This is a genomic window from Paenibacillus sp. Marseille-Q4541 (assembly GCF_018310695.1).
In the GTDB taxonomy this organism is placed as follows: Bacteria; Bacillota; Bacilli; order Paenibacillales; family Paenibacillaceae; genus Paenibacillus.
In genome coordinates this window covers 1-46,437 of record NZ_JAGXCY010000035.1, presented here as the reverse complement: position 1 = coordinate 46,437, position 46,437 = coordinate 1, and the positions used below count along the sequence as shown (strand labels likewise).

Here is a 46,437-nt window from a genome sequence, read left to right as displayed (position 1 = left end):
ATATTTACACTTGTTATGGTTATGATGCTTACGGTAGTCCTTGCCGCTTGTGGAACGGACTCTAAAACAGAGGCTGAAGGCGGAGCAGAGACGAACACAGCTGCAGGAAGTAATGGAACTTCGGAACCTGTAGAAAGCGCAGAAGTAACTGTTAAACATAAACTTGGCGAAACCACAGTGAAGACAAACCCAGAAAAAGTAGTCGTATTTGATATGGGGATTCTCGATTCCCTTGATAAACTGGGTGTAAATGTAACAGGTGTGCCGCAAGCGAACATTCCCCCTTACCTTGAAAAGTACAATGATTCTAAATATGCTAACGTAGGTAGTTTGAAAGAACCTGATTTTGAAAAAATCGCAGAAATTAGCCCAGACCTAATCATCATCTCTGGTCGTCAGTCCGATGCTTACGAAGAACTTAGCAAGATTGGAAAAACAATCTACCTTGGAGTAGACACAACTCGCTACATGGATTCTTATAAAGAAAACATGGAGATTCTAGGTCAAATCTTCAACAAAACAGATGAAATCAATACCGAAGTTACAAAAGTAGAAGATGAAATCAAAGCACTGAACGAGAAGGTAACAGCTAGCGGTAAAAATGCATTGATTATCCTTGCAAACGAGGGGAAAATTAGTGCGTACGGTGCAGGATCCCGTTTTGGTATTATCCATGACGTATTTGGTTTCACACCAGCAGATGAAAACATTGAAGTTTCTACACATGGTCAAAGCGTATCGTTTGAATATATTGTAGAGAAAGACCCAGATTACCTGTTCGTAGTGGACCGCGGTGTAATTAATGCTGAAGGGGATGCTTCTTCTGCTAAAGATTTGGTTGAGAACAGTCTTGTAAAGAATACTAAAGCATACAAAGATGGACATATTGTCTACCTTGATGCTAACTACTGGTACTTGTCTGGTGGAGGTCTTGCTTCCGTATCCGAAATGGTGAAAGAAGTAAGTGGAGCATTTGAAGGCTAAGAGTAACGTTTAAAAGATCACTATTTGAACGTAGAGGGTATAGGGGAAAGGAAGGTTTCCCAAGTATCCTCTACGTTTTTTGTGTTCTAAGCTTGTCATGCTACAATACTATTTATGTCACGTTATTCATGTTGGGAGGAGATCACGCAGTGAAAACAAATCGACTCGGTTCCTCTGATCTATTGGTCAGTGAAATTGGTCTCGGATGCATGTCGCTTGGGACCGATGAAAAAAAAGCGATTTCCCTAGTTCATGAAGCTCTCGCACATGGCGTTAATTTTCTGGATACCGCGGATATCTATGATAATGGGCGTAATGAAGAATTGGTGGGACAGGCACTAAAAGGGCGAAGACAAGATGTTATTCTCGCAACAAAAGTAGGGAATCGGCGTTTGCCGGGTAAAGAAGGACTCAGCTGGGATCCTAGCAAGCAACATATCATGAATGCGGTTAAGGAGAGTTTGCGTCGGCTTCAGACTGATTACATTGATCTGTATCAGCTTCACGGGGGTATGATCGAGGATCATATGGAAGAGACGATCGAAGCCTTTGAGGAGCTTAAACAAGCAGGAGTGATTCGTTATTATGGGATATCGTCCATACGTCCGAATGTCATTCGTGAATATGTCGAGCGCTCTTCTATTGTAAGTGTAATGAATCAATACAGTCTGCTTGATCGGCGTGGCGAGGAAGAGGTGTTTCCTGCTCTGCACGAACACGGGGTCAGCGTCATTGCTAGAGGTCCTGTCGCTAGCGGAGCACTCGCAGATGGCAGAGAAGATAAGACCTTGAAGGGTTATCTAGATTACACGCCTGAACAGATTAAAGATATTCGCAGCAAATTGGCACCGTTTGTTACAGCGGAACGAAATATGTCACAACTGGCCATTCGATACGCCCTCTCACATCCCGCAGTTGCCACCGTCATTCCTGGGGCTAGCTCCAGAGAACAACTGCTTAGCAACATAGGGGCTTCCCTAACGGCTCCAATAACGGATAAAGAACAAGGGAAATTGAGAAAATTGACTAGAGCCAATCAATATACACAACATCTATAATTAGATAGACATCAATGATAAAGAAAAGAGGAATTCAAGTGGAACGAATTGAAAGCGAAGAGCAATACCAGAACCTGATTAACGGTGATCGTCTTACGGTAATTAAGTTTGATACGAACTGGTGCCCAGATTGCAAAAATCTGGACCGTTTTATCGGAGATGTGATGGATAAACATCAGGACAAACAGTTTTTTGCTCTGGATGCTGAGAAATTTCTGCCTATAGCGGAACAAAATCAAGTTCGGGGTATTCCGAGTTTGCTCGTGTTTAAAGACGGGGAGAAGATCGCGCATTTACATAGTAAATGGGCAAAGACACCTACTCAAATTTCAGAGTACCTGGACACCCTGGAATCCAAGCAATAAGTTATGATTCAATTTGTTCAAAAAAGGAGCTCTTCCTAAGCTGCAGATAGCTTAGGAAGGCTCCTTTTTTTATAGGATGATAAAAAATAAGAAAAGGGCAAGGGCAAAGCGGTAGTAAGCAAAGGTAGAGAGCTTCCATTTTTTCAAAAGACGCAAGAAGGTTTTGATGGCCAGCATACCTACGCCAAAGGAGGTAAGAAGCCCTATAGCAAAATAAGGGAGATCAGATACTGATAAATAAGATGAGCTTTTCCATAAATCGAGAGCTGTTGCGGCAACCATAATGGGTACGGAGACGAGAAAAGTAAATTCAGCTGCGGCTGTATGACTGACTCTTGCAAGAAGCCCACCGGAAATCGTAGATCCGGAACGTGAAAAGCCGGGCCAAAGTGCTAAAATTTGAAACAGCCCGATAATAAAAGCCTGCTTGTAGGTAATATCATCTGTCGTCTGAGCTGTTGGTTTCTTGTGCCATTTTTCTGCTGCAATCATTAGCAGGCCTCCGGCGATCAAGCTGTAGACGACAGTAGAAGGTCCAAATAAATATTGTTTGATTACATCACGAAACAGTACAGCTGCAAGCCCCGCAGGGATCATAGCGAGAAATATATGAAGTAGATTCAGGCGCGGCATAACACGATCCCCAGGCTTTACGGTGAAAAAACCGACAAAAGTACGCCAGTAAAGTACGACGACTGCCAGCACAGCTCCTAGCTGTACAACTACTTCAAACGTTTTGACATCCTCGTGACTGGTAGAAAGTCCAAGCAGATGAGCAGTAATAATCATATGCCCAGTGGAGGAAACGGGCAGGAATTCCGTGAGTCCTTCCACAATTCCCATAATGATCGATGATAAAATGTCCATAGCTCGTCCCCTTTTTGCCTGCTAAAATAGAAACCATAAAAAACATAACTCATCATTGTATTGTACTCGTCCTATGCTTTTATCAGAACTATTGTAAATGTATTTTAATGTATTATATTGTCGAAACTGGCCATTTCTAGTGTTACATTTTGTGATAGAATAAATGGAGATGTGTAAGCGCTTAAAATGGATGAGGTGTGAAAATTGCTTTCGAGGCTCGTACGGCTTACCAACGATTTGAAGCTGAAACATAAGCTTGTGATTAGCTATGTGATTGTTGTCATGATTCCAGTACTCATCATTGGTTTAGGTGTGACCTATTATTTCAGACAGCAAGCGGTAGATCAGGCGATCCAGCAGGCAGAGAACAATGTAGATCGAATCAATAACCAGACGATGACCTTACTCAGGGTGCCAACAGATATTTCTAATCTTCTTATGTTTAATAATGATATGAAGGAAATTGCTAATACGCGGTTTCCTGATATTTTGGAGCTGACGCGAAGTTATCATGGGTTTACGTTGTTTAATGAGTATTTGCAGCAGTATAGAGAATTGTATGGAATTCGTTTCTTTTCATTTAACTCGACCCTGGTCAATAATCATGAATTTATCCCTGTAAATACTGAAATTCAAAACTCTCCCTGGTTTAAGGAAGCCATGAGTTCTACCAGTATAGGTTGGTTTTATATTCCAACTACAGAAGATAATCCAGCGGACACACTTAGTCTGGTTAGAGGAGTTCAATTTCCAGAGTACCAGAGCCGTGGTGTCCTAATGGTTCTGATTAACCGAGATGAGCTGAACAACATGTTAAGCCAGGAGCCTTTTAACACGATGATTGTGGACAACCAGGGGTACATCGTTGCTGCAAAAGATACGACACTTGTGGGTTCCACCTTTGCCTCATTAAACATCGGAGTTGATCTTAGCACTCATAAGAATGGGTTGGTCGAAGCGAATGTATATGGCGAGCCTTCTAACATTATTGTGGACGAGATCATCCCGCCTTCTAGTATGAACGGATTTCAGATTGTATCCATTTTCTCGACGGAAAGTATCGTAAGCGATGCGAACCAAATTAGCCTCATTGGAATGCTGTTTATTATACTTGTACTCCTTTTTGCTTTGGCACTTGTATATGTGATCTCCTTGCTTACAACCAATCGGTTGTTACGTCTTAGCAGGCAGTTGAATCGATTAGCGCTCGGGGATTTGAATGTCGTTTCGCATGTGGATGGCAATGATGAGATCGGTCAGTTATCAAGGCAGTTCAACCATATGGTGACGAGTATTAATGAGCTAATGGGACAAGTGGTAGACACAAGTGAGCAGAACAATCGTCTTGCGATTGCACAGAAAGAAATTAAACTTAAGATGATGGCGAGTCAAATAAATCCACATTTTCTGTTCAATGCATTGGAATCCATTCGTATGAAGGCTCATATTCAAGGGGAAGTAGAAATTGCGAATATCGTTAGGTTGCTTGGTAAACTGATTCGTAAAAATTTGGAGATTGGTAGCGGCAAAACGACGATTAAAGCGGAAATGGAAATGGTTCGATCTTATTTACAGATTCAGAAGTTTCGCTATGAGGACCGGCTTGATTTTGATCTCAGGGTTGAGGAAGACGTAGAGAGAGCAGAGATCCCTCCGTTAATTATTCAGCCGTTAGTGGAAAATGCAATTGTACATGGTCTAGAGAATAAGGAAGAAGGGGTAAAAGTAGAGGTCTATATCTTTGAGAACAGTGGCCTCGTTCATTTTAAAGTGCGAGATAATGGGATGGGAATTAAGCCGGACAGACTCAAGGAAGTCATATTGTCCATAACCGGACCAGAAGAAGAAGAGAAGAGCAGAATTGGTCTGCGAAATGTGCATCAACGGCTAACATTATCCTATGGTGAAGAGCATGGACTGATCATATCCAGTGAGTATGGAAAAGGTACAGAAATTGATTTCACGGTTCCTAAAGGAGGCAGATAATAATGTATACCGTATTAATAGTTGACGATGAACCTACAATCAGGGAAGGTCTAAAGACGATTATTAACTGGGAAGAACAGGGATACAAGGTTCTAGATACCGCTTCAAATGGAAGGGAAGCTATTGATAAACATCATCAGTTAAACCCGCACCTTACCATTCTGGATATCCGTATGCCGGGCCTTAATGGACTTGAAGTTATAGAACATCTCCGCCGGGAAGGGAAGAAGGGACAGTTTCTTATTTTGAGCGGTCATGCAGACTTTGATTATGCCAAGAAGGCAATCAGTTACGGTGTAGGAGGGTACTTACTGAAACCTGTTGATGAAGAAGAAATGGTAGAGGAACTAGGCCGTATTAAAGGTCTTCTTGATAAGGAACAAAACTTGAAACAACGCAGTACAAATGAGGATTTTTTTTACCGTGAGCACGTAATTGAATCTATATTATTCGGGGGACAAGTGTGGCCGCGGGAAGATGTAATAGAGTACGGACTGGATTGGCCTTTATATCAAGTAGTCCTTCTCGAAGTATACAGTGAATCACATTCTCACATGAGAGCAGAAGTGAAACGTGAAATGGCAGAATTGCTTGCTTCATCGAAGCAAGGAATAGTTTTTACTGCTGGACAGTATATTGGATGCTTGCTTAAACAGCCTTTAGTCTCTGACGAGGAACGTCATCGTTTTTATGATGAAATGGCTTTGGTACTTAAGAGGTTCTCAAGCCCGGTATACATGGCAGGGGGATCTTGTGTACTGTATATCCAAGACATTGAGGCTTCTTATAATGAAGCTCTACATATTATGGAAAATAGGTTTTTCTTTACTGAACCATCGGTTGTGACGATGCAAGCAACAAGTGAGCCAAGTTCGAATGAAGTTGTAGGCCCACTCAGACTAGACGAGGATAAACTTACGGATACACTTTATTATGCGCTGGACATACGAAGTAAAGATCTTCTCTCCCGTGTATTAGATGATATGGAGCGGGTTATGATCCAAGGTTTCTATACAGAGCATGATATTAAAAAGAAGATTACAAAAATTGCGGCTGTTGCTCTAAACAAGCTTTCTCTTCACAGTACGGAATCCAAACTGATTGCAACAGAACATACGGCCATGTTGTCCTCATTATATCAGCAGCCGACGCTTACAGCTCTTTTGGAAACACTGCATCTGCAATTTGCTAAGTTAATTCAGCAACTCGGGGTGAACAGTAAAGATACCATTATTAAGCAGATGATTGATTTTATAAAAAGAAATCCGGGGGATCACTTGAAGCTTGAGGTGCTTGCCGAGGTTTTTAATTATAACAGCAGTTACCTAGGTAAGTTGTTTAAGAATTATACAGGAGAATCGTTTAATGTTTTTCTCGATAAGGTTCGAATGGAGAAGGCAAAATCTTTGCTTGAAGAAGGACTGAAGGTACATCAAGTATCTGCACAGATCGGATATGCAAACGTGGATTATTTTCATAGTAAATTTAAAAAGTACATCGGGATCTCACCTTCCGCATATCGGGATCAGTATAAAGAACGTCAATGATAAAGAACGTTTTATGAGTAATTTCGAAAACGTTTTATAAAAAATGTGAAGTTGTTAACAGACATCACTTTTATCTAAAATAATGCCCTCACTTTTAGACATTTTAACCAATAAAGATTAGACGTACCTCTAATTTTTATATGATTTTACGTGAAATTCATCGGGTATTGATTGTCCATTTCTTGGAGTATGATTAGTTTATCAAACAGAGGAGGGGTCATTTCATGGAAACGCTAACAAAGCCCGCTTCCACGGATTCGAAGGCCTCCGCCGCTAAGCAAGTGAAGCGGAAATGGCCGAACAGTTTATGGAAAAGTTTGAAAGATCAGAAGTACTTGTTGCTGATGTCCATGCCATTTGTAATCTGGGTATTCATATTTAACTATTTACCACTCTGGGGCTGGACAATGGCATTTCAGAATTACAAACCTGCAAAGTCTTTCATGGAGCAGGAATGGGTAGGTTTTGACCACTTTGTGGAACTGTTTAGTGATGAACGGTTTTATCTTGTTCTAAGAAATACACTGGCTATGAGTATGATGGGGCTGGTCGTTGGATTTATATTTCCGATCTTTTTTGCTATCTTGCTGAATGAGCTTCGCGGCAAATTTTTTAAGAGAACCGTGCAAACGGTATCATATCTACCTCACTTTGTATCTTGGGTTGTTGTCGCTGGGATTATAACGAAGATGCTATCTACCGACGGTGGTATCGTCAATGATATTCTGTTAGCACTTCATATTATCGATGAACCGATCCAGTTCATGGCTCAAGGGAACTTGTTTTGGTACATTGTAACCGCTTCCGATTTATGGAAGGAAATGGGTTGGAACGCAATTATCTATCTTGCTGCGATTACGGGGATTGCTCAGGAACTTTATGAAGCTGCAAGGGTGGATGGAGCGAGCCGCTGGAGACAAATGTGGCATATTACATTGCCAGGTATTCGTTCTACAATTTCTGTCCTCTTCATTATGTCCATTGGGCATTTGATCAGCATCGGTTATGAGAAGCAGTTCCTGCTAGGAAACAGTCTAGTTACGGATTACTCTGAAGTATTAGATCTCTATGCACTTAATTATGGTTTGCAAATGGGCAGGTACTCCTATGGTACAGCCATCGGTATATTTAACTCCGTTGTCAGCGTTATCTTGCTGTTTGCAGCAAATGGACTCTTCAAGAAACTGACGAAAGAAAGCATCATGTAGAAGGGAGGAACAAGACATGTCGAGCAAGGCATTTAATGCGACAAGGTCGGAAAAAGTATTCGACTTTGCCAACTATATTTTGATGGCTATCATTCTGATTGTAACGCTGTATCCCTTTCTGAATGTTCTGGCAATTTCCTTGAATGATTCAACCGATACAGTTCGAGGGGTCATTTATTTATGGCCACGGGAGTTTACGCTAGAGAACTACAAAACGATTTTTCAATATGAAGGACTCGTTCAGGGTGCCAAAATCTCATTAGCCAGAACGATTATAGGTACGATACTCGGACTACTTAGTTCCTCAATGCTGGCCTATACACTGAGCCGGCCTGATTTCAGGGTTAAGAAATTTGTATCCACTTTTCTTGCACTGACAATGTATTTCTCTGGAGGTTTGATTCCTGGATACATTCTGATGAGAGACCTTAACCTGATCGGTACGTTCTGGATTTATATTTTGCCGATGATGGTTAGTGCTTTTAATGTTTTTGTTATCCGATCTTTTATTGACGGTTTGCCGTATGCGCTTCAGGAATCAGCCAAGCTTGATGGGGCAAATGATTTTACGATTTACTACAAAGTTATACTTCCACTGTGTAAACCGGTGCTTGCTACGATCGCCCTGTTCCTCGCGGTAGGACAATGGAATTCCTGGTTTGATACTTATCTTTATAACGGCTCAAAACCAGAGCTTACTACACTTCAGTATGAACTTATGAAAGTTCTTCAAAGCACACAGCAAGGCGGGTCTAATATCAATGCCAATGATATGGCACAGCAGATGGCCCAAGTATCTCCAGAGTCGATTCGGATGGCGATTACCATTGTAGTTACCGTACCGATCTTGCTGGTATATCCGTTCTTGCAAAAATACTTTGTTGGCGGAATGACATTGGGTGCTGTTAAAGCGTAAGCGTATAGATTTATAAGCAATTTAGTAGATAGTTCCAATAGAGAAATAAAAGATAAAATGGATAGTGTTATGTCAAAAATCAAAACTCAACCAGAATAGATGTGGGAGGACTTACAAATGGCTAGTAAAACAACGAAATATGCAATGATTCCTTTACTCGGAATGTCGCTGCTTGCGGCAGGGTGTGGCGGAGGAGGGGGGAATGCCTCTGGAGATTACGAAGATACCAGTAATGAAACGACACCGATTACCTTTAGCTACTTTAGTGCAGATGCATCTCCTAACTGGAATCGCATGCAAGATGAGGTCGGTAAAAAGCTGACAGAAGTTACAGGTGTCACTTTAAACGGAGAATTTGCTGTGACGGGTGGTGGCCAGGACCGTGTTGCACTCATGGCAGCAAGCGGCGAGTATCCGGATATTGTTTCCGCTAAAGGGGAAGTAAACAAGCTGGTAGATGCAGGTGCCTTGATTGATTTAGCTCCGCTCATTGAGCAGTATGCACCAAATCTTCAAAAATTGTACGGGGACTATATGGATCGTTTGAAATACAGTAACGAGGATCCATCTATCTACGTACTGCCGACTTACGCCGGTGTAGGGAACACCTATTTCGACGCAACTGGAGGTTTCAAACTTCAGCACCGTGTACTCGAAGAACTGGGATACCCTGAAATTCGTACGACAGAAGATTTTGAGAAAGCACTAAAGGACTATGTGAAACTGCATCCGACAATTGATGGACAGCCAACGATTCCGCTGACGCTGGACGCAGATGACTGGAGAATTCAAATTACGGTAACGAACCCTGCGTTCTGGGCTACAGGTGCTCATGACGATGGTGAATATTTTATTAATCCAGATTCTTATGAAGCAATGCTGCATGTGAAACGCCCAGAGGAGAAAGAGTATTTCCGCTGGTTAAACAAGTTGTACAATGAAGGCCTTCTTGATAAAGAAAGCTTTGTTCAAAAATCAGATCAGTACAAATCCAAAATTGCTAGTGGCCGTGTTCTAGGTTTGATTGACCAGGACTGGGGATTTGCAGATGCGGAGAATGCACTGAAGACATCCGGTAAATATGATCAGACTTATGCTACTTTCCCAGTAACGATGTCAGAGGAATATCTCGATCATACCTTCCAAGATACAGGTTTTATGTCCGGATGGGGCATCGGTATTTCTACAACAAACCCAGATCCTGTGAGAACAATCAAGTTCTTTGATTATCTTGCTTCCGAAGAAGGTCAAGTTCTTATCAATTGGGGGATCGAGGGAGAACACTACAATATCGAAGATGGTAAACGTGTAATTCCTGAAGAAGTATTAAATGAGAAAAATAACAATGCAGGACCTTTCCAGAAAGAAACAGGAATTGGACTGTATGGTAACATCGCTCCTCATTATGGAGACGGAGTTAAAGATTCAACCGATAACTACTATACAACGAACTTTCCAGAACAAATTGTAGCTTCTTATAGTGATGTTGACCGCAAGACGCTGGAACAATACGGGGCAACAACGTATAAGGATCTGTTCCCTAAAGAAGACGAATTCCCAGTGAAACCATGGGGTGCTGCTTATAACCTTCCAGTCCCATCTGGTTCAAGCTATAGTGTTGCTTTCCAGAAATCACAAGATATTATCAGAAAACGGATTCCAGAAGCAATTTTATCTACACCGGAGAAGTTTGATGAAGTCTTTCAGACGATGCTCAGTGAGCTTGATAAAGCAGGAGCTTCCGAGATGGAAAAAGAATATACCGAGCTTGTAAAAGCTAGAGTAGAACTTTGGAGCGGATCTGCAACGCCAACCGAATAAGGATTTAACCTACACAAATTAGGTACACCTAGAGAAAAGAGACGAATTATAAATAATAATAGTCTCTTTTTTCTATATAAAATAGATATTGACATAATAGGTAAAGTTTAATAATATCTAATTATAAAGCGCTTACATTTTAGCGAGAGGGGAAACTTACGTATCGAAAACGTTTAACTTAACGAATTCGAACCATTTCAATGAGTTAAATAGAAACTTAGGAGCGCGCCGGACGGTCTCCCCTAAGTAAGCTCATCATTTCGCTTCAGTCAAAACACTACACTACGTACTCTTTACACTGGTTACTCATGATTGTAAATTGCTTACATTAATAATTGACATCACAGAATCCTTATCTTAATAAATATCTAAGCTTTTAATCTAAAGCGCTTTCTTTAATGGAATATGTTCAATGTAAATTTCGAAAGTTTTCATTGGTATATACAGGGCCACCTGTTATGCATATACAAGCTATTTATTTAAGGGGGATATTGTCAATGAAGCATAAAGCACCGAAAACAATCGCTATGTTGTTGCTCGCAAGTACTATGCTGTTTACTGCTGCTTGTGGAAATACAAAAAGTGAGGAACCAAGTGCAGCAGATTCCGATTCTAAAGCGCCTATTACATTCTCATTCTTTGGAGCAGATACAAGCCCAAACTGGGTTAAAATGCAAGACGCTGTTGGTAAAAAGATTACTGAAGAAACAGGCGTTACGATTAATGCAGAGTATGACATTGCTAGTGGAGGCGGAGATGATAAAATCGCTTTGATGGCTGCGAGCGGTGATTATCCTGATATTATTTTTCCAAAAGGGAATATGGGAAAATTAGTCGATGCAGGAGCCATGATTGATTTGACGGAATTGATAGACAAGTATGCTCCTAATATCAAAAAAATGTATGGCGAGGAAATGAATCGTCTGAAGTATAACAAAGAGGATCAGGCTATCTATGCTATTCCTACGAATGGTTCTGTTGATCAGGTGAGTTTTGATAATACGGGCGGATTTGAGCTGCAGCATCGTGTGGTAAAAGAGCTGGGATATCCTGAAATAAAAACATTAGAAGATTATGAAAATGCACTTCGAGAATATTACAAAAAACATCCGACAACAGAGGATGGCCAGCCGACAATTCCACTTACACTTAGTGCAGATGGCTGGAGAAGTATGATCACGGTCACTAACCCTGCAGTTGCTGCAACGGGCGCACCTGATGATGGTGAATACTATATTAATCCAGAGACTTACGAAGCAATGCTTCATTACAAACGTCCAGAAGAGAAAGAATACTTCCGCTGGCTGAATAAAATGTTTAATGAGGGTCTTCTAGACAAAGATACTTTCATTCAAAAAGAAGATCAGTATAAAGCGAAAATTGCAAGCGGCCGTGTACTTGGTTTGATCGACCAGGAGTGGGCATATAATGATGCAGAAGTCGCGTTGAAAAATGCAGGCAAAAACGATATGACTTATGGACATTATCCGGTAACTCTTTCTTCTGAATATAAACGTGCAGACTTCCAGCCAATTGGTTCAGATGCTTATGGTATTGGGATTACAACAAGCTGTGAAGATCCTATTCGTGCTATTAAATTCTTAGATTGGATGGCCTCCGAAGAAGCACAAGTGCTTCGTAACTGGGGAATTGAAGGGGAACACTATAATGTAGAGGACGGCGTTCGTGTTGTTCCGGCTGACGTACAGGAACGTAAAAATAATGATAACGTAAACTTCACTAAAGAAAGCGGAATCGGTCTCTACTATGTCTTCGGTCCGCATTACGGGGATGGTGTGAAAGATTCTACTGGGAACTACTACACTACCAATTTCCCAGAACAAATTGTAGCAAATTATAGTGATGCAGAGAAAGAAGCTTTAGAAGGTTATGGTATTGAAACGTGGAAAGAGCTATTCCCAAGTGAAGAAGATCTAGCAGTGAAGGAATGGGGAGCTGCCTACAACATGCCAGTACCTACTGATGGTAAATACCAAGTCATTTATCAAAAAACACAGGATATTATTCAAAAACGGATTCCAGAAGCTATTGTGTCCACACCAGCTAAGTTCGACCAGATTTATGATAATATGTTAGCTGAGCTCGATAAAGCTGGGGCAGTAGAGATGGAACAAGAATATACTCAGTTGATTAAAAATAGAGTATCACTTTGGACAGGTAAAGATGTAGAGTAATTCCTGTTATAAATAGAAAAGAGGGAACCTTATGGTTCCTTCTTTTCTATATAAAATGGAAGAGGTATTCTTGATAAACGATAAATATTGAAATATAATAAATTCAATGAAAACGTTTTATATTTACCGTAATCCTCTAAAACTATTAAAGTATAAAATTTTTTATTTGTTTTCGAAAACGTTTTAGCAATTCAAAAATGATGATTTTGGGAGGAATTAAAAATGACCATTTTTAAATTTCCGAAAGATTTCAAATGGGGAACAGCGACCGCATCATATCAGATCGAAGGCGCTACTCAAACGGATGGTAGAGGAACATCGATATGGGATACCTTTGCGAAGACGCCAGGAAAAGTATTTAACGGAGATAATGGAGATATAGCTTGTGATAGTTACCACAGATATGAAGAGGATATTGCTTTAATGAAGGAACTGGGAATTAATACGTATCGTTTTTCCGTAGCTTGGCCTCGCATCATTCCAGATGGGGATGGAGAAATCAACCAAGCGGGTCTAGATTTCTACCATCGTTTTGTTGATAAGTTGATTGAGAACGACATTGAGCCTTTCTGTACGCTTTATCATTGGGATCTTCCTCAAGCGCTACAAGATATCGGAGGATGGGAGAATAGACGTACTGTAGATGCCTTTGTGAAGTACTCAGAAGTGATGTTCCGTGAATTTGGCGGGAAAATCAAATTTTGGCTAACCTTTAATGAGCCGTGGTGTATCGCATTTTTATCTAACTTACTTGGTAATCATGCTCCAGGAAACAAAGATCTTCAAGTTGCTTTAAATGTAGGGCACGGGATTTTGCTCGCTCATGGTAAATCGGTGCTAAAATTCCGCGAGCTCGGAATAGATGGTAAAATTGGTATCGCTCCCAATGTGGAGTGGTCAGTACCATATAGCAAATCAGTAGCAGATCAAGCTGCATGTAATCGTCATATCGCATGGTTTGCAGATTGGTTCCTAGATCCTGTTTTTAAAGGGTCCTATCCACAGTTTATGTTAGACTGGTTTGAAGAAGCAGGGGCTAAACCTGACGTTCAGCCAGGAGATATGGAGACAATTTGTCAGCCAATCGATCATCTGGGAATCAATTACTATACGATGAATGTTGGGCGTTATAATCCGGATGGCGGCATCTTGCACATGGAATCGCTCGATATGGGACTTGTTCGTACCGATATTGGCTGGCCGGTAGAGTCACGCGGATTGTATGAAGTACTGCATTACTTGCAAAAGTACGGAAATATCGATACGTATATTACCGAGAATGGTGCTTGTATTAATGATGGTGTTGTGAATGGGGAAGTTAAAGATTACCGCCGAATCTCCTACTTGCAGCAGCATATGGTACAGGTTCATCGTGCAATGAATGATGGCCTGAATCTGAAAGGGTATATGGCCTGGTCTCTTATGGATAATTTTGAATGGGCTGAAGGGTATCGCATGAGATTTGGACTTGTACATGTAGATTACCGATCCTTAGTTCGTACGCCAAAAGAAAGCTTCTATTGGTATCAGAATGTGATTCGCAATAATTGGCTGGAAACAAAAGACGTTTTGTAATTTGCAATATCAAAAGGAACACAGACGATATCGTGCAGATACAAAAAAGAAATAAAAGTGACATCATTCATAGCTTACAGGATATAGAACCGTTGGAGATTATTAATCTCTGGCGGTTTTTTGTTGTGATCTTATAACACGTGAACCTTAAATCCACCTTAAATGTGGCGGAGTCAACTACAAAAGTCATGATTTGATATGTAAAAATAAGGGTAAAACCCTATAAATACAAAAATATTGAACAAATATTGACTAAAATTTGAACAAATAGTGAACAATTTAGGTGAAGTATGATATATTAAATGTAGTAAGAACTTACAAAATTTAGAAGGGGTTGATATACGATGATCGTCAATAAACCGGTACGTGTAAGCGATAACAAGGAGAACGACACACGCGCAACGCAGATGGTTTTTATGATGACCGTAATGGCTTGGATGGCCTTGATTACTGGAGTTGTAATTTGCTTGTTCAACCTTCACGCGCTGACTCACAGTAATACAGGAATCATGGTGGGCATTGGATTCTTAGTAGGGAGCGTCTACATTTATTTTATTGGTAAGGCAATGGGACTGCTTGATATAAGAAGAAGTGAACGGGATACTGATTAGTTCGAATGAGTTCATCAAGGGAGAAGAGAAGCGTTGATTCAGAAAGGCAATTAAAAGGTAAAGAACCTTAGTCAACTGGCACCCACCGTGTCCACTGGCTAAGGTTTTTTAGTATGGAAAAATCAAGGCAGAATATCAAATGTGAGAAAAGATTCACAAATGAAATGATGAAATTCGACAAATTTGTTAACAAGACGTTCATGTTGATGAATTTCTGATATCTTTAGGGAGAAGATAATAGCATCGTTTTGTAATAGCACGTAAGGAGAGGGGATCAAGATGAACAAAAAACCTAGGTCGCTTTCCAAAATCATTATCGCAGCTGTCCTATCGATCGTCACGATAGGTGTTATCGTGTGGGCTATGTTTGCGGATGAAAGAGGAAGATACGTTGTTCTCGATCCGAAAGGACCGATCGGCGATGCACAAAGGGACTTAATTATTATTTCGACCATTTTGTGCGCGATCATTATCGTACCAACCTTAATACTCGTTGGTGTCATTGTGTGGAAATACCGTGATACACCAGAAAACAAATCAAAATACACACCTAATTGGTCGCACAATACGGTTGCCGAGACGATATGGTGGGGTGTACCTATCCTAATCATTATCATTCTTGGTGTAGTTACTGTGCGATACACTTATGCAACAGAACCTTCGAAACCACTCGTGTCGGACAAAGAGCCGATAACGATACAGGCGGTCTCATTGGACTGGAAATGGCTCTTTATGTATCCGGATGAAAATGTAGCAAGTGTAAATACACTTACGATTCCGGAAGATACGCCAATTCGTTTTGAACTTACATCCGATGCACCGATGAACTCGTTCTGGATTCCTGAACTTGGTGGACAGATGTATACAATGTCCGGTATGGCCATGGTACTTCATTTGCAAGCCGACGAGCCGGGAGTATATAAAGGCTCAGGCGCTAACTTCTCAGGGGAACATTTCGAGGAAATGAAGTTTAATGTAAATGCTGTTTCGGAAGAAGAGTACGACAATTGGGTTAAAGAAGTGAAACTCAAATCAGAACCTCTTACCGAACAATCTTATGACGAGCTTGCTTTGCCAAGTATCGAAAATGAACAATATTTCTCTGCGGTTCCGGACGAAATGTTCCAAAATATCGTAACGAAATATGTAGTTGAGAAAAACGAAAAAGTTGCTGAAGAAGCTGCACATGAATAAATTAATAGCTCGAAAGGAGGCCCTCATCCATGCTAAGTGAGTTTTGGGAGTTTCTGACTACGGAATTCCTCGTTACGGGTGATCCCCTCATTCTTGGGGCACAAGTATCGATTGGACTTGCATCTGTTGCAATCGTAGCCGGACTCACCTACTTTAAAAAGTGGAGCTGGCTCTGGAAAAACTGGTTAACTACCGTTGACCATAAAAAAATCGGTATCATGTACATTTTGGCGGCTATCCTGATGATGTTCCGCGGCGGGGTTGACGCCCTGATGATGAGATTCCAACTGGCCATGCCTAATATGGAATTCCTTCATGCAGATCACTACAATGCCGTATTTACAACACATGGTACGATCATGATTTTGTTCATGGCCATGCCATTTATGTTCGGTTTATTTAATATCGTTACACCGCTGCAGATCGGAGCGCGTGACGTCGCATTCCCTTATTTGAATGCACTAAGTTTCTGGTTGTTCTTCCTAGGAGCTATGCTCTTTAACATTTCATTTGTTATCGGGGGCTCACCAGCAGCAGGTTGGCTCAGTTATCCGCCTTTATCAGGACTGCAGTTTAGTCCGGGGGTAGGACAGAACTTCTATATATGGGGTATCCAGATATCAGGTATCGGTTCCCTTGCTACCGGGATTAACTTCTTGGTAACGATTATTAAAATGCGTGCGCCGGGTATGACTTGGATGAAAATGCCGATGTTTACTTGGTCCGTATTTGCAACGAACATCATTATTTTGTTCGCTTTCCCAATCTTGACAGTAACATTGTTCCTTCTGTTTATGGACCGTTTTGCAGGAACACACTTCTTCACACTGGATCTCGGGGGTAACCCGATGATGTACATCAACTTGATCTGGATGTGGGGTCACCCTGAGGTTTATATCGTAGTCTTACCGGCCTTCGGTATCTTCTCTGAGATCGTTGCTACCTTCTCGAGAAAGAGACTGTTTGGATATAAATCGATGGTATTCGCTATGCTGATCATCAGTGTATTGTCCTTCTTTACTTGGGTCCATCACTTCTTTACGATGGGTTCGGGCGCAGATGTCAACGCGTTCTTTGCGATAACGACAATGCTCATTGCTATACCTACGGGGGTTAAAGTCTTTAACTGGCTGTTCACGATGTATCGTGGCCGGATTCGCTTTACACTTCCGATGATGTGGACCATTGCCTTCTTCCCATGTTTCATTATCGGGGGGATGACAGGGGTAATGCTGTCGGTAGCGCCAGCAGACTTCCAGTTCCACAACAGTTACTTCCTGATCGCTCACTTCCACCAAGTACTTATCGGTGGTGTAGTATTCGGTTATTTTGCAGGGATGTACTACTGGTGGCCTAAACTGTTCGGCTTTACTTTGCCGGATCGCTGGGGACATTGGGCATTCTGGACTTGGAACATTGGTTTCTACCTCACGTTTATGCCGCAATACGCGCTGGGTCTGATGGGTATGACTCGTCGTCTGAGCACATACGGCTGGGATACAGGTTGGGCACCGCTCAACATCGTTTCTTCCGTCGGGGCATTCCTGATGGGTGCAGGTTTCTTGTTCCAGTTGCTGCAAATTGCAGATGGTATTCGTAAATATAAAGAAAATAAAGTGGGAGCGGATCCTTGGGATGCACGTACCCTTGAATGGTCTATTCCGTCTCCTGTACCTGAATATAACTTTGCTATCGTACCTAAGGTCACTACGGTTGACCAATTCTGGGAAGATAAACAACGTAACGCTACAAGCAATCAGACTGAAACACAGCCGGTATACGAACCGATTCATATGCCTAAAAACACAGGTATTCCAATCATTATGGCGGTATTCTTCTTTATCGCAGGTTTCGGATTTGTTTGGGACTGGTGGTGGATGTATATTCCAGGTCTCATCGGTGTAGCTGCATGTCTAGTTGCTCGCTCATTCCAGTACGATACGGATTATTACATTCCGGCTGAAGAAGTAAGTCGTACCGAAGCAGCCTTGAGGGGGTCGGTATAATGGCACATACAGCAACAAATCAACATTCGGATGCACATGATCACGATCATGGACATCACGATCCGCAAGAACTAAAAATGCTCGGCTTTTGGCTATTCCTGATTTCTGACCTTATCCTGTTTGCTGTATTCTTCGCGACATTTATTGTTCTGCGTGACAATACAGCAGGCGGACCTTCGGGTGCTGATCTTTTCAATATGCCAGGGGTCATTGCTGAAACATTTATTCTTTTGACAAGTAGTTTTACAAGTGGTCTAGCTGTACTGGCTATGAACCGTGGCGATAAAAAGGGTCTAATGAACTGGCTTATCGTAACAGGGGTACTTGGTCTAGCGTTCCTTGGACTTGAAATTTTCGAGTTTGTTGAAATGGTACACGAAGGTGCTACGATTACAACAAGTGCTTTCACTGGTGCATTCTTTACACTGGTAGGTACGCACGGAGCTCACGTTACATTCGGTCTTTGCTGGATGTTCGGCCTTCTGCTTCAAATCAAGAAACGTGGCATTACTCCGGTAACTCGCGGTAAAGTAATGGCACTAAGCTTGTTCTGGCACTTTTTGGACGTGGTTTGGATTTTCCTTCTTACCATCGTCTACTTGATGGGGGTGATGTAAGATGGCAGAGCAACATAACCATGCACATGATTCTCACGAGAATCATGGATCGCTTAAGTCTTACCTCATCGGTTATATTATCTCGATCGTACTGACGATCATTCCGCTTGTGGTTGTTCTCAATGACATGTTCGACAAAACGGTAAATATGGTCATTATCCTGATCATGGCCGCATTACAGTTTGTTGTTCAGCTCTTCTTCTTCATGCATATCCGTGAAGGTGAGCCGGGTAAACCAAAATGGAATGTCATGGGTCTGATTCTTGGACTTCTGCTGGTACTTACCATTGTTGTAGGTTCCGTCTGGATCATGATGAACAACCTGGTGGCCCATTAATAGAATATGATTATTTATTTACCTTGTCTGCTCTTTATAGAGCGGGCAAGGTATTTTTATGTGCAGGTATGGAACTGATTCGTGAATTCCTGAATGGAAACGGAGTGGGTTACACAAACTGTAACGTAAAAACCGGTACATGGCCTTTGCTTTACGAAGGCAGTATTGGTATGATAACAGTGGAGTTTCACGGGATATGAACGAAATATAGGATGATAGAAGAAAGGACGATTTTGATTATGACACAAACCGCCATTGCACCACTGGTTGACCATACATTGCTCAAGGCAGATGCTCGCCGTGAGGATATTATTAAACTTGCTGAAGAGGCAAAAACATATGGATTTGCTTCCGTATGTGTAAACCCGGGATTTGTATCGACAGCTTATGAAGTTTTGAAAGATACACCAGAGGTAAAAGTATGCACTGTTATTGGATTCCCTCTAGGGGCGACGACTTCTGAGGTGAAAGCATATGAAACGAAGGATGCAATTGCTAACGGGGCTACGGAAGTAGACATGGTTATTAACATCAGCGCACTGAAAGACGGTAATGACGATTATGTTGGTGCTGATATCAAAGCTGTAGTAGATGCAGCTAAAGGGAAAGCTCTAACGAAAGTAATCATTGAAACTTGTCTGCTTACAGATGATGAGAAAGTACGTGCATGCAAACTTGCTGTACAAGCTGGTGCTGATTTTGTTAAGACATCTACTGGTTTCTCCACTGGAGGAGCAACGAAAGAAGACATCGCTCTGATGCGCAAAACAGTAGGTCCTGATGTTGGCGTGAAGGCTTCTGGCGGTGTTCGTAGTGCAGAAGATGCGCTTGTTATGATCAAAGCAGGAGCTACAAGAATTGGTACGAGCGGCGGAGTCGCAATTGCTAAAGGCGAACGTTCCGAGAGCAGCTACTAAGATGATATTTGCGTAATAAGGTTTAAATGAACGGCCCTTTTAGGGCCGTTTTTTTGTTTTTATAGAAACATCATCTTTATATATTTTTTTAAAGTTTTTATAAATAAGTGTACACAAATGATATAAAATGAACTAATATAAACCTATATGAACGAATGTGCAGTTAATAATCCAAGCTACTCACTATGAAAGGAATGATGAGAAATGCAAAATCGTTATGCGTCCCATCCAAATGAAGTGAAAAATTATGATACAAAACGTCTACGTGAAGAGTTTCTAATTGAACAGCTGTTTGCTAAGGATGAACTGGTAACCGTGTATTCGCATGTGGACCGTTATATTGTAGGTTCGGCAGTACCTGAGTCCAAGGACATTAAGCTTGAAGTTCCTTTGAAGGATATTGGTACAGACTTTTTTCTCGCACGTCGTGAAGTCGGAATTATTAATATAGGTGGACATGGTACAGTTTCAGCTGACGGTGTGAGATACGAGGTAGGTGCGAAGGAATGCCTATATATTGGTCTGGGAGTCAAGGAGGTCATCTTCCATTCGGGAGCAGGAGAAGTTCCGCAGTTCTATTTTGTCTCAACTCCGGCTCACCACGCTTACCCGACAGTGAAAGCAACGCAGGAAGATGCAACACCTAGCCATCTGGGAAGCATTGCGTCCTCCAATGAGAGAACGATTTATAAGTATATTCATGAAGGCGGTATCAAAAGCTGTCAGCTCGTACTCGGGATAACCGAACTAGATGCAGGGAACATGTGGAATACAATGCCTGCTCATACACATAATCGTCGCTCTGAAGTTTATCTGTACTTTAACTTGCCGGAGCAAGGTGCTGTTTTTCATATGATGGGAGAACCGGATGAAACGAGACATCTCGTTGTACGTCAAGGTCAAGCTGTTATTTCTCCAAGTTGGTCTATTCATAGCGGTGTTGGAACAAGCAACTATACTTTCTGTTGGGCGATGGCAGGAGAGAATCAGACGTTCGATGATATGGACGGCGTTGCTATGACCGAGCTAAAATAGAACGTATGACAGAAATACAGATAGGAAGTTGAACCGTTTATGAATTCAATGAAACGACACGAGAAAATTATGGAAACGCTGATTGCCAAAAAAGAAGTTACTGTTAGTGAACTGAGCGAAAAGCTAGATGTGACCGGCAAGACAATTCGGGAGGATCTTGACAAGCTGGAATCGATGGGCCTCCTTATGAGAGTACATGGCGGTGCAATGCTCGCTCAGAACGATCAATATGGCATTCTTACAAGCAGAGGGGCGCTAGAGAAGCATAACCCGGAAAAAATGGAGATTGCTGAACGTGCTCTTACCTACATTGAGCCGGGAGACATTATTGCTCTAGATGGAGGAAGCACCACGCTGGAGATGGCAAGACTGCTGAATAATGAACCACTCACGGTGATTACGAATGATTTGTTTATCATTGCAGAGCTCACAAAAAAAGATCAGATCCGTCTCGTTGTGCCCGGAGGATCGAGAGTCAGAAATATGCTAGTTAGTGAGGACACAGAGCATTTTATTAAGAATCTGAACATTCACAAGGCGTTTATTTCTACGACTGCTCTCCATCCAGAGTTTGGATTCTCTATCTATACAGGGGATCTTGTTCCGTTAAAAAGGGCTTTAATTCAAACTGCGCAACATGTCTATGTTGTTGCTGATCATTATAAATTTGGGAAGTTTGCCCTTCGTACCTTTGCACAGACCTCAGAAATTCATAGGGTGATCAGTGATAAGGCACTTGATGAGGGGATTTTGGAACCATATAAAAATGCAGGGTTAATTATCGATTACTAACTTGCAGGAGGCGTAAAAGATGAGCATTTTTGACTTGAGCGGAAAGGTAGCTCTGATTACCGGAACATCCGGCGGACTAGGTCAAGGTATGGCACTAGGGCTTGCAGAAGCTGGGGCAGATATAGTTGCTGTCTCCCACTCCATGCCCACGGAAACCGTACAGGCCATTGAAGCTTTAGGTCGCAAAGCCCTTCCTATTCAGGCAGACCTGAGTAAAGAGGAAGAGCTGTCCGCTCTTTTTGAACAGGCACTTGGTTTTCTAGGTCATATTGATATTCTTGTCAACAATGCAGGGATCATTCGTCGTACGCCGGCTGCAAATCATGGAGCTTCAGATTGGCACGATGTCATAGCTCTCAATCTTAATACCGTATTTTTTCTTAGTCAGCTAGCAGGTCGCCATATGATTGAGCGGGGAAGTGGCAAGATTATCAGCATTGCTTCCATGCTTTCTTACCAGGGCGGTATCAATGTTCCAGGATATACGGCAAGTAAACATGCTGTAGCGGGACTGACGAAGGCACTTGCGAATGAGTGGGCTGGGAAAGGTGTACAGGTCAACGCCATAGCTCCAGGGTATATGGTCACGAACAATACGCAGCAGATTAGAGAAGATGAGGATCGCTACAAAGATATTACTGCACGGATTCCTGCAGGACGTTGGGGTACACCAGCAGATTTGAAAGGTCCCGTAGTATTCCTTGCATCGGATGCATCCGATTATTTGAACGGTCATATTCTGAACGTGGATGGCGGCTGGCTTGCTCGCTAGAAGTTTCTCGCCTAGAGGAGGGGTACGACAATGAAACTTGGAGTACTGGCACATACGTTTGGTAAACAAAAAACGAATGATCTTGCCCGCCGAATTGCAGGCAGCGGATTTACATCCGTTCAGCTTGCTCTTGCTAAAGCCCTTTCGGATATCGATTCATCGAACGGGAAGCTAAGTCCTGGGCTTGCCAATTGGGTTGGAGAACAGTTCAGCAAAGAAGGAATTCGCATTGCTGTTCTAGGATGCTATATTAATCCCGTCAATCCAGATGCTGAAGAAAGACGATCGGATCTTGCTAGATTTAAGGAGCATCTGCGGTATGCCCGTGACTTTGGCTGCAGCATAGTAGCAACGGAAACAGGGAGCCTTACGACTTATCAAAAGACACATCCGGATTTTTACGAGGAGCAAGGTTTCCAGGTACTTCGAGATTCTGTGCTGGAGTTGGCAGAAGAAGCAGATAAATGGGGTGTACATGTAGCCATTGAACCGGTTTCCGTACACACGCTGCATACAACAGAGCATATGCAGCGTCTCTTTGAGGAGATTCCAAATTCCAGCCTGGGTCTGCTGTTTGATCCTTGCAACTTGATGAAGGTAGAACATGTGGTGAATCAGGCAGATTTTTTAAGAGATGTGTTTGAAAAGCTTTATGATCGAATGATTGCTATTCATGCTAAGGACGTGGCTTTTGATGTAAACGGCAATAAATACAATCCTCTGCCTGGTGAAGGGATCCTTAATTATCCATTGTTTTTTGAACTGCTTAAAACCTATAAACCCCACATCGACATTTCATTGGAAGGGGTAACGGAGGAGCAGGCAGACGAGGCCGCAGCTTATTTACGCCGTTTGTGGCATGCTGAAAGTGCTCGGGAATTCATCTCTTCATAAAAAAGATAAAAAACCTCATGTAACAGAATGAAAGGTTTTTTATCTTTTTTAATAAAATACATAGGAAAACTCGGAATTAGTTCTTTTCAAATGTAACAAGTTGTGAGAGAATATGGAAAAATACGAGGGCCAATAACCTCGTCAAGGAGGAATAAGTCTTATGTCAAATGACAAAAAGGATTTCGCTTTTGAAACGCTCGCCGTGCACGCAGGTCAAGAAATTGATCCAACGACTTTATCGAGAGCAGTTCCTTTGTATCAGACGACTTCTTATGGATTCCGTGACAGTGAGCATGCAGCTAATTTGTTTTCCCTTCAAGAGTTCGGAAATATCTATACAAGGATCACCAATCCTACAACGGACGTGTTTGAGAAGCGAATTGCAGCACTTGAGGGCGGGGTAGGTGCGCTTGCTACGGCTTCAGGTCAAGCAGCCATTACATTTGCTATTCTGAATATCGCAGGAAGTGGAGATGAGATCGTATCTTCATCAAGCTTATATGGCGGAACATATAACTTGTTCTCCAATACACTGAAGAAGCTAGGTATTACGGTTCGCTTTGTAGATTCAACTGATCCAGAGAACTTCCGTGCGGCGATTACAGATAAGACGAAGGCCCTCTATGCTGAAACGATCGGAAATCCACAAGGAAATGTACTTGATATTGAAGCTGTAGCAGAGATTGCACATAACAATGGATTACCCCTTATTGTAGATAATACATTTCCAAGTCCTTACTTATTGAGACCAATTGAGCACGGAGCGGACATTGTTGTTCATTCTGCGACGAAATTTATTGGAGGCCACGGTACTTCAATCGGCGGTGTGATTGTAGATAGTGGTAAGTTTGACTGGAGTGTAGGGGATAAATTCCCGGGTCTGACAGAGCCTGATCCAAGTTATCATGGAGTGAAATATACGGAGGCTGTTGGAGAACTAGCATACATTGTAAAAGCAAGAGTTCAGCTATTGCGTGATTTGGGTGCGAGTATCGCACCGTTTAATTCCTGGTTATTGCTGCAGGGCCTAGAAACTCTTCATCTTCGTCTCGAACGCCATAGTTCGAATGCACTTCAAGTTGCCGAGTTTCTTGAACAACATCCAGATGTACAGTGGGTAAGCTATGCGGGGCTACCAAGCCATCCTTCGTATTCCCTTGCACAGAAGTATTTGCCTAGAGGACAGGGGGCCATCCTTACTTTTGGTATCAGAGGAGGAGCAGCAGCAGGTGCAAAACTAATCGAAAATGTAAAACTGTTTTCCCACCTGGCTAACGTTGGAGACTCGAAATCACTTATTATTCATCCCGCAAGTACGACGCACCAACAGCTGAGTGAAGAAGAACAGAAGTCCGCAGGTGTACATCCGGAGTTACTGCGTTTATCGATTGGTACAGAGAATATTCAAGATATATTGCAGGATCTGGAGCAGGCTATCGCGGCAAGTCAGGAAGCGGCCATACCTTCCACTTAATAAGCATATAAAGTTTTTATCCTTAAATTTAAAATAAAAAGGCACCCAAAAGGGTGCCTTTTTATTTTGATTTATTTTATTGATGAGCTTGAGCAACTGCCTATTTACAAAGAAAGGGAATGCGAATATAATTATAAAAAAAGTTGCACTAGATAAAAATAATTGTACTAGTACAATATTGATTATCATTCTCAGCAAAATAGAACACAAAAGTGAATAGAACATGTAAAAAACCATGCTGCTTCGGGTCTCCCGAAGCAGCATGTGCCATTTTAAGGGCATTAACAATGGCTCTCATTCTCAATTAGTTGAACTCAATGAATATAACAGAGAGAGGAAAGTGATCGTAATGGATGCAATTAATAACAGATTAAACCCAGTGGTTCAAACCAAAGGACATTCTGCACCACCGCAACAACCAGGACGTAAAGGCGGCCCCAACTTTAAAATGATGCTCAGAAATAAAGAGATGCAAGCAGCACTTGGCAGTGGTGTCATGATGTTAGCGGCTTGGGGGATCTCAGGAAGCAATGAATTATTATCCATCTTGCTATACATTGCTGCTTACACCATTGGCGGATGGGCAAAGGCAAAAGAAGGGGTGGCAACGCTTGTTAAGGAGCGAGATCTCGATGTAAACCTGCTTATGATCGCGGCGGCGATGGGAGCGGCTGCCATCGGTTATTGGAACGAGGGGGCTATGCTCATTTTTATCTTTGCGCTGAGTGGTGCTCTGGAGAGCTATACAACCGAACGCAGCCATAAAGATATTTCTTCACTTATTTCATTAAAACCGGAAACGGCGCTGCGAATTGATCGTGGCACAATGGAGCTTGTTTCAACCGATGAACTTGCGCCAGGAGACCTGATTCTTGTAAAGCCTGGTGAACTGATGCCTTCGGATGGGAAAGTGTACAAAGGAAGTTCGTCTGTCAATCAATCTTACATCACTGGCGAGTCTACACCTGTCGAGAAGGCGTCCGGAGATGAGGTATTTGCCGGCACCATGAATGGGGAAGGGGCACTGTACGTTGAAGTTACACAGCTTGCTGAAAATTCTCTTTTCTCAAAAATTATTAAACTGGTAGAAGAAGCACAGAATGAAGTACCCGCGTCTCAGCGTTTCATTGAGAAATTTGAAGGCATTTATGCCAAGTTAATTGTAGCCATTACCCTTGTTATCATTGGGGCTCTTCCTCTTCTGTTTGGGTGGACCTGGGGAGATTCATTCTACAAAGCATGTGTGTTTCTTGTCGTTGCTTCTCCGTGTGCGTTAGTAGCTTCAATTATGCCGGTTATGTTGTCTTCGATTTCAAGCAGTGCGAGACGAGGTCTTCTCTTTAAAGGCGGGGCACATGTTGAAAATATGGCCAAAACTGCGGTGGTCGCTTTTGACAAAACAGGGACTCTCACCAGAGGTGTTCCTGAAGTGACGGATTTATACACAGCAGAAGGTTTTGATGAAATGCAGCTGCTGACTGCCTCTGCAGCGATCGAAAGCCAATCCATGCACCCGCTCGCTGAAGCAATCGTAAGTAAGGCAAGAATAGCAGGTGCAGAGATGCGAGAGGCCGATGAAGTTCAGTCCATAACAGGCTGGGGTCTTGAAGGAATAGTGGACGGTGTGAAATGGAGCATTGGTAAAACGGATGTTCTGGACCAGAGAGATACCGATTCTTTTTGGATTCAAACAAGAGCCGTGCTAGAGCAGGAAGGAAAGACGGTATCGGTCATTATTAGAGAAGATGAAATCGCCGGAATGATTGCGATGCGTGATACGGTTCGTCCTCAGGCACTTGATGCTGTGAAACGATTGCAACAACTGGGTGTGAAAGTTGCCATGTTAACGGGGGATCGAAAAGGAACCGCTGATGTTATAGCAAAAGAGACGGGCGTTGATTTTGTTTACGCTGAGCTCCTGCCCGAACAAAAGGTAAAGCAGGTACGCAAACTCCGGGAAACCTACGGTCATGTCGTTATGGTCGGAGATGGAGTGAATGATGCACCTGCTCTGGCAGCAGCGACCGTCGGAATAGGAATGGGGATGTCCGGCAGCGGTACTGCCATTGAAGTAGCGGATGTCGTGCTCATGAACGACAATATCGAAGAGATTGCTTGGAGTATCAAGCAGTCTCGAAGAGCAGCAAGCGTAGTGAAGCAGAATATTGTATTTGCCATTTCAGTGATCACGCTGCTCATCGCGGGAAACTTCCTGACCGAGATTGCATTGCCATTTGGAGTTATTGGTCATGAAGGTAGCACGATCTTGGTTATATTAAATGGACTGCGTTTGTTAAAATAACGTTTATGTTTTTGTTTGTTCTATGGAATTAGAGAACGGAAGCAGAAATAAAAAAAGCGCCGTGAAGCGGCGCTTTTTGCTGTTAACCTACCTATTCTCTTTAGCAGATCTAATTGGAATTGGCTAGAATATCTCTGTAAGAGTAATCATCGTGATGAGACCAAGAAGGAAGGAAATCGTAGCTACACGCTGATTACCATCCCCATGACTTTCCGGGATTAACTCCTTATAGACGATAAACATCATCGCACCTGCAGCAAAGGCAAGACCATAAGGGACAAGTCCTTCTACCACACTGCTGAGTGTGTACCCGATGATGGCAGTGATAATTTCAACTGCACCGGTCAATGTAGCGATACCAAGTGCTTTAAACCGGCCAATATTTTGGTTTACTAGGAATAGTGCAACGAGAAAACCTTCAGGTGCATTTTGCAAACCAATTGATAAGGCGATCAGATTACCGAGATTTTCGTCAGCACTAGCGTAACTGACACCTACCGAGAGACCCTCCGGTAGATTATGCATCGTAATGGCAGCAATAATAAGGAAAGCCTTCCCTTCAATATTAAACGGACGGGATTCTGGATTTTCTAGATCGATATGAGGAATATATCTCTCTAAGATGAGCAGTACGCAGCTACCTGCCATAATTCCGATAGCGAGTACGATAAGATTGGATTGCGCCAGCGCTTCTGGAATGAGACTATACATCGATGCTGAAGTCATGATTCCTGCAGCGTAAGCGAGCAAAATATCCCGCAGGCGATGAGTCACATTGGTCATAAATAAGATGGGTAATGCACCAAGTCCCGTAGACAAGGCTGAAATAATACTGCCAATTATTGCTTCAGTCATAAAATTCGTATTCCCTCCTCTTGATGCTGTTCTCTCTATTTACTACAAGAATAAGACATGCAAAGATCATTGACATCGACTTTGAAAATGATCATAATTATATCTAGATTAGAATTATTATAAATTATGTATTCCATTTCCGTAAAGGTTGCTTTTTATATGAACGGGTAGAGCGATTCATTACATTATTTCCGATTCGGCAAGGGATGACAAGGTAAGGGAATGACAGTTCCTCTTTTTTCGAATCAAAGGTAATAACTTATTGTATGCTTGTTCGCACCTGGTTCATTCGAAGTTCATTTACTTTAGTGTTTTGCGGAAGAAATCGGGAGGTAAAGTGAATGTATAAATCGGTTATTATCGGTACAGGTCCTGCGGGCCTGACTGCAGCAATTTATTTGGCGCGCGCCAATCTGAAACCACTCGTCATTGAGGGTCCTGAACCAGGCGGTCAACTTACCACAACAACAGAAGTAGAAAATTTCCCGGGTTTTCCTGAAGGTATTATGGGACCCGAACTTATGGACAATATGCGCAAACAGGCAGAACGTTTCGGTGCTGAATTCCGTACGGGATGGGTTAACAGCATTGATATGGCAGAACGTCCTTTCAAAATCCAAGTAGAAGGTCAAGGCGAGATCGTTTCTGAAACTGTAATTTTGTCTACGGGTGCCTCTGCTAAATATCTCGGCATTCCTGGAGAGCAAGAAAACGTAGGTTACGGAGTAAGTACTTGTGCAACTTGTGACGGCTTCTTCTTCCGTGGTAAAGAAATTATTGTTATCGGCGGCGGAGACTCGGCTCTTGAGGAAGCTAACTTCCTGACTCGTTTCGCATCCAAAGTAACAGTAGTGCACCGTCGTGAAGAGCTTCGTGCTTCAAAAATTATGCAAGATCGTGCGCGTGACAATGCAAAAATTGAATGGGCTCTGAACCGTACACCTGTTGAGATCCTTGCCGGTGAAAAAGGAGTAAACGGTCTGAAAGTGATCAACAATGTAACAGGCGAAGAAGAAATCATCAAAACTGATGGTGTGTTCGTAGCAATCGGTCACAATCCGAATACTGCTTTCTTGGATGGTCAAGTGACTACGGATGCCAATGGGTATATCGTTGTAAATCCGGGCACAAGTGAAACGAATATTCCTGGTGTGTTTGCATGTGGTGACGTACAAGATACTCGCTACAGACAAGCCATTACTGCAGCAGGCAGCGGATGTAAAGCAGCGATGGATTCCGAGAGATTTATCGAGAGTCTTGAGCACAGTGCAGTAGCGAACTAATTCTTGTTTATATATTCAACTTATGAGTAAGTGTGAACGAAATTCCATGAAATTATTTTAAACCGCACCCAGTATTTGGGGGCGGTTTTTCTTTTTAACGATAGATGGGTAGTATAAAGGATAGAGAATGATTACGTAGGAGCGATGATTTTGAAAAAAGGATATATTTTTATATTGTTATTTATTCTGATTATAACGGGCTGTGCTACGGGAGCAGAGTCTCCTGAGAATCCCTCTGTGAACAATTCCGCTTCCGAACCAGACAAGAACCAAGAGGCAGATTCCGGGTCTGAAGCAGAAGGAGAGGAAGGAAATAACTTGGGAGGAACGGAACTGCCTGGATATAAAGATGAAACTTCGGAGAAGGATACAGGGACGTATGAAGCCGAGCTTGCATCGATGACCTTAGAGCAGAAAATAGGTCAGCTGATTATTGCGGGATTTTCCGGTACACAACTGGCAGCTGAAGAGGCACAGTTTATTGCTTCTGGACAAATCGGCGGTGTCATCTTGTTTGGACCGAATGTAGAAAATAAGCATCAGCTGCTTAAGCTTATCAATGATATCAAGGCAAGTAATCCGGAGGGCAACAAACCACTCTTCATTTCCGTAGATGAAGAAGGAGGGCGTGTGTCACGCTTACCGGATGGTAAAACGGAGTTCCCATCTGCTCTTGTTATTGGGGAGCAAGATGATGCTAAATTATCTGAAGAAGTGGGAAGAGTTATTGGAGAAGAGGTCGGCGCTTTTGGATTTAATGTAGATTATGCTCCTGTCCTAGATATTTATAGTAATCCAGATAATAAGGTAATCGGTAATCGAGCTTTTGGTACAACGGCAGAAGAAGTATCCACTCATGGAATTGCTACAATGAAGGGACTCCAGAGAGCCGGAATAATCTCAGTTGTGAAACACTTTCCCGGTCATGGAGATACAGTAGTTGATTCACATGAGAGTCTACCTGTTGTAGACAAAACGAAAGCCGAGTTAGAGAAGTTGGAGCTTGTTCCTTTTCGAAAGGCGATAAAGGAAGGGGCGGACATGATGATGGTTGCACATATTCAGTATCCAGGTATAGACTCATCGGGCAAACCTGCCTCGCTGTCACCTGTCATGATTACAGAAATACTGCGAGAGGAACTTCATTATGATGGCGTTGTCGTTACGGACGACCTTGAAATGGGAGCGATTGAGAAAAATTATGGTTCTGGGGAGGCTGCTGTGATGGCCCTTGAAGCCGGGGCAGATGTGGTTCTGTTTGGTCACACACCGGAAAAAGCATCGGAAGCTTACAGCGCGATTCAGACCGCAGTAGAAGAAGGAAGGATGTCCGAATCGGAAGTGGATAAACATGTGCTTCGTATTCTGAAGCTGAAAGATAAATATGAACTATCAGATAAGAATTTGTCTGCAGAGGCATTAAAGAAGTTTGGTTCTGAGGAACATAAGCAGATAGCGGATCAGATTCGGTAGAAGAGACTCATTAAAGCTTAGATAATAGAAAGGCCAAATATGTAGATATCAAAAAAAGAGAGACTTTTTGTCTCTCTTTTTTTGATAATTTTGAAAGAAATATATTGTACAGATTATGGATAGAACCTTGGCTAAAAAACAAACCACATAAACCATTGGAATATAAAATAGACGGCTACACCGGATAATACGTACCATAATGCCTGTTTTTTCTTGCCTTGAAATAGTTTGAGAATTCCCAGACTAACCAAAGGGGCAATAATAATGAGGAAAAGCAGGACCGTGATGAACATCGCGGCTGAAATATCGGAAGTATCCACATAAGTCACGAGAGTTCTCTCCATTCCGTGCGTAAGGTATAGCTGCAATTTAAACCTTTGCAGTAATAAATGACACATAGTTAGACTTATTATACCTTGGATACTTGGGAATTCAGTCCAGAAAATAGGGCGAATTTTTGTCTATTTTCGTTAAATTTTTACATTTTACGTACGAACCCGAATTTGTCCGAGAAACTGGGATATGGCTCCATAGGCCGAACCGATTAAGGTAGAACTTGCACCAAGCTGAGCAAAGCCGATGTGGAGACTACGCCGGTGATAGGGAAGGGTTCGCTCGGCAACGACCCGCTGCAGAGAGGTTTCCATATATTTCTGGGCTTCAGAGAGTGGACCTCCGATAATAATGCGCTCTGGATTAAAACTATTTACGATGTTTGTAATCCCTACCCCTAGACGATGCCCCATACTTTTATAGAGTTCAAGGATTACAGGATCCCCTTTGGCGGCAAGTTCAATAAGTTCGGAAGTAGAACGTGAGGGCAGCTGCCAGCTAGCCTCATCATATGCTTTTTCTGATGCATAAAGCTCCCAGCAGCCCCGATTTCCGCAGGTGCATTGCTTTCCTTCTGCATCAATGGACATGTGTCCGGTTTCCCCAGCATAACCCCATGCTCCTTTATACAGTTCTCCGTCAATCATAATTCCTGATCCAATCCCTATTCCTGCACTGATATATATGAGATGTCGTAATCCTCTGGCTGCCCCGAAATGAAACTCGCCCAAAGCTCCGGCGTTTGCCTCATTATCTATGGTGACTGGGATATGGAGTTCTTCTTCTAACATGCTCCGAAGGGGAACCATATTCCATGCAAGGTTGGGTGCAAAAAGAACGGTGCCCTCTTCGTCTACCATCCCAGGCACTCCGATGCCAACACCAATGACCCCATGCGGGGAAGATGGAGCTTTATGTTGCAATCGATTGGTCATAGATACAATCGAATCACAAATGGAAGAGACATCGTGGTTATCAAGTGTCTGAATTTCCTCAGCAACAATCGATCCGGCTAGGTCGGTCAGCACCCCTTTTAGACGTCTCACACTGACTTCTATGCCTACCGCATAACCAGCATGTTTATTAAAAAGGAGCATGAGCGGTTTGCGTCCGCCGCTGGATTCCCCCGGTCCAAGTTCGGTGACCAAATGTCCCTCAATAAGTTCTGCTACAAGATTGGATACGGTCGCTTTATTTAATCCGGATAGCGTAGATACGGTGGCCCTGGATAAGGGGGCATGCTGCCGGATCGTATTTAAAATAATGGACTTATTAATTTTTTTGACCAGAGCCTGATCTCCGGTTATTGCCATGAATCAGCACATCCCTTCAGGAATTAGCGTTGTCATATTTTCCGAGATCTCGTCTCTTGGTACATATGTAACGTCTATTGTAGCAGAAAAAAACAAAAATGAACAAACTTTGTTTAACCAATAGACAAAGTAGAAAAGAGTGTGTTAGTATATCGTTGTAAACGATTTCGCGAATCGGAAATTAATAATTCAGAGGAGGGCTTTGTACAATGGCTTATTTTGAATCCGTGAACAAAGTTGCATTTGAAGGTAAAGAATCGAAAAATCCTTTTGCATTTAAATTTTATAATCCGGAAGAAGTCGTAGCTGGCAAAACAATGGAAGAGCATTTCCGCTTCGGTATGGCATACTGGCATACGTTGACGGCTGGTGGGGCTGATCCTTTTGGTGCAGAAACCGCTGTTCGTTCTTATAATAAATATTCAGGTCTTGACCTTGCGAAAGTCCGCGTTGAAGCGGCATTTGAATTTATGGAGAAAATGAATCTTCCTTTCTTCTGTTTCCATGATGTTGATATTGCTCCAGAAGGAAATAGTTTGCGTGAATTCTACAGCAACATCGACACGATCGTAGATTTGATTGAAGAACAGATGAAAGCTAGCGGTAAGAAACTGTTGTGGAATACAGCAAACATGTTTACTAACCCACGTTTTATGCACGGTGCAGCTTCTACATGCAATGCAGATGTATATGCTCACGCGGCAGCTCAGATCAAGAAAGGTCTCGAAGTTGGGAAACGTCTTGGTGCAGAAAACTACGTATTCTGGGGCGGTCGTGAAGGATACGATACTTTACTGAATACGGATATGGCTCTAGAGCAGGACAACATTGCCCGTATGTTCCATATGGCTGTTGATTATGCCAAAGAGATCGGCTTTGATGCTCAGTTCCTTATTGAACCTAAACCGAAAGAACCAACAAAGCATCAATATGATTTTGATGCAGCAACATCGATCGCCTTCTTGCAAAAATACGGCTTAGATAAAGACTTCAAACTGAATCTTGAAGCAAACCATGCTACACTTGCGGGTCATACCTTTGATCATGAGCTTCGTGTGGCACGCATTAACGGTATGCTTGGATCACTGGATGCCAATCAGGGTGATCTGTTGATCGGATGGGATACAGATGAGTTCCCAGTAGATATCTATGATGCAACTCTTACAATGTACGAAGTACTGAAGAATGGCGGACTTGGTAAAGGTGGCGTAAACTTTGATGCAAAAGTACGTCGTTCTTCCTTCGAGCCAGAAGATCTGTTCCTTGCTCATATTGCAGGTATGGACACGTATGCGAAAGGTCTGAAAGTAGCTGCGAAGCTGATTGAGGATCGTGTATTTGATAACTTTATCGAAAATCGTTACGCGAGCTTTAAAGAAGGCATCGGTGCAGAAGTAGTGGAAGGAAAAGCAACTCTAAGCTCCCTTGCTGAGTACGCACTGAACAATGAAACGCCGCGTGCGAATAAATCAGGTCGTCAAGAGCTTCTGAAAGCAACACTTAACCAGTATATCTTGGCTGACTAATACTTTGATTCGAGTAGGGTCAGATAGGTATCTTATCTGAGCAGCCCTTTTTTGAAAAGGGAATTAACTGAACAAGCCAACAGGACGCCTTAATTTTTAGTAGAGACTTTACGGAACGTCCCCGGCCTTTTTCGCCCGTATGCGAAAGGTGCGGGGACGTTTCTTATATAGTAGAAGAAAAAGTATGGAATATGGGGAGGAAGGAATACAATGAGTTATGTTATCGGGATAGATTTAGGAACGAGTGCAGTCAAAACGGTCCTCGTCAACCGCAGTGGCGAGGTGCTGTTTGAATCATCAGAGCCCTATCCGCTGTATCAGCCCAAGGCTGGCTATAGCGAACAAAATCCGGAAGATTGGGTAGAGCAAACGTTAGTTTCTCTCCGTAAGCTGTTGGGGATGTCAAACGTGTCCCCTGAGGATGTTACAGGACTGAGCTTCTCAGGACAGATGCATGGACTGGTATTACTGGATAAGGAAGGTCAGGTGCTGCGTCCGGCAATGTTGTGGAATGACACACGGACAACGGCACAATGCCGCCGAATTGAGGAGACATTAGGTGCGGATTTATTGCAGATTGCGAAAAACCGTGCACTGGAAGGTTTCACCCTCCCCAAAATATTATGGGTTCAAGAGCATGAACCTGAGATCCTGGAACAGGCATCGGTATTCCTACTTCCGAAAGATTATGTCCGCTATCGGTTAACCGGAGATTATGCCATGGATTATTCAGATGCGGCAGGAACACTGCTTTTGGATGTAGCAAGTAAAACATGGAGTGAGTCTATTGCAGCAGCCTTCTCACTGCCTCTCACTCTTTGTCCAAGACTCGTAGAGTCTTTTGAAGAAGTAGGAACCTTGCTGCCGGAGATTGCGAAAGCTTCTGGTCTTAACGCGGAGACGAAAGTATTCGCGGGTGGAGCGGACAATGCCTGTGGTGCAATTGGGGCAGGAATTCTAAGTGAAGGTCAGACAATGAGCAGTATCGGTACTTCTGGCGTAGTTCTTGCTTATGAAGAACGTAGAGAGCTTGATTTCGAAGGGAAAGTTCACTTTTTTAACCACGGGGAAAAAGACGCCTTTTACATTATGGGTGTGACGCTCGCAGCTGGATATAGTTTGAGCTGGTTTAAGGATACATTTGCAAAAGACCTATCATTTGATGAACTGCTCAGCGGTATTGATCAAATACCGGCAGGCAGCAAGGGGCTGCTATTTACTCCTTATCTAGTTGGAGAACGTACCCCCCATCCAGATGCGAGTGTACGAGCCAGCTTTATCGGGATGGACGCAGGTCATACCCTTCCGCACTTTGGACGTGCCGTACTGGAGGGGATTACTTTTTCCTTGAGAGAATCTATTGATATTATCCGTGAATCTGGTAAAACCATTCATGAAGTTGTTTCTATTGGCGGCGGTGCCAAAAATGAAACATGGCTGCAAATGCAGGCTGATATTTTTAATGCTCGAATTATTAAGTTGGAAAGCGAACAAGGCCCAGCGATGGGGGCAGCGATGCTTGCTGCTTATGGATGCGGCTGGTTTGATTCTCTTCAGGCATGTGCTGCTGAATTTATCCGTCCCGCAAAAACCTATGAACCGAATCCTGAAACCGCAGCACGATACGATAAATTGTTTGCACTATATCAGAACGTATATGGACAAACACGCGAACTCAATGAGCAATTAGCAGAATATAGATAAGAGCTTTATTCGCAGACCTAATAACCACCTCGCATTCTTCAAGCTGAGGTGGTTATTTGACTTATTTGAGTAGTATTTGTATGAAAATAAGGTCTTAAAATCGTCAATTTTTCCATGGAACTGGTAAGAAATAATGGAAGTAGGGTTTTACGCTACTGAAAGTTATGGTAGAGTGAATGGGGTTTAGCATACTTTTTCCGGCTAAAAAGTTCGATCATAAATCAATACTTTTAAATGTAAAATATGGAATATGATAGTTTATATTGTGATATAATGGCATAGATTGGAAATTGAAGGGGAGGTACAGATTTGGATAAAAGGTCATCTATTCCGGTGAAAAAAGTAGCAGCTGCGATGGCGGCCATCATGCTTGGTGTACATACGCAAGGTGCGATACAAAGTGTTTCTGCTGCTTCTGCAGTTGTAAGTAATACTAAAGATGATCAGGCAGTCAGTTCTATTACGGATTCCAAAATACCTACAGGTGCTAAAATCTCTTCAAATGAAGCACATAAAAAGATAGTGGCTCTTTTTCCTGAATTGTCTAAAGCTACTCTTGTCTCTGTTAATTACGGAGACAGCTATTCTTATCCGAAAACGGATAAGAAAGATTGGGACCTGCAATATCAAGTGGAAAAAGGAACAATGACGCATGGTTTCAATGCAAGGGTATCCGGAGAAACCGGAGAAGTTTTGTCTGTCCACGTTCCTGAAATCCTATGGGAAACGAATGATACGGATCAAAGAATTTCTAAAGAAAATGCAGCCGAGATCAGCAAGACTTTTCTTCGTAAGGCGCTTCCTAATCTAAAAGAAGAAGACTACAGATTGGTGTATCAAGGGATGGGGGAGACGCCCCCACTTTTTGGTCACGCACAGTATTCATTTAGCTATCAGCTTAAAGTGAATGGTCTGCCAGCAAGCGATAGTCAGGCTTCTATTAGTGTGCATGATAGCGGAAAAGTTGTTGGCTATTCAAGGTCAAGCCTAGATAGTAAATACCCATCATCTACGCCAAAGGTCACCCAAGCTGAAGCAGAAGCTTTATTCAAGAAAAGTTTTGATGTGCAGCTTGCCTATATCCCTGTAAGCTATCCACTTGGAGCTAGACATACCAATTATTATATTGGATATGTACCTACGGGTGAGGGAATCGGTATTGATGCAAATACCGGAAAAATACTGAATTCGGCTGATATTAGCGGAGATAATACAACGGAGATGCTAAACGAGGCGCTTCCTACAGGAAGCGAGAAATTTAAACCTGCTGCTTCACCTATTAGTCAAGATGAGGCTGTTGCCTTGATTAAGAAGTATTTAGCACTCCCAGAAGGCTATGTGCAGCGGGACACAAGGCTGGTTAAGAATAGATATGGTACAGGAAAGTCCACGTGGGATATTCGTTTTGAAAAAGAAAATGTGAGCCCTGATCGCATGTTTATGAACGATATTTCCGTACAAGTGGATCAGACGACAGGGGAAATCAAAAGTTATAATCTTTATACTAGTTATACAGAATCTGAGCAAAATGATTCAAAGCAATCCCAAGGTAAAGACATCTCGAAAGAGGTAGCAAAAGAGCAGGTACTCAAAACAATACTTGCTTTGGTACCTAATGCGTCTGAGGAACTGAAACTTACTTCTATTTATACCTCGGATGATAGCTACAGTTTCTCATTTAGCAGATATATTAACGGAGTATCCGTATATAACGATGGTATACAAATGACGATTTCCAAGAAGGGAATTGTCCAGTCTTACTATAACAGCCTATATGCAGACGCGAAGAAACTTCCTGCAGCAGAACCTTCCGTTACCAAGGAACAAGCCATAGCATCTTACCTAAAGGAATATAAACTTGAACTCGGCTATCAAGGTTATGGTGGGTATTATTCTAACAATGGAGAGGTACCGCGAACGGTTAAACTGGTGTATAATCCGACTTTGGCCAACGGCGAATCTGATTATTATGCATCAAAAGTTTTGGACGGTGTTACAGCTAAATGGCGTTCACTTTATTCAAGTGAAGAAGAAAGTATAGTAGCTGAAGTAGTGGATATCAAAGGCCATCAGAATGAAAAAGTGCTTGAAAATATGATTTCACATGGTGTGCTGGTACCGAGTGCGGAAGGGAAAGTAGAGCCGGAGCGAACGATTACTAAAGGTGACTGGTATACTTACCTTGCAAGAGCTGTATATCCGAACCCGGAGAATGGTTATTATTCCAGCCGTGAACAACAACTTTTTGCAGATGTCGATGTAGAAAGTCCATACTATCAAGTTGTGAGCATACTGATTGAGAATGGATGGCTCGAAGCTGATTCAGAAGTGAAGTTGTCTGCCGACGACCAAATTACCCGTGAACAATTATCCGAGATGATTGTGAGTATTTTAAAATATGATAAATTGTCCAAATTCTATCAAGAGGGTTCCGATCTGCCGAGTGTAGCGGATGCTTCACAGATTAAGAATAAGGGGGCTGCTTCACTCGCGATCAAGTTAGATCTGCTTCCATTGATTGATGGACGCTTCCTGCCGGAACGCCTAGTAACGGTTGCTGAAGCATCTAAAGTACTGAGCCGACTAGCTGAATTACAAGGGAAACTTGATTTTTTCATGAATAGTCAGTCATCCTATCGCTATTATTAATGAATTGAATAGTACAGGTACTTATTTTTCATAAACTGAATAGATATAGTTAGATACAGAAATAGCTTCCTACTAAGGAAGCTATTTTTTTTCGAGGAGGATCGACAAAACTAGAAAAGAGATGTCAAGAGCGTTTATGTTACAATATTCCTGTAAAGACTAGAGCCCATTACCCGAAGAGAGGCGGAGACGACCTTGAGGAAAAACCGCTTTGGTTTATTAATCGTTGTACTGCTCGGCGTTGTGATGCTCGCCGGCATTCCCCGTGCGGTAGACTTGGATACGTTGTATGCTGCTTCTACGGAGAAAGTGGTAACGTCGGAAAGTATGCATACCGTATTAACAACAGCTATGCTAGGCAGAACAGAAAGTGTGAAGTTTACCTACAAGGGAAAAGTCAAAACACTGAAGTCCACTCTGCAAAATGCCATTGAAGAAGCGATGGCCAGCGACCCCTATATTCAATACAATATAAAAAGTTATGCTTATCATTACAAAGGAAACAATGTGTCTGCTGAAGTCAATATTGATTTGAAATACCGGGAGTCCAAGACGCAGACAGCGTATGTGGAACGTAGAGTAAAAGAGATTTTACAGAAGATTATTACACCCGAAATGAATGCGCATGAGAAGGTGGAAGCCATTCATGACTGGATTGTGCTTCATCTTGCGTATGATGAGTCACTGCAGAAGTACACTGCCTATGATGGACTTGCTACAGGTAGTACCGTATGCCAAGGATACTCGCTACTTGCTTATAAGATGCTGGAGGAGTCGGGGATAGAGAACCGGATTGTGGAGGGTCAGGCAGGAGGACAACTCCATGCTTGGAATTTGGTATTACTCGATGGCAAATGGTATCATCTGGACGCAACATGGGATGATCCAACGCCTAATCAACCGGGTAAGGTGAGTTATAACTATTATTTACTTACAGATCAAGAGATGGCTGAGGATCATACGTGGCAAAAAAAATATCCAGCGGCAACCCAGTTATATCGGGATACCCTCGGAGAACTACAGCAACAAAATGATGGAAAGATAGAAGCCTACGATCGTCTTTATCGTAAACTGGATTACGTTCTTTATAATGAGGATGAAATTATTCGTAGTTCTGCTGATCTAAAGGCACTCGTAAAGGAAACAATAAAGGAAGAGCAAAAGACGGTCCTTTTCCGTTACAGTGGGGAGAGGGCAAGACTTACGGAGGCCCTTAAGGATTTGTACAGTCTAGGACTCGAATCCATTTCCTATTATGTATCTGATTTTGAGGATACCGGAGATGCTAAGGTGAAAGTGAGCTGGAACCTTGAATAAGAAAAAGCCTGATCTACACTTTGGTGTAGATCAGGCTTTTTTCATTAAGAATGTTGTCCAGATTCGAAATCGCATTCCTGAAGTGGAATCACTTTTGTTTTATGCTTCCATTTATAACCTAGCCAGATGATCAGGAATAAAGGAATCGTGAAGTAGGTTGCTATCAGATCGAGCCATCCTACATTACTTAGATCGAGAGTGAAAACTTGACCTAGGATAACAATCAAACATAAAACAAAGGCAAAGATCGGTCCGAACGGAAACCATCTTGCCCGGAAAGGCAAGTCTTTCAAATCGCGTCCTTGGGCGATATAAGCTTTTCGGAAACGATAATGACTAATGGAAATACCGAGCCATGTAATAAATCCGCACATTCCTGAAGCATTTAGTAGCCAAGTGTATACGACGCCATCCCCGAAAAATGAAGCAAAGAAGGCGAGCATTCCAACTGCTCCAGTAACTAGAAGGGCATAGATTGGAACGCCATGTTTGTTCAGCTTGCCAAAAATCCGTGGCGCTTTTCCTTCCTTCGCAAGGGCAAAGAGCACACGACTAGAAGCATAGATCCCGGAATTTCCGGCAGAAAGGACAGAAGTAAGGATAACTGCATTCATGACAGAAGCTGCGAAAGCAAGTCCTGCTTTTTCGAATACTAAGGTAAACGGACTGACGCTGATACTATCAATACCCGATTTTAGCAAACTCGGACTTGTATATGGAATGATGAGACCAATGACCAGAATCGTAAAAATATAAAAGAGCAAAATCCGCCAGAACACCTGACGAATGGCACGCGGTACATTTTCACGTGGGTTTTCGCTTTCACCAGCGGCAACACCGATTAGTTCTGTGCCTTGGAAGGAGAAACCGGCAGCCATAAATACACCAAGCAGTGCAAAAAATCCTCCGTGCAGCGGTGCATCTCCAATCGTGAAGTTGCTAAAACCAACGGCTTCGCCGCCAATAATACCCACGATCATCATGACACCGACAATCAAAAATATAATAACCGTTACAATTTTAATAAGAGCGAACCAATATTCCGATTCCCCGTATCCTTTGACCGACAGTACATTGAGTCCAACAATGAGCAAAAGGAAAAGTAAACTCCACAACGCGGAGTTGCTATCAGGAAACCAGTATTTAATGATGAGAGTTGCTGCAGATAATTCGGCAGCTATTGTGATCGCCCAGTTATACCAGAAGTTCCACCCCAGTGCGAAACCGAGAGATGGATCTACAAACCGAGTTGCATAAGTACTAAACGAACCGGAATCCGGCATAAAAGTGGCAAGCTCACCAAGGCTGGACATCAGGAAATACACCATAATGCCAACGGCCGCATAAGCAATAAGAGCACCGCCAGGGCCAGAAGATGCGATAGCACCACCACTCGCTAGAAAGAGTCCTGTTCCGATCGATCCGCCTAGTGCAATCATTGTCATATGGCGTGCCTTAAGACCCTTTTTCAGTGTGGGTGCTGGTGTGTCATGTTGCATGATGTAAATACACTCCTTCTTTTTGAGTCAGACAATACAAAAAGACCGCAGGTAGGTACCGGCGGTCTTTATTATCAATTCCGCACCATACGTTAATTTCAATGTGAAGATAGCTCAACATAGCTGTTCCCTTTAGTAAAGAGAATCATGCTATGACAGTTCTGCCCCTTTCGGAAGCAGCCCCAACCTGGAGTATATTTCAATCGAGCATTACTCACAGATTTCGGCAAATACGCCTTTTGACCCGGATGCTAGCGGCAGCTCATATGCCTCTCCTTAGTCTACTCATCGTATTCGCGACCTCTACCTCACCGTAAACTTACGTATGATGAGGTGTATCTTAATATATAATTGTCCAAAAATCTTGTGGAAAACAGACTCTAGTATAAAGGAAGGATACATCTAAATCAATGGTACAAACTTCCTTTTTGTGTGAGTTTATTGTTAAGTTAATCCTTTTTACGACCCGCCATTTGTTGCCATATCGTGCCTGCTGCTTCTTCCCCGGATTCGATACGTTCGAGAGCCATTCTTGCCTGAAGACTGACTTCAAACTCAGGATCATTCACAGCTTCTTCGAGAGCTTCTTTTGCATCTTCTGTTCCTACTTCATAGAGGAAACGTGCGGCCCGCCAGCGGACGAGCTTACTGCTATCTTTGAGCGCTGGAATCATAACCGGCGTGGCTGCAGCATCTCCAATGTCTGATAAAGTATCTCCTGCTGTTCGGCGCACGGCAGGGGATTTATCCTGCATTGCTTCATATAATAGTTCTTGAGCTTCCGGCGTTTTTAAATCACCAAGATAAATAATCGCAAGACGACGAATCTGCATTTTCTCATCCTGAAGAGCCGTATGGATAAGATCGATTCGTTCCGGAGTAGGCTCCATTTGATCTAGAGCAGCATAACGAACACGCCAGTCCTCATTTTGAAGAGCAGTCTTCACTTCTTCATCTGTTAGATCGCGGCGCTGCTCTATAAATTCGTCTTGATTGGCGCCATGGGCGATTGCTTGATCAATGACTTTCTGCAGACGCTCTTGCGGGAAAGCAGCTTCTAGCTCTTGTTCTACTTCGCGCGCAATATCAGGCAGTTCGCCATAACGTACTCCATAGTCTGTTAGCTTACGTTCTTTGATCAGCGTATTGGAAGCAACTTCTGTGACAGCTTTAACGAATCGATCCGATAGGGAGATACGTTCTTCTTGAGAACCGGATTTTACACGAATCTGCATAGGAATTCCGCGGAAAAATTGAACAAATACTTGGGCTTCGCCAAAGTGTTCACCGATGTTTTCCTCAGATTGAGTCCAGTTCAGTTCGGCACCTTCCTGACCAAGTTTCTCTTGGACTTCACCAAGAATGGCAGACCAGTCTGCATTTCCTTTACGGTCGAGAGCAACAAAACCAGCGGTGTGGAATACACTTTTGACACCGGTAATATGAAGCATTTGACGAATAAAAGCAGGGGCAGAGCGTTCATTATCAAGGGTATATGTTTTACGAATTCCCGCTTCAAGTTGTTCATCCAAGTGAAGCATCATTGTATTGGGACTTGGCGTAGGTTCTATGGATATAATTTTCATAAGTCAAAATACCTCCGTTCATATAAAATTCATCTTGAGATAAAGTAATCTCCATTATTGTACATGAGGAATGAAATAAATCCAAAAAGTGTGTATTCCTTTTGTAAATTGAGAAAATAGATCATATTTATGCTATAATATGATGCCATACGGGTAAATGCGGTTTATACTGCTGTTGTATGCCCTGAGGGCTTGTATAAGAGCTTACGATACAACTTATGAAATAAATTTATTTTAATATAAAGGATGGGATTCTTGAATGATTAGTACAAGCGGCATAACACTCCGCTACGGAAAGCGCGCACTATTTGAAGATGTGAACATCAAGTTCACGCCGGGCAATTGCTACGGTCTTATTGGTGCCAACGGAGCAGGTAAATCTACATTTTTGAAAATTTTATCTGGTGAGATTGAACCGAACCAAGGTGAAGTACACATGACACCAGGTGAGCGTATGGCTGTATTGAAACAGAACCACTACGAGTACGACCAATATCCGGTACTTGAGACTGTAATTATGGGTCACACGAAACTCTACAGTATTATGAAAGAAAAAGATGCGCTCTATGCTAAATCTGACTTTACAGAAGCAGATGGACTTCGCGCAGGTGAGCTAGAAGGTGAGTTTGCTGAGCTGAACGGCTGGGATGCTGAACCTGATGCAGCTGCACTCCTGATCGGTCTAGGTATTCCTCGTGAAATGCACGAGAACAAAATGGCTGAGCTTAGCGGAAATGAAAAAGTTCGGGTACTCTTGGCACAAGCTTTGTTCGGTAATCCGAATAACCTTTTGCTCGATGAGCCTACCAACTATTTGGATCTGGAATCTATTCAGTGGCTGGAGAACTTCCTCATGGATTACGAAGGTACTGTTATCGTCGTATCCCATGACCGTCACTTCTTAAACAAAGTTTGTACGCATATTGCGGACATCGACTTTGGTAAAATCCAGCTATATGTAGGTAACTATGATTTCTGGTATGAATCAAGTCAGCTGGCACTTGCTTTGCAGCGTGATGCGAATAAGAAAAAAGAAGATAAGATGAAAGAACTTCAAGCGTTTATCCAGCGTTTCTCGGCGAATGCATCGAAATCGAAGCAAGCAACTTCCCGTAAGAAACAACTCGAGAAGATCCAATTGGATGATATTCGTCCGTCAAACCGGAAATATCCATTTATTAACTTCAAGCCAGAGCGTGAAGCAGGTAAACAACTGCTTACCGTAGATCGTCTTGTTAAATCCGTAGAAGGCGAGAAAGTCATTGACGATCTTAGCTTTGTTGTAAATAAAGGCGACAAGATTGCTTTTGTAGGTCCAAACACTTTGCCTAAATCGACATTGTTTGAAGTGCTTATGAATGAGACAGAACCTGATGCAGGTGAATTCGCATGGGGAGTTACGACAACACAAGCTTATTTCCCGAAAGACAACTCCAAATATTTTGAAGGTGTCGATATGAATTTGGTGGAGTGGCTTCGTCAGTTCTCCAAAGATCAGGAAGAAACTTTCTTGCGCGGATTCTTGGGACGTATGCTTTTCTCTGGAGAAGAAGCACTTAAGAAAGCAAGTGTTCTTTCCGGGGGAGAAAAAGTTCGTTGTATGCTGTCCAAAATGATGCTGAACGGTGCGAACGTGCTAATTCTGGATGAGCCAACGAATCACCTTGACCTCGAATCCATTACTGCACTGAATAATGGTTTGATTGATTTTGATGGTACCATCTTGTTTACATCCCATGACCATCAGTTCATTCAAACGATTGCGAATCGCATCATTGAAATTACACCGAACGGTGTAATCGATCGCTCCATGAGCTATGATGAGTATCTCGATAGTGAAGAAGTGAAACAGCTTCGTGCTCAAATGTATCCGGCTGAGGCTTAATTCTAAAATCCAGCTAAAGTAATATAAAAAGTCCGTATCTCTTCGTCAGAGATACGGACTTTTTTAGGTTGCTAACAGAGAACCTTTTATGAACCACCTGTACGGCGGCGTTGATTATTCGGTTTTTTGTTATTTTGACTGACCATTTTCTTGGTTCCTGCGCTTTGAAATCCTCCACGATTGCCGGAAGAAGCTTGTTCTTTTTTTTGTGCCAATTTTTGCTTGATCGCATCGGCTAGACTTACTTTGCGTTGTTCATTCTCTTCATTCATACGGGTACATCCTCCTAAGAGATGTTTAAAATACTTATTATCTGATATCCACCTTATTTTATACGTTTTTAAATACGGGAACAAGGGAAAGAATAGTTAAAGTGGGATGAACCGTGCGGGAAGAATAATTGCACTAATGCAAAAAAGTTTAATTAATCATACAGCCCTGCCATAAAGCAACACTGTTTCACAGTCACTACAGCAATGTGGAGCTGCAACACTGTTTCTGTAGACCCACACGATCTCCGTTTGGTAACATGAGTAGACAAAGTTTTTCGTCCTGTCTTTTTCTTGATAAAGCTAATTTGAGGGAGTGTCTTCTGGTTGAACGCTTATGATGATATTAAAAAAGGAGAGCGCGGTGCCTGGATCAGTATCGCAGCTTATCTTGTTTTGTCTGCTTTTAAACTCTTTTGTGGGTTTGTTTTTAATTCAAGTGCGCTGAAGGCGGATGGTCTCAATAATATGACCGACATCGTAGCTTCAATCGCAGTACTCATAGGTCTTAAAATATCGAGAAAACCGCCCGATTCTGATCATGCTTATGGACATTTTCGTGCTGAGACAGTAGCTGCAATGGTGGCTTCCTTTATTATGGCGATGGTCGGTATACAGGTACTGATTGATGCAACGAAAGGGTTATTTGAAGGGAATAAAGAGATTCCGAACGCTTGGTCTGCTGCAGTAGCAGCCATATCGGCAGTCGTCATGATTTTTGTCTATTTATACAATCGTAAGCTTGCAAAACAGATTAAGAGTCAGGCGCTAATGGCAGCTGCAAAAGATAATTTATCGGATGCGCTGGTCAGTGTCGGAGCAGGTATTGGTATTTTAGGTGCACAGCTCGGATTGCCTTGGCTTGATACGGTGGCAGCTTTTGTTGTTGGATTGTTAATCTGTAAAACTGCATGGGATATTTTCAGAGAATCAACACATAGTTTGACCGATGGATTTAATGAAGAGGAACTGCTAGATTTACGAAGTACAATTGCAAAAACCTCAGGAGTTCAAGGGATTAAGGATGTAAAAGCAAGATTGTATGGAAGCCATGTGATGGTTGATGTCGTCGTAGAGGTTGACCCGAACTTGAGTCTTGTGGAAGGGCATAAAATCAGTGATACCATTGAGGAAAATATGAGACGGCACCATAACATTATGCATGTTCATGTACACGTAGAACCGAAAATTGCATTACGTTAATGTTTCATAGTTATTCTGTCCTTTGTGAAAAAGGGTGTCTGCTGCAAGCTGTTAAAGCTTGCAGCAGAC

37 protein-coding genes and 1 riboswitch are annotated in these 46,437 nt (G+C 42.5%); of the genes, 30 read left to right on the top strand and 7 right to left on the bottom strand.

From position 1 onward, the window contains the following. The first annotated feature begins 15 nt into the window (after positions 1–15). From KFT32_RS22860 to KFT32_RS22850, 3 genes are all read left to right on the top strand, one after another. A complete protein-coding gene (locus KFT32_RS22860) occupies positions 16–984 on the top strand; it encodes a siderophore ABC transporter substrate-binding protein (protein ID WP_283246466.1) in 969 nt (322 codons plus the stop codon). 149 nt (positions 985–1,133) lie between these two features. After that, on the top strand, positions 1,134–2,042 hold the full coding sequence (locus KFT32_RS22855) for an aldo/keto reductase (RefSeq protein ID WP_211749748.1): 909 nt from the start codon (positions 1,134–1,136) through the stop codon (positions 2,040–2,042). Positions 2,043–2,080: 38 nt separating this feature from the next. Then, complete coding sequence (locus tag KFT32_RS22850) at positions 2,081–2,407, top strand: thioredoxin family protein (RefSeq protein WP_211749747.1); 327 nt, start codon at positions 2,081–2,083, stop codon at positions 2,405–2,407. Positions 2,408–2,476: 69 nt separating this feature from the next. Here KFT32_RS22850 and KFT32_RS22845 read toward each other — a convergent pair whose 3' ends face one another. Next, positions 2,477–3,274 (bottom strand): undecaprenyl-diphosphate phosphatase, encoded by a 798-nt coding sequence (locus KFT32_RS22845; RefSeq protein ID WP_211749746.1) that lies wholly within the window; start codon positions 3,272–3,274, stop codon positions 2,477–2,479. 204 nt (positions 3,275–3,478) lie between these two features. On the opposite strand from KFT32_RS22845, the gene KFT32_RS22840 reads away from it, so the two are divergent. The 19 genes from KFT32_RS22840 to KFT32_RS22750 all read left to right on the top strand — a co-directional run bounded on the left by KFT32_RS22840 (position 3,479) and on the right by KFT32_RS22750 (position 27,473). Further along, complete coding sequence (locus KFT32_RS22840) at positions 3,479–5,260, top strand: cache domain-containing sensor histidine kinase (RefSeq protein ID WP_249436076.1); 1,782 nt, start codon at positions 3,479–3,481, stop codon at positions 5,258–5,260. A 2-nt stretch (positions 5,261–5,262) separates the two neighbouring features. Beyond that, complete coding sequence (locus tag KFT32_RS22835) at positions 5,263–6,807, top strand: response regulator transcription factor (RefSeq protein WP_211749745.1); 1,545 nt, start codon at positions 5,263–5,265, stop codon at positions 6,805–6,807. A gap of 224 nt (positions 6,808–7,031) precedes the next feature. After that, positions 7,032–8,015: an ABC transporter permease gene (locus tag KFT32_RS22830; RefSeq protein ID WP_211749744.1), complete on the top strand. Its 984-nt coding sequence runs from the start codon at positions 7,032–7,034 to the stop codon at positions 8,013–8,015. A 16-nt stretch (positions 8,016–8,031) separates the two neighbouring features. Further along, positions 8,032–8,931, top strand: a complete 900-nt coding sequence (locus KFT32_RS22825) for a carbohydrate ABC transporter permease (RefSeq protein ID WP_211749743.1) — start codon at positions 8,032–8,034, stop codon at positions 8,929–8,931. A 117-nt stretch (positions 8,932–9,048) separates the two neighbouring features. Next, positions 9,049–10,752 (top strand): ABC transporter substrate-binding protein, encoded by a 1,704-nt coding sequence (locus KFT32_RS22820; protein WP_211749742.1) that lies wholly within the window; start codon positions 9,049–9,051, stop codon positions 10,750–10,752. Positions 10,753–11,249: 497 nt separating this feature from the next. Further along, entirely contained in the window at positions 11,250–12,947 is a 1,698-nt protein-coding gene (locus KFT32_RS22815) for an ABC transporter substrate-binding protein (protein WP_211749741.1), read from the top strand. A 222-nt stretch (positions 12,948–13,169) separates the two neighbouring features. After that, positions 13,170–14,522, top strand: coding sequence for a GH1 family beta-glucosidase (locus KFT32_RS22810; RefSeq protein ID WP_211749740.1), 1,353 nt, complete (start codon positions 13,170–13,172; stop codon positions 14,520–14,522). Positions 14,523–14,866: 344 nt separating this feature from the next. After that, on the top strand, positions 14,867–15,133 hold the full coding sequence (locus KFT32_RS22805; RefSeq protein ID WP_249436075.1) for a hypothetical protein: 267 nt from the start codon (positions 14,867–14,869) through the stop codon (positions 15,131–15,133). Between the two features lie 279 nt (positions 15,134–15,412). Then, positions 15,413–16,327 (top strand): cytochrome aa3 quinol oxidase subunit II, encoded by a 915-nt coding sequence (gene qoxA, locus KFT32_RS22800; protein WP_211749739.1) that lies wholly within the window; start codon positions 15,413–15,415, stop codon positions 16,325–16,327. Between the two features lie 29 nt (positions 16,328–16,356). Next, complete coding sequence (locus tag KFT32_RS22795; protein ID WP_211749738.1) at positions 16,357–18,333, top strand: cbb3-type cytochrome c oxidase subunit I; 1,977 nt, start codon at positions 16,357–16,359, stop codon at positions 18,331–18,333. Further along, positions 18,333–18,950: a cytochrome o ubiquinol oxidase subunit III gene (gene cyoC / locus KFT32_RS22790; protein WP_211749737.1), complete on the top strand. Its 618-nt coding sequence runs from the start codon at positions 18,333–18,335 to the stop codon at positions 18,948–18,950. The genes KFT32_RS22795 and cyoC overlap by 1 nt, the downstream gene beginning before the upstream one ends. A 1-nt stretch (position 18,951) precedes the next feature. Next, positions 18,952–19,287 carry a cytochrome o ubiquinol oxidase subunit IV gene (gene cyoD, locus KFT32_RS22785; RefSeq protein WP_211749736.1) on the top strand — a complete coding sequence of 112 codons (336 nt, stop codon included), beginning with the start codon at positions 18,952–18,954 and terminating at the stop codon, positions 19,285–19,287. A 239-nt stretch (positions 19,288–19,526) separates the two neighbouring features. Further along, entirely contained in the window at positions 19,527–20,204 is a 678-nt protein-coding gene (gene deoC / locus KFT32_RS22780) for a deoxyribose-phosphate aldolase (RefSeq protein ID WP_211749735.1), read from the top strand. A 204-nt stretch (positions 20,205–20,408) separates the two neighbouring features. Further along, a complete protein-coding gene (kduI, locus tag KFT32_RS22775) occupies positions 20,409–21,239 on the top strand; it encodes a 5-dehydro-4-deoxy-D-glucuronate isomerase (protein WP_211749734.1) in 831 nt (276 codons plus the stop codon). 39 nt (positions 21,240–21,278) lie between these two features. Further along, complete coding sequence (locus KFT32_RS22770) at positions 21,279–22,031, top strand: DeoR/GlpR family DNA-binding transcription regulator (protein ID WP_211749733.1); 753 nt, start codon at positions 21,279–21,281, stop codon at positions 22,029–22,031. A gap of 19 nt (positions 22,032–22,050) precedes the next feature. After that, positions 22,051–22,803 (top strand): 2-dehydro-3-deoxy-D-gluconate 5-dehydrogenase KduD, encoded by a 753-nt coding sequence (gene kduD, locus KFT32_RS22765; RefSeq protein WP_211749732.1) that lies wholly within the window; start codon positions 22,051–22,053, stop codon positions 22,801–22,803. 30 nt (positions 22,804–22,833) lie between these two features. After that, positions 22,834–23,697, top strand: a complete 864-nt coding sequence (locus KFT32_RS22760; RefSeq protein ID WP_211749731.1) for a sugar phosphate isomerase/epimerase family protein — start codon at positions 22,834–22,836, stop codon at positions 23,695–23,697. 160 nt (positions 23,698–23,857) lie between these two features. After that, entirely contained in the window at positions 23,858–25,171 is a 1,314-nt protein-coding gene (locus KFT32_RS22755) for a homocysteine synthase (protein ID WP_211749730.1), read from the top strand. 349 nt (positions 25,172–25,520) lie between these two features. Continuing rightward, positions 25,521–27,473, top strand: coding sequence for a heavy metal translocating P-type ATPase (locus KFT32_RS22750; RefSeq protein ID WP_211749729.1), 1,953 nt, complete (start codon positions 25,521–25,523; stop codon positions 27,471–27,473). A 123-nt stretch (positions 27,474–27,596) separates the two neighbouring features. Here KFT32_RS22750 and KFT32_RS22745 read toward each other — a convergent pair whose 3' ends face one another. Further along, a complete protein-coding gene (locus tag KFT32_RS22745; protein WP_211749728.1) occupies positions 27,597–28,328 on the bottom strand; it encodes a ZIP family metal transporter in 732 nt (243 codons plus the stop codon). Positions 28,329–28,669: 341 nt separating this feature from the next. Here KFT32_RS22745 and trxB point away from each other — a divergent pair, with 341 nt between their 5' ends. After that, positions 28,670–29,611, top strand: coding sequence for a thioredoxin-disulfide reductase (gene trxB / locus KFT32_RS22740; RefSeq protein WP_211749727.1), 942 nt, complete (start codon positions 28,670–28,672; stop codon positions 29,609–29,611). A 150-nt stretch (positions 29,612–29,761) separates the two neighbouring features. Further along, the gene (gene nagZ / locus KFT32_RS22735; protein WP_211749726.1) at positions 29,762–31,084 is read left to right on the top strand and encodes a beta-N-acetylhexosaminidase; all 1,323 of its coding nucleotides are present in this window, start codon (positions 29,762–29,764) and stop codon (positions 31,082–31,084) included. 131 nt (positions 31,085–31,215) lie between these two features. Here nagZ and KFT32_RS22730 read toward each other — a convergent pair whose 3' ends face one another. Together KFT32_RS22730 and KFT32_RS22725 are read right to left on the bottom strand one after the other, a co-directional pair. Next, positions 31,216–31,413 carry a hypothetical protein gene (locus KFT32_RS22730; protein ID WP_211749725.1) on the bottom strand — a complete coding sequence of 66 codons (198 nt, stop codon included), beginning with the start codon at positions 31,411–31,413 and terminating at the stop codon, positions 31,216–31,218. Between the two features lie 156 nt (positions 31,414–31,569). Next, the gene (locus KFT32_RS22725) at positions 31,570–32,730 is read right to left on the bottom strand and encodes an ROK family protein (protein WP_211749724.1); all 1,161 of its coding nucleotides are present in this window, start codon (positions 32,728–32,730) and stop codon (positions 31,570–31,572) included. 209 nt (positions 32,731–32,939) lie between these two features. Between KFT32_RS22725 and xylA the strand changes: the two genes are divergently transcribed. The 4 genes from xylA (at position 32,940) to KFT32_RS22705 (ending at position 39,926) form a co-directional block, all read left to right on the top strand. Continuing rightward, entirely contained in the window at positions 32,940–34,256 is a 1,317-nt protein-coding gene (gene xylA / locus KFT32_RS22720; RefSeq protein ID WP_211749723.1) for a xylose isomerase, read from the top strand. Between the two features lie 210 nt (positions 34,257–34,466). After that, positions 34,467–35,960, top strand: a complete 1,494-nt coding sequence (gene xylB, locus KFT32_RS22715; RefSeq protein WP_211749722.1) for a xylulokinase — start codon at positions 34,467–34,469, stop codon at positions 35,958–35,960. 309 nt (positions 35,961–36,269) lie between these two features. Continuing rightward, entirely contained in the window at positions 36,270–38,609 is a 2,340-nt protein-coding gene (locus KFT32_RS22710) for a YcdB/YcdC domain-containing protein (protein WP_211749721.1), read from the top strand. 195 nt (positions 38,610–38,804) lie between these two features. Then, entirely contained in the window at positions 38,805–39,926 is a 1,122-nt protein-coding gene (locus KFT32_RS22705; RefSeq protein ID WP_211749720.1) for a transglutaminase domain-containing protein, read from the top strand. Between the two features lie 44 nt (positions 39,927–39,970). On the opposite strand, the gene KFT32_RS22700 is transcribed toward KFT32_RS22705, so the two are convergent. Further along, the gene (locus tag KFT32_RS22700) at positions 39,971–41,425 is read right to left on the bottom strand and encodes an amino acid permease (RefSeq protein ID WP_211749719.1); all 1,455 of its coding nucleotides are present in this window, start codon (positions 41,423–41,425) and stop codon (positions 39,971–39,973) included. Positions 41,426–41,527: 102 nt separating this feature from the next. Further along, positions 41,528–41,739: riboswitch (Lysine riboswitch) on the bottom strand. 135 nt (positions 41,740–41,874) lie between these two features. Next, on the bottom strand, positions 41,875–43,011 hold the full coding sequence (locus tag KFT32_RS22695; protein WP_211749718.1) for a virulence factor: 1,137 nt from the start codon (positions 43,009–43,011) through the stop codon (positions 41,875–41,877). Positions 43,012–43,270: 259 nt separating this feature from the next. On the opposite strand from KFT32_RS22695, the gene KFT32_RS22690 reads away from it, so the two are divergent. Next, positions 43,271–44,896 (top strand): ABC-F family ATP-binding cassette domain-containing protein, encoded by a 1,626-nt coding sequence (locus KFT32_RS22690; RefSeq protein WP_211749717.1) that lies wholly within the window; start codon positions 43,271–43,273, stop codon positions 44,894–44,896. 86 nt (positions 44,897–44,982) lie between these two features. Here the strand turns inward: KFT32_RS22690 and KFT32_RS22685 are convergent, their stop codons facing one another. After that, on the bottom strand, positions 44,983–45,168 hold the full coding sequence (locus tag KFT32_RS22685) for a hypothetical protein (protein WP_211749716.1): 186 nt from the start codon (positions 45,166–45,168) through the stop codon (positions 44,983–44,985). Positions 45,169–45,492: 324 nt separating this feature from the next. Here KFT32_RS22685 and KFT32_RS22680 point away from each other — a divergent pair, with 324 nt between their 5' ends. Continuing rightward, positions 45,493–46,368 (top strand): cation diffusion facilitator family transporter, encoded by an 876-nt coding sequence (locus tag KFT32_RS22680; RefSeq protein ID WP_211749715.1) that lies wholly within the window; start codon positions 45,493–45,495, stop codon positions 46,366–46,368. Positions 46,369–46,437 lie beyond the last annotated feature (69 nt).

Excerpts from the sequence above, each read along its gene's own strand:
- KFT32_RS22860 (WP_283246466.1), top strand. The coding sequence starts at position 16 with ATGGTTATGATGCTTACGGTAGTCCTTGCCGCTTGTGGAACGGACTCT.
- KFT32_RS22845 (WP_211749746.1), bottom strand. The coding sequence starts at position 3,274 with ATGGACATTTTATCATCGATCATTATGGGAATTGTGGAAGGACTCACG.
- KFT32_RS22835 (WP_211749745.1), top strand. The coding sequence starts at position 5,263 with ATGTATACCGTATTAATAGTTGACGATGAACCTACAATCAGGGAAGGT.
- KFT32_RS22830 (WP_211749744.1), top strand. The coding sequence starts at position 7,032 with ATGGAAACGCTAACAAAGCCCGCTTCCACGGATTCGAAGGCCTCCGCC.
- KFT32_RS22825 (WP_211749743.1), top strand. The coding sequence starts at position 8,032 with ATGTCGAGCAAGGCATTTAATGCGACAAGGTCGGAAAAAGTATTCGAC.
- KFT32_RS22820 (WP_211749742.1), top strand. The coding sequence starts at position 9,049 with ATGGCTAGTAAAACAACGAAATATGCAATGATTCCTTTACTCGGAATG.
- KFT32_RS22815 (WP_211749741.1), top strand. The coding sequence starts at position 11,250 with ATGAAGCATAAAGCACCGAAAACAATCGCTATGTTGTTGCTCGCAAGT.
- KFT32_RS22810 (WP_211749740.1), top strand. The coding sequence starts at position 13,170 with ATGACCATTTTTAAATTTCCGAAAGATTTCAAATGGGGAACAGCGACC.
- KFT32_RS22805 (WP_249436075.1), top strand. The coding sequence starts at position 14,867 with ATGATCGTCAATAAACCGGTACGTGTAAGCGATAACAAGGAGAACGAC.
- qoxA (WP_211749739.1), top strand. The coding sequence starts at position 15,413 with ATGAACAAAAAACCTAGGTCGCTTTCCAAAATCATTATCGCAGCTGTC.
- KFT32_RS22795 (WP_211749738.1), top strand. The coding sequence starts at position 16,357 with ATGCTAAGTGAGTTTTGGGAGTTTCTGACTACGGAATTCCTCGTTACG.
- cyoC (WP_211749737.1), top strand. The coding sequence starts at position 18,333 with ATGGCACATACAGCAACAAATCAACATTCGGATGCACATGATCACGAT.
- cyoD (WP_211749736.1), top strand. The coding sequence starts at position 18,952 with ATGGCAGAGCAACATAACCATGCACATGATTCTCACGAGAATCATGGA.
- deoC (WP_211749735.1), top strand. The coding sequence starts at position 19,527 with ATGACACAAACCGCCATTGCACCACTGGTTGACCATACATTGCTCAAG.
- kduI (WP_211749734.1), top strand. The coding sequence starts at position 20,409 with ATGCAAAATCGTTATGCGTCCCATCCAAATGAAGTGAAAAATTATGAT.
- KFT32_RS22770 (WP_211749733.1), top strand. The coding sequence starts at position 21,279 with ATGAATTCAATGAAACGACACGAGAAAATTATGGAAACGCTGATTGCC.
- kduD (WP_211749732.1), top strand. The coding sequence starts at position 22,051 with ATGAGCATTTTTGACTTGAGCGGAAAGGTAGCTCTGATTACCGGAACA.
- KFT32_RS22760 (WP_211749731.1), top strand. The coding sequence starts at position 22,834 with ATGAAACTTGGAGTACTGGCACATACGTTTGGTAAACAAAAAACGAAT.
- KFT32_RS22755 (WP_211749730.1), top strand. The coding sequence starts at position 23,858 with ATGTCAAATGACAAAAAGGATTTCGCTTTTGAAACGCTCGCCGTGCAC.
- KFT32_RS22750 (WP_211749729.1), top strand. The coding sequence starts at position 25,521 with ATGGATGCAATTAATAACAGATTAAACCCAGTGGTTCAAACCAAAGGA.
- KFT32_RS22745 (WP_211749728.1), bottom strand. The coding sequence starts at position 28,328 with ATGACTGAAGCAATAATTGGCAGTATTATTTCAGCCTTGTCTACGGGA.
- trxB (WP_211749727.1), top strand. The coding sequence starts at position 28,670 with ATGTATAAATCGGTTATTATCGGTACAGGTCCTGCGGGCCTGACTGCA.
- KFT32_RS22725 (WP_211749724.1), bottom strand. The coding sequence starts at position 32,730 with ATGGCAATAACCGGAGATCAGGCTCTGGTCAAAAAAATTAATAAGTCC.
- xylA (WP_211749723.1), top strand. The coding sequence starts at position 32,940 with ATGGCTTATTTTGAATCCGTGAACAAAGTTGCATTTGAAGGTAAAGAA.
- xylB (WP_211749722.1), top strand. The coding sequence starts at position 34,467 with ATGAGTTATGTTATCGGGATAGATTTAGGAACGAGTGCAGTCAAAACG.
- KFT32_RS22700 (WP_211749719.1), bottom strand. The coding sequence starts at position 41,425 with ATGCAACATGACACACCAGCACCCACACTGAAAAAGGGTCTTAAGGCA.
- KFT32_RS22695 (WP_211749718.1), bottom strand. The coding sequence starts at position 43,011 with ATGAAAATTATATCCATAGAACCTACGCCAAGTCCCAATACAATGATG.
- KFT32_RS22690 (WP_211749717.1), top strand. The coding sequence starts at position 43,271 with ATGATTAGTACAAGCGGCATAACACTCCGCTACGGAAAGCGCGCACTA.
- KFT32_RS22685 (WP_211749716.1), bottom strand. The coding sequence starts at position 45,168 with ATGAATGAAGAGAATGAACAACGCAAAGTAAGTCTAGCCGATGCGATC.